61 protein-coding genes and 1 tRNA gene (2 of these 62 running past the window's edge) are annotated in these 53,197 nt (G+C 67.6%); 40 read left to right on the plus strand and 22 right to left on the minus strand.

Features of this window, described 5'->3' with window-relative positions:
- Window positions 1-502, minus strand: the 5' portion of a protein-coding gene (locus AB0H88_RS27145; RefSeq protein WP_357649066.1) for a response regulator transcription factor. It extends 185 nt beyond the left edge of the window; 502 of the gene's 687 nt are visible here — the first part of the coding sequence; the start codon lies at window positions 500-502; its stop codon lies off the left edge, out of view.
- 111 nt (window positions 503-613) lie between these two features.
- Here AB0H88_RS27145 and AB0H88_RS27150 point away from each other — a divergent pair, with 111 nt between their 5' ends.
- Window positions 614-1,213 (plus strand): hypothetical protein, encoded by a 600-nt coding sequence (locus AB0H88_RS27150; protein WP_357649069.1) that lies wholly within the window; start codon window positions 614-616, stop codon window positions 1,211-1,213.
- Between the two features lie 790 nt (window positions 1,214-2,003).
- Here AB0H88_RS27150 and AB0H88_RS27155 read toward each other — a convergent pair.
- On the minus strand, window positions 2,004-2,237 hold the full coding sequence (locus AB0H88_RS27155; RefSeq protein WP_357649071.1) for a hypothetical protein: 234 nt from the start codon (window positions 2,235-2,237) through the stop codon (window positions 2,004-2,006).
- A gap of 178 nt (window positions 2,238-2,415) precedes the next feature.
- On the opposite strand from AB0H88_RS27155, the gene AB0H88_RS27160 reads away from it, so the two are divergent.
- Window positions 2,416-3,300: an amidohydrolase family protein gene (locus AB0H88_RS27160; protein ID WP_357649341.1), complete on the plus strand. Its 885-nt coding sequence runs from the start codon at window positions 2,416-2,418 to the stop codon at window positions 3,298-3,300.
- 51 nt (window positions 3,301-3,351) lie between these two features.
- Window positions 3,352-4,038 (plus strand): hypothetical protein, encoded by a 687-nt coding sequence (locus AB0H88_RS27165; RefSeq protein WP_357649073.1) that lies wholly within the window; start codon window positions 3,352-3,354, stop codon window positions 4,036-4,038.
- Window positions 4,039-4,059: 21 nt separating this feature from the next.
- Here the strand turns inward: AB0H88_RS27165 and AB0H88_RS27170 are convergent, their stop codons facing one another.
- Window positions 4,060-4,656 (minus strand): TetR/AcrR family transcriptional regulator, encoded by a 597-nt coding sequence (locus tag AB0H88_RS27170; RefSeq protein WP_357649075.1) that lies wholly within the window; start codon window positions 4,654-4,656, stop codon window positions 4,060-4,062.
- A 161-nt stretch (window positions 4,657-4,817) separates the two neighbouring features.
- On the opposite strand from AB0H88_RS27170, the gene AB0H88_RS27175 reads away from it, so the two are divergent.
- Together AB0H88_RS27175 and AB0H88_RS27180 are read left to right on the plus strand one after the other, a co-directional pair.
- The gene (locus AB0H88_RS27175) at window positions 4,818-5,582 is read left to right on the plus strand and encodes an SDR family oxidoreductase (protein WP_357649077.1); all 765 of its coding nucleotides are present in this window, start codon (window positions 4,818-4,820) and stop codon (window positions 5,580-5,582) included.
- Window positions 5,583-5,688: 106 nt separating this feature from the next.
- Window positions 5,689-5,940: a hypothetical protein gene (locus tag AB0H88_RS27180; protein ID WP_357649080.1), complete on the plus strand. Its 252-nt coding sequence runs from the start codon at window positions 5,689-5,691 to the stop codon at window positions 5,938-5,940.
- Between the two features lie 21 nt (window positions 5,941-5,961).
- Here AB0H88_RS27180 and AB0H88_RS27185 read toward each other — a convergent pair whose 3' ends face one another.
- The gene (locus AB0H88_RS27185) at window positions 5,962-6,381 is read right to left on the minus strand and encodes a hypothetical protein (RefSeq protein ID WP_357649082.1); all 420 of its coding nucleotides are present in this window, start codon (window positions 6,379-6,381) and stop codon (window positions 5,962-5,964) included.
- A gap of 215 nt (window positions 6,382-6,596) precedes the next feature.
- Here AB0H88_RS27185 and AB0H88_RS27190 point away from each other — a divergent pair, with 215 nt between their 5' ends.
- On the plus strand, window positions 6,597-6,839 hold the full coding sequence (locus AB0H88_RS27190) for a hypothetical protein (RefSeq protein ID WP_357649085.1): 243 nt from the start codon (window positions 6,597-6,599) through the stop codon (window positions 6,837-6,839).
- On the plus strand, window positions 6,823-7,329 hold the full coding sequence (locus tag AB0H88_RS27195) for a GNAT family N-acetyltransferase (RefSeq protein WP_357649087.1): 507 nt from the start codon (window positions 6,823-6,825) through the stop codon (window positions 7,327-7,329). The genes AB0H88_RS27190 and AB0H88_RS27195 overlap by 17 nt, the downstream gene beginning before the upstream one ends.
- Before the next feature lie 175 nt (window positions 7,330-7,504).
- Here AB0H88_RS27195 and AB0H88_RS27200 read toward each other — a convergent pair whose 3' ends face one another.
- Window positions 7,505-7,867 carry a MerR family transcriptional regulator gene (locus tag AB0H88_RS27200; protein WP_357649089.1) on the minus strand — a complete coding sequence of 121 codons (363 nt, stop codon included), beginning with the start codon at window positions 7,865-7,867 and terminating at the stop codon, window positions 7,505-7,507.
- A 50-nt stretch (window positions 7,868-7,917) separates the two neighbouring features.
- On the opposite strand from AB0H88_RS27200, the gene AB0H88_RS27205 reads away from it, so the two are divergent.
- The 4 genes from AB0H88_RS27205 to AB0H88_RS27220 all read left to right on the plus strand — a co-directional run bounded on the left by AB0H88_RS27205 (window position 7,918) and on the right by AB0H88_RS27220 (window position 11,179).
- Window positions 7,918-9,135: an MFS transporter gene (locus tag AB0H88_RS27205; protein ID WP_357649092.1), complete on the plus strand. Its 1,218-nt coding sequence runs from the start codon at window positions 7,918-7,920 to the stop codon at window positions 9,133-9,135.
- Window positions 9,128-9,895, plus strand: coding sequence for a class I SAM-dependent methyltransferase (locus tag AB0H88_RS27210; RefSeq protein WP_357649095.1), 768 nt, complete (start codon window positions 9,128-9,130; stop codon window positions 9,893-9,895). Before AB0H88_RS27205 ends, AB0H88_RS27210 begins: the two co-directional genes overlap by 8 nt.
- 115 nt (window positions 9,896-10,010) lie before the next feature.
- Window positions 10,011-10,625: a GNAT family protein gene (locus AB0H88_RS27215; RefSeq protein ID WP_357649097.1), complete on the plus strand. Its 615-nt coding sequence runs from the start codon at window positions 10,011-10,013 to the stop codon at window positions 10,623-10,625.
- Complete coding sequence (locus AB0H88_RS27220) at window positions 10,622-11,179, plus strand: DinB family protein (RefSeq protein ID WP_357649099.1); 558 nt, start codon at window positions 10,622-10,624, stop codon at window positions 11,177-11,179. The genes AB0H88_RS27215 and AB0H88_RS27220 overlap by 4 nt, the downstream gene beginning before the upstream one ends.
- A gap of 115 nt (window positions 11,180-11,294) precedes the next feature.
- On the opposite strand, the gene AB0H88_RS27225 is transcribed toward AB0H88_RS27220, so the two are convergent.
- The gene (locus tag AB0H88_RS27225) at window positions 11,295-11,891 is read right to left on the minus strand and encodes a hypothetical protein (RefSeq protein ID WP_357649102.1); all 597 of its coding nucleotides are present in this window, start codon (window positions 11,889-11,891) and stop codon (window positions 11,295-11,297) included.
- Window positions 11,892-12,069: 178 nt separating this feature from the next.
- The gene (locus tag AB0H88_RS27230) at window positions 12,070-13,269 is read right to left on the minus strand and encodes an MFS transporter (RefSeq protein WP_357649104.1); all 1,200 of its coding nucleotides are present in this window, start codon (window positions 13,267-13,269) and stop codon (window positions 12,070-12,072) included.
- 90 nt (window positions 13,270-13,359) lie between these two features.
- Here AB0H88_RS27230 and AB0H88_RS27235 point away from each other — a divergent pair, with 90 nt between their 5' ends.
- The 5 genes from AB0H88_RS27235 (at window position 13,360) to AB0H88_RS27255 (ending at window position 17,355) form a co-directional block, all read left to right on the plus strand.
- Window positions 13,360-14,262, plus strand: coding sequence for a LysR family transcriptional regulator (locus AB0H88_RS27235; protein WP_357649106.1), 903 nt, complete (start codon window positions 13,360-13,362; stop codon window positions 14,260-14,262).
- A 25-nt stretch (window positions 14,263-14,287) separates the two neighbouring features.
- On the plus strand, window positions 14,288-14,446 hold the full coding sequence (locus tag AB0H88_RS27240) for a hypothetical protein (protein WP_357649108.1): 159 nt from the start codon (window positions 14,288-14,290) through the stop codon (window positions 14,444-14,446).
- Between the two features lie 350 nt (window positions 14,447-14,796).
- On the plus strand, window positions 14,797-15,321 hold the full coding sequence (locus AB0H88_RS27245; RefSeq protein WP_357649110.1) for an EF-hand domain-containing protein: 525 nt from the start codon (window positions 14,797-14,799) through the stop codon (window positions 15,319-15,321).
- 781 nt (window positions 15,322-16,102) lie between these two features.
- A complete protein-coding gene (locus AB0H88_RS27250; RefSeq protein ID WP_357649112.1) occupies window positions 16,103-16,606 on the plus strand; it encodes a hypothetical protein in 504 nt (167 codons plus the stop codon).
- Between the two features lie 479 nt (window positions 16,607-17,085).
- On the plus strand, window positions 17,086-17,355 hold the full coding sequence (locus AB0H88_RS27255) for a tyrosine-type recombinase/integrase (protein WP_357649114.1): 270 nt from the start codon (window positions 17,086-17,088) through the stop codon (window positions 17,353-17,355).
- Between the two features lie 494 nt (window positions 17,356-17,849).
- On the opposite strand, the gene AB0H88_RS27260 is transcribed toward AB0H88_RS27255, so the two are convergent.
- Window positions 17,850-18,182, minus strand: coding sequence for a DUF6247 family protein (locus tag AB0H88_RS27260; protein ID WP_357649115.1), 333 nt, complete (start codon window positions 18,180-18,182; stop codon window positions 17,850-17,852).
- 585 nt (window positions 18,183-18,767) lie between these two features.
- Here AB0H88_RS27260 and AB0H88_RS27265 point away from each other — a divergent pair.
- Window positions 18,768-18,980 carry a hypothetical protein gene (locus AB0H88_RS27265; RefSeq protein WP_219529428.1) on the plus strand — a complete coding sequence of 71 codons (213 nt, stop codon included), beginning with the start codon at window positions 18,768-18,770 and terminating at the stop codon, window positions 18,978-18,980.
- On the plus strand, window positions 18,973-19,413 hold the full coding sequence (locus AB0H88_RS27270) for a type II toxin-antitoxin system VapC family toxin (RefSeq protein WP_357649116.1): 441 nt from the start codon (window positions 18,973-18,975) through the stop codon (window positions 19,411-19,413). Before AB0H88_RS27265 ends, AB0H88_RS27270 begins: the two co-directional genes overlap by 8 nt.
- A gap of 625 nt (window positions 19,414-20,038) precedes the next feature.
- Here the strand turns inward: AB0H88_RS27270 and AB0H88_RS27275 are convergent.
- Entirely contained in the window at window positions 20,039-20,761 is a 723-nt protein-coding gene (locus AB0H88_RS27275) for an HAD family hydrolase (protein ID WP_357649117.1), read from the minus strand.
- Window positions 20,762-20,913: 152 nt separating this feature from the next.
- On the opposite strand from AB0H88_RS27275, the gene AB0H88_RS27280 reads away from it, so the two are divergent.
- From AB0H88_RS27280 to cutA, 4 genes are all read left to right on the plus strand, one after another.
- Window positions 20,914-21,144: a hypothetical protein gene (locus tag AB0H88_RS27280; protein ID WP_357649119.1), complete on the plus strand. Its 231-nt coding sequence runs from the start codon at window positions 20,914-20,916 to the stop codon at window positions 21,142-21,144.
- Window positions 21,145-21,303: 159 nt separating this feature from the next.
- Window positions 21,304-21,588 (plus strand): hypothetical protein, encoded by a 285-nt coding sequence (locus tag AB0H88_RS27285; RefSeq protein ID WP_357649122.1) that lies wholly within the window; start codon window positions 21,304-21,306, stop codon window positions 21,586-21,588.
- A 305-nt stretch (window positions 21,589-21,893) separates the two neighbouring features.
- Window positions 21,894-22,424 carry a hypothetical protein gene (locus AB0H88_RS27290; RefSeq protein WP_357649124.1) on the plus strand — a complete coding sequence of 177 codons (531 nt, stop codon included), beginning with the start codon at window positions 21,894-21,896 and terminating at the stop codon, window positions 22,422-22,424.
- Window positions 22,425-22,694: 270 nt separating this feature from the next.
- Window positions 22,695-23,027 (plus strand): divalent-cation tolerance protein CutA, encoded by a 333-nt coding sequence (cutA, locus tag AB0H88_RS27295; RefSeq protein ID WP_357649126.1) that lies wholly within the window; start codon window positions 22,695-22,697, stop codon window positions 23,025-23,027.
- Here the strand turns inward: cutA and AB0H88_RS27300 are convergent.
- On the minus strand, window positions 22,993-23,223 hold the full coding sequence (locus AB0H88_RS27300) for a hypothetical protein (RefSeq protein WP_357649128.1): 231 nt from the start codon (window positions 23,221-23,223) through the stop codon (window positions 22,993-22,995). The genes cutA and AB0H88_RS27300 overlap by 35 nt on opposite strands.
- 131 nt (window positions 23,224-23,354) lie before the next feature.
- Here AB0H88_RS27300 and AB0H88_RS27305 point away from each other — a divergent pair, with 131 nt between their 5' ends.
- Window positions 23,355-23,579, plus strand: coding sequence for a hypothetical protein (locus AB0H88_RS27305; protein ID WP_357649130.1), 225 nt, complete (start codon window positions 23,355-23,357; stop codon window positions 23,577-23,579).
- Complete coding sequence (locus AB0H88_RS27310; RefSeq protein WP_357649132.1) at window positions 23,554-23,784, plus strand: tyrosine-type recombinase/integrase; 231 nt, start codon at window positions 23,554-23,556, stop codon at window positions 23,782-23,784. The genes AB0H88_RS27305 and AB0H88_RS27310 overlap by 26 nt, the downstream gene beginning before the upstream one ends.
- 83 nt (window positions 23,785-23,867) lie before the next feature.
- Here the strand turns inward: AB0H88_RS27310 and AB0H88_RS27315 are convergent.
- A tRNA-Gly gene (locus tag AB0H88_RS27315) sits at window positions 23,868-23,938 on the minus strand.
- A 99-nt stretch (window positions 23,939-24,037) separates the two neighbouring features.
- On the opposite strand from AB0H88_RS27315, the gene dcd reads away from it, so the two are divergent.
- The 3 genes from dcd to AB0H88_RS27330 all read left to right on the plus strand — a co-directional run bounded on the left by dcd (window position 24,038) and on the right by AB0H88_RS27330 (window position 26,991).
- Window positions 24,038-24,613: a dCTP deaminase gene (gene dcd / locus AB0H88_RS27320; RefSeq protein ID WP_357649134.1), complete on the plus strand. Its 576-nt coding sequence runs from the start codon at window positions 24,038-24,040 to the stop codon at window positions 24,611-24,613.
- A gap of 750 nt (window positions 24,614-25,363) precedes the next feature.
- Window positions 25,364-25,981, plus strand: coding sequence for a DUF47 family protein (locus tag AB0H88_RS27325; protein WP_225294450.1), 618 nt, complete (start codon window positions 25,364-25,366; stop codon window positions 25,979-25,981).
- A 5-nt stretch (window positions 25,982-25,986) separates the two neighbouring features.
- Window positions 25,987-26,991 carry an inorganic phosphate transporter gene (locus AB0H88_RS27330; protein ID WP_357649136.1) on the plus strand — a complete coding sequence of 335 codons (1,005 nt, stop codon included), beginning with the start codon at window positions 25,987-25,989 and terminating at the stop codon, window positions 26,989-26,991.
- Here AB0H88_RS27330 and mshD read toward each other — a convergent pair.
- Complete coding sequence (mshD, locus tag AB0H88_RS27335; protein ID WP_357649138.1) at window positions 26,924-27,892, minus strand: mycothiol synthase; 969 nt, start codon at window positions 27,890-27,892, stop codon at window positions 26,924-26,926. The two genes, AB0H88_RS27330 and mshD, sit on opposite strands and share 68 nt — an antisense overlap.
- A 108-nt stretch (window positions 27,893-28,000) precedes the next feature.
- Between mshD and AB0H88_RS27340 the strand changes: the two genes are divergently transcribed.
- Together AB0H88_RS27340 and AB0H88_RS27345 are read left to right on the plus strand one after the other, a co-directional pair.
- Entirely contained in the window at window positions 28,001-29,785 is a 1,785-nt protein-coding gene (locus AB0H88_RS27340; protein ID WP_357649140.1) for a bifunctional metallophosphatase/5'-nucleotidase, read from the plus strand.
- 118 nt (window positions 29,786-29,903) lie between these two features.
- Complete coding sequence (locus AB0H88_RS27345) at window positions 29,904-30,914, plus strand: D-glycerate dehydrogenase (protein ID WP_357649142.1); 1,011 nt, start codon at window positions 29,904-29,906, stop codon at window positions 30,912-30,914.
- On the opposite strand, the gene AB0H88_RS27350 is transcribed toward AB0H88_RS27345, so the two are convergent.
- On the minus strand, window positions 30,841-32,232 hold the full coding sequence (locus tag AB0H88_RS27350) for an ATP-binding protein (protein WP_357649144.1): 1,392 nt from the start codon (window positions 32,230-32,232) through the stop codon (window positions 30,841-30,843). The genes AB0H88_RS27345 and AB0H88_RS27350 overlap by 74 nt on opposite strands.
- A 292-nt stretch (window positions 32,233-32,524) precedes the next feature.
- Between AB0H88_RS27350 and AB0H88_RS27355 the strand changes: the two genes are divergently transcribed.
- Both AB0H88_RS27355 and AB0H88_RS27360 read left to right on the plus strand, forming a co-directional pair.
- Window positions 32,525-33,514 carry an NAD-dependent epimerase/dehydratase family protein gene (locus AB0H88_RS27355; RefSeq protein ID WP_357649343.1) on the plus strand — a complete coding sequence of 330 codons (990 nt, stop codon included), beginning with the start codon at window positions 32,525-32,527 and terminating at the stop codon, window positions 33,512-33,514.
- 56 nt (window positions 33,515-33,570) lie between these two features.
- Window positions 33,571-34,977, plus strand: a complete 1,407-nt coding sequence (locus AB0H88_RS27360) for a cytosine permease (protein ID WP_357649146.1) — start codon at window positions 33,571-33,573, stop codon at window positions 34,975-34,977.
- A 6-nt stretch (window positions 34,978-34,983) separates the two neighbouring features.
- On the opposite strand, the gene AB0H88_RS27365 is transcribed toward AB0H88_RS27360, so the two are convergent.
- Complete coding sequence (locus tag AB0H88_RS27365; protein ID WP_357649148.1) at window positions 34,984-36,753, minus strand: alkyl sulfatase dimerization domain-containing protein; 1,770 nt, start codon at window positions 36,751-36,753, stop codon at window positions 34,984-34,986.
- Window positions 36,754-36,832: 79 nt separating this feature from the next.
- On the opposite strand from AB0H88_RS27365, the gene AB0H88_RS27370 reads away from it, so the two are divergent.
- The 3 genes from AB0H88_RS27370 (at window position 36,833) to AB0H88_RS27380 (ending at window position 38,989) form a co-directional block, all read left to right on the plus strand.
- Window positions 36,833-37,474: an HAD family phosphatase gene (locus AB0H88_RS27370; protein WP_357649150.1), complete on the plus strand. Its 642-nt coding sequence runs from the start codon at window positions 36,833-36,835 to the stop codon at window positions 37,472-37,474.
- A gap of 84 nt (window positions 37,475-37,558) precedes the next feature.
- Window positions 37,559-38,032, plus strand: a complete 474-nt coding sequence (locus AB0H88_RS27375; protein WP_357649152.1) for a GNAT family N-acetyltransferase — start codon at window positions 37,559-37,561, stop codon at window positions 38,030-38,032.
- An 18-nt stretch (window positions 38,033-38,050) separates the two neighbouring features.
- Window positions 38,051-38,989 (plus strand): ribose-phosphate pyrophosphokinase, encoded by a 939-nt coding sequence (locus AB0H88_RS27380; protein WP_357649154.1) that lies wholly within the window; start codon window positions 38,051-38,053, stop codon window positions 38,987-38,989.
- Between the two features lie 75 nt (window positions 38,990-39,064).
- Here the strand turns inward: AB0H88_RS27380 and AB0H88_RS27385 are convergent, their stop codons facing one another.
- Window positions 39,065-39,823 carry an SDR family oxidoreductase gene (locus tag AB0H88_RS27385; protein ID WP_357649156.1) on the minus strand — a complete coding sequence of 253 codons (759 nt, stop codon included), beginning with the start codon at window positions 39,821-39,823 and terminating at the stop codon, window positions 39,065-39,067.
- Between the two features lie 10 nt (window positions 39,824-39,833).
- Here AB0H88_RS27385 and AB0H88_RS27390 point away from each other — a divergent pair, with 10 nt between their 5' ends.
- Together AB0H88_RS27390 and AB0H88_RS27395 are read left to right on the plus strand one after the other, a co-directional pair.
- Complete coding sequence (locus AB0H88_RS27390; protein ID WP_357649158.1) at window positions 39,834-40,562, plus strand: nucleotidyltransferase domain-containing protein; 729 nt, start codon at window positions 39,834-39,836, stop codon at window positions 40,560-40,562.
- 65 nt (window positions 40,563-40,627) lie between these two features.
- The gene (locus tag AB0H88_RS27395; protein ID WP_357649160.1) at window positions 40,628-41,266 is read left to right on the plus strand and encodes a maleylpyruvate isomerase N-terminal domain-containing protein; all 639 of its coding nucleotides are present in this window, start codon (window positions 40,628-40,630) and stop codon (window positions 41,264-41,266) included.
- Between the two features lie 7 nt (window positions 41,267-41,273).
- On the opposite strand, the gene AB0H88_RS27400 is transcribed toward AB0H88_RS27395, so the two are convergent.
- A complete protein-coding gene (locus tag AB0H88_RS27400) occupies window positions 41,274-41,840 on the minus strand; it encodes a TetR/AcrR family transcriptional regulator (protein WP_357649162.1) in 567 nt (188 codons plus the stop codon).
- A 73-nt stretch (window positions 41,841-41,913) separates the two neighbouring features.
- On the opposite strand from AB0H88_RS27400, the gene AB0H88_RS27405 reads away from it, so the two are divergent.
- Together AB0H88_RS27405 and AB0H88_RS27410 are read left to right on the plus strand one after the other, a co-directional pair.
- Window positions 41,914-43,089, plus strand: coding sequence for an FAD-dependent monooxygenase (locus AB0H88_RS27405; protein WP_357649164.1), 1,176 nt, complete (start codon window positions 41,914-41,916; stop codon window positions 43,087-43,089).
- A 66-nt stretch (window positions 43,090-43,155) separates the two neighbouring features.
- Window positions 43,156-43,980 carry an NAD(P)H-binding protein gene (locus tag AB0H88_RS27410; RefSeq protein WP_357649166.1) on the plus strand — a complete coding sequence of 275 codons (825 nt, stop codon included), beginning with the start codon at window positions 43,156-43,158 and terminating at the stop codon, window positions 43,978-43,980.
- Here AB0H88_RS27410 and AB0H88_RS27415 read toward each other — a convergent pair.
- The 6 genes from AB0H88_RS27415 to AB0H88_RS27440 all read right to left on the minus strand — a co-directional run bounded on the left by AB0H88_RS27415 (window position 43,970) and on the right by AB0H88_RS27440 (window position 51,433).
- Entirely contained in the window at window positions 43,970-44,974 is a 1,005-nt protein-coding gene (locus tag AB0H88_RS27415; protein WP_357649168.1) for an ABC transporter ATP-binding protein, read from the minus strand. The genes AB0H88_RS27410 and AB0H88_RS27415 overlap by 11 nt on opposite strands.
- The gene (locus tag AB0H88_RS27420) at window positions 44,971-45,945 is read right to left on the minus strand and encodes an ABC transporter ATP-binding protein (protein WP_357649170.1); all 975 of its coding nucleotides are present in this window, start codon (window positions 45,943-45,945) and stop codon (window positions 44,971-44,973) included. Before AB0H88_RS27420 ends, AB0H88_RS27415 begins: the two co-directional genes overlap by 4 nt.
- Window positions 45,942-46,826, minus strand: a complete 885-nt coding sequence (locus AB0H88_RS27425; protein ID WP_357649172.1) for an ABC transporter permease — start codon at window positions 46,824-46,826, stop codon at window positions 45,942-45,944. The genes AB0H88_RS27420 and AB0H88_RS27425 overlap by 4 nt, the downstream gene beginning before the upstream one ends.
- Window positions 46,823-47,875, minus strand: coding sequence for an ABC transporter permease (locus tag AB0H88_RS27430; protein WP_357649174.1), 1,053 nt, complete (start codon window positions 47,873-47,875; stop codon window positions 46,823-46,825). The genes AB0H88_RS27425 and AB0H88_RS27430 overlap by 4 nt, the downstream gene beginning before the upstream one ends.
- Complete coding sequence (locus AB0H88_RS27435; RefSeq protein WP_357649176.1) at window positions 47,872-49,686, minus strand: ABC transporter substrate-binding protein; 1,815 nt, start codon at window positions 49,684-49,686, stop codon at window positions 47,872-47,874. The genes AB0H88_RS27430 and AB0H88_RS27435 overlap by 4 nt, the downstream gene beginning before the upstream one ends.
- Window positions 49,687-49,804: 118 nt before the next feature.
- Complete coding sequence (locus AB0H88_RS27440; RefSeq protein WP_357649179.1) at window positions 49,805-51,433, minus strand: ABC-F family ATP-binding cassette domain-containing protein; 1,629 nt, start codon at window positions 51,431-51,433, stop codon at window positions 49,805-49,807.
- Between the two features lie 28 nt (window positions 51,434-51,461).
- Here AB0H88_RS27440 and AB0H88_RS27445 point away from each other — a divergent pair, with 28 nt between their 5' ends.
- A complete protein-coding gene (locus AB0H88_RS27445) occupies window positions 51,462-51,827 on the plus strand; it encodes a DUF2809 domain-containing protein (protein ID WP_357649181.1) in 366 nt (121 codons plus the stop codon).
- Window positions 51,828-51,946: 119 nt separating this feature from the next.
- Window positions 51,947-53,197 carry the 5' portion of an amino acid permease gene (locus AB0H88_RS27450; protein ID WP_357649182.1) on the plus strand. It continues 279 nt past the right edge of the window, so the window shows 1,251 of its 1,530 coding nt (coding positions 1-1,251); the start codon lies at window positions 51,947-51,949; the stop codon falls past the right edge of the window.

The raw sequence follows: 53,197 nt of genomic DNA on the forward strand, positions 1-53,197 counted from the left end.
CAGCCCGGGTGGCCAGGTAATGCAGCAGGTCGAACTCCTTGGGAGACAGCTCCAGCGGCCGGCCCTCCAGGCTCGCCTCGCGGGCCTTGACGCTCATGCGCAGGCCGCCGACCCGTACCGCGTCCTCTCCAGAGGTCTCCCCCTGGCTTCTGCGCAGGACCGCGCTGATCCGCGCGTTCAACTGGCTCGCGCTGAACGGCTTGACCACGTAGTCGTCCGCACCCGCGTCCAGCACGCGGACCATCTCCTGCTCGCTGTCGCGTGCGGTGGCGACGATCACCGGCACCGAGGTCACGGCGCGGAGCATGCGCAGCACGTAGGAGCCGTCCAGGTCCGGCAGCCCCAGGTCCAGCACCACCAGGTCCGGACGCCCCTCGACCGCCTGCCGAAGCCCCTCGGCCGCGGTGGGCGCGGAGGTCACGACGTGACCGCGCTCCGACAGAGCTCGCGTCAGCGCGCTCCGCACCGATGCGTCATCTTCCACCAGCAGCAGTTGAACCATGGCCCACAAGCTAGCCGAACGTCCCTTACCGCCTAACCGAAAAGATGGTCTTATACAGGACTTATTGCGTGCTTAGCGGGGTCTTAGTGATGGATGTGGCACCCTGATTCGGTGTCCAGTCGCGCCGTACTCGCCATCGCAGCCTGGACGGCGACCGCGATGGGAGCCGTCGGAGCCGGGCTCTTCGCCCTTTCCGCGATCGGCGCCGGCATCATCGACCGGACCGTCGAACCGATGACCTCGGCGCAGGTGCAAGCGGCACTCGCCGATGCCGTCACGGACACGCCGCGCGCTTCCAGCACCCCGAGGCCCTCACCGACGGCCACCCCTTCGACCACCCCTCGGGCGTCGAGAAGCCCGCGAACCTCAAAGGCCCCCCATGCCTGGGTGGGTCCCTCCCCCACCCAGGTCACCCGATCGGCCGTGGGAGCGCCCCGGAGCTTGAACTCCGAGGGCGGCAACGTACTGGCGCGCTGCGAACAGAACCTCGCATACCTGGTGTCCTGGACGCCCATGCAGGGCTACCGCGCCGACGACGCCAGACGCGGCCCCGCCACCGACGTCTCCGTGCAGTTCGAAGCGGGCGATCGCAAGGTCACCATGACCGTTACCTGCCGCGACGGACGCCCTGCCGCTACCGTCCGCGCCGACGGCCACACCCGTCATCACGACGATGACGGCGGCGAAGGCTGGGAAGGCTGGGACCGCTAGAAAACGACGACGGCGAGGAAGGCTGGGACCACTGGTGTTCCTCGCCTTTAATGCGACTTGTGGACCCGCTGCGTCCCACAACCGATGACGGGCATCGGGATAGCCGCCCTCCAGGCCGGCGAATCGTGGACCACCACGCTGCGAACATCCGGCAACCCGCCCCGGGCGTCAACACCCTCGCGCGAGCGGCCCCAAGCCGAGTAGGGTGAGCCGCTCGGTCGGGCTGTTCACGCACAGCTAATGCGTTACCGGCAGCGGCATGCAGCCCGTTTCTATATTTGGGCCGCTCGATTCGATCAGCACTCGTTCGGGGCGTACGTCTCCGGTGAGGCATACTCCGTCTCGTACTTTGAGGCCGAAGACCACTCCAGGTGGCGGCGTAGGTTCCGTCCACCCTGCCCGGATGTCAAATGCGTGGGCTCCTATCGAATCCGCCGGGTAGCCGAGCGCCTCAAGGGCAGCCTTTACTGAGTACGGATCGAAGCGCTGAGCGGCCCGCAGCTTCTTCAGAGCTGGGCGTATTCGCTCGGCGGCGGCGTCGGCGATCCGCTGTTGGGAAGGCGTCAGGTCCGGGGGATACTTCCACGCGTTGTTCTCGGCTTGATGCGGTGCCACGTCTCCGCCGACGCGTGTCGATTCGTCATAGGGGGTAGCGCGGCTGGGACTCAGCGACGACGAGCTGGGCCCAGTTACGGGTGGGTCCGCGCTTGGCGGTGCTTTAGTTCCGCAGGCCGCCAGTAGGGAGATCGCGACAGCGCGCATCAGGACCTGCGCTGAGACCTTGGCCAGGTTAGGCATGAGGAGATTCTGCCAAGACGCGGTGACGAAACGCTTCGCTTCCTAAGCGCGGGCGTGCGAACGTGGCGTCAGCGGCGATGGCCAGCCACTTTGGCACGTCCGAGATGGGTCCGGAGGCCGCGGCCACGAAGACGATCGTGGCATCGGGAAGGAACTTCAGCACCTCGTACGGGCCGACCGCGTCCAACGCTGTGAACCGATCGAACAACGGTATGGCAATACGCATCGTGACTCCTTTCGTCTGAAGAGCTGCCATGTGCACAGCCGCCTATGGCCCTGCCCTCAGCACGGCGATGGCTTCTCCTTGTGCATAGAGTCGTCGTCCAGAGATCGGGCCATGTGTAGGTGACGAACTAGTCGCAGATCGTTCGACAGAAAGGCGGTGCCGGGTGAGTTCCACCCCCATGGCTTTGGGCGAGGAGGCCGGTGAGGTCCGCCGTTTCTGGGCCGGGCTCGGTCTTCCCGGGCTGATCGACGTCCACACCCATTTCATGCCAGAGCGTGTCCTGCACAAGGTCTGGGATTACTTCGACGGTACCGGGCCGCTGATCGGTGGGCTGAAGTGGCCGATCACCTACCGGAAGCAGGAGGCTGAGCGGACGGCACTGCTGCGGGAGTTCGGGGTCCGGGCCTTCACCGCGATGCTCTACCCTCACAAGCCCGGCATGGCCAGGTGGCTGAACGAATGGGCGGCCGATTTCGCCCGCCGTACCCCCGACTGCCTGCATACCGCCACCCTCTACCCCGAGCCGGACGTCGAGACGTACGTCCGCGAGGCCGTCGAAGCGGGGGCACGCGTGTTCAAGGCTCATGTGCAGGTGGGAGCGTACGACCCGGCCGACGAACGTCTCCAGCGGACATGGGGGCTGCTGGCCGAGGCCCGCATCCCCGTGGTGATGCACTGCGGCTCCGGGCCCGCGCCCGGCAAGCACACCGGCCCCGAGCCCATCGCGCGGGTGCTAGCCCGCCATCCGAAACTGCGGCTGATCGTCGCGCACATGGGCATGCCCGAGTACGAGGAGTTCCTCGACCTCGCCGAACGGTACGACCAGGTACGGCTGGACACGACGATGGCGTTCACCGACTTCACCGAAGAATTCATGCCGTTCCCCCGCGAAGCCCTGCCACGGCTCACCGCGCTTGGCGACCGCATCCTGCTCGGCTCCGACTTCCCCAACATCCCCTACCCCTACCTGCACCAGCTCCACGCCCTGCAACGACTGGGACTCGGACAGGGCTGGCTGCGGGCCGTATGCCACGACAATGCGGCGACCCTGTTCGGCCTGTAGCACTACCCGATGCGGACTGTTACGGCACCAAGCGAGTTGGGACGGTACGTGATGACGGAACTGACGGCGTACGAGGCCGGCTGGCGCAAGGTCTGCGGCGACCTGGACAACCATCCCCAGATCAAGATCCTTCACGCCTTGGAGGGTGAACTCGACACGGGTTTCACCGATGTCGCCGCCTCGTGGGCGGCTCTCGTGGGCGGGCAGGAGGTCACGGCGCCCGCCGCGCTGGAGCAGTGCGATCTGCGCTTTCGGGAGCTGGGGCGCCAGTGGATGGGTGAAGGGCCGTACGTCAACGGTGAGTTCTACCTCACCCACATCGCACGGGCGGGCAACCCAGGGCTGGGAGAGGAGTGGATTGAGTCGTGGACGGGCAAGGAGCTTTTCCCGTCATCGCAGCTGCGCGTTATCGATGGCCACCCCATCACGGGTACGGGTCACTATGCCGCACTGCGGCTGCTTCCAGGCGGGGGCGAACCCGAAATCTGGTGGGTGGCCGAGCCTCGCTATGGCGCCTGGAAGATGGACGTTGGCTACCGTGAATACCTGGAGATGCTTCAGCTGACCAAGGGCACCTTCTCCTGGCAGTTCTTATTCACCCGCGCGCCGCTGGACAATGAAGAGTTCGAGGGCGTGCGCGATCGAATCGAGAACATGCTCGACGCATTGCCGGTCCTGTTCCCCGAGCACGACCACAAGCCGCTCACAGAACGCTTCTCCGCACGTTCTTCAGACTGATGTAGCTAGATCTCACGACGATCAAGTGGTCGCACGGAGGTGTTCGATGCCGGTGTCGAGCGCGGCCTTGAGGTGGGTCGAGTCGCCCGTGGCCATCATGATGGTCACGCCTCCCTGGATGCCCGCCAGCAGCGCGGCGGCTGTCCGGTCCACATCAAGGGCCGGCCCAACCAGGCCGTTCGCTTGGAGGGCGCGCATGCCACGGGCGAGCTGCCACTGCCATTGGCGCATCAGCTCCGTCACGATTGCCCGTGCACCGGGTCGGGACCGCCCGACCTGCAGGAACAGCGACCCCAAGGGGCAGTGGTCGCCCTGGCGTTCATAGCGTTCCACCACCATGTCCCGCCACTGATGCCAGGACTCCCACGAGTCCAGGCGCCCTAGGTGCGGCTGCTGGTCCTCCAGAACGCGGTCCGCTTCGAACTGGGCCACCGCCAGCAGCAGTTCGTCCTTGCCGTCGGGGAAGTAGTGGAACAGCTGGCTCTTGCTCGTGCCAGTGCGGCTGCGAATGTCGTCGAGCGTCGTAAGAGCGACACCTTGCTCCCGCAGCAACTCGGCCGCGCCCTTGACGATGCGGGCCTGTGTGGCGCGGCCCTTCGCGGTCGGCGCGTCCGGCATCCAGCCTCTCCTGCCCTCCAGATCAATGGACTAATGGGTCCATTTTACCCGACATGAGGCGCGGGCGGCGGCTGGCGAAGCCCTTCTCAGTCTGGACTTGCTGGTCCATTTTTTGCGAGGCAGAGTTGTCCGCACACACTGCGAGACAGGGAGGTCGCGTCATGAGTGAACGACTGCGGAACAAGACGGCGCTGGTCACGGGGTCGACCAGCAATATCGGACAGGCGATCGCCGAAGCGTTCGCCGCCGAGGGGGCCCACGTCATCGTGTCGGGGCGCAATCGGGAACGCGGGGCACAGGTCGTCGAAGGGATCCGCGCATCCGGTGGCCGGGCCGATTTCCTGGTGGCGGACCTCGATGGCAGCGTGGAGTCCTCCCAGGACCTGGCAGATCGCGCCCGTGAGACCTTGGGCGGACGGATCGACATCCTGGTGAACAACGCCGGCATCTATCCGGCCCCCGGCACCACCGCCACCGACGAGAAGACGTTCGACAAGGTCTACGGGGTGAACGTGAAGGCGCCGTTCTTCCTCACCGCTGCCGTCATCCCGGCCATGACTGAATCAGGCGGCGGAGTGATCATCAACCTCGGCTCGTGGATCGCGCGCCTGGGCGTTCCTCTCGGCGCGCTCTACAGCTCCACCAAGGGAGCCATGGAGACACTCACGCGGGCGTGGGCCGCGGAATTCGGCCCGATGGGCGTGCGGGTGAACGCCGTCTCGCCGGGCGTGATCCTCCCCCCGGCCGCGGACGAGCCCCATCCAGGCGAGATCATGATGAAGGGCACCCCGGCCGGCGGCATCGGCACGCCGGATGCCATCGCGCATGCCGTGGTCTGGCTCGCCAGCGACGAAGCGGCCTTCGTGCACGGAACCGTGGTGGACGTCGACGGGGGCAGGACCGGAGTCGCCGTCATCGCCGCGTAGTGGCGCGGCTCCGGAACCTTCCCGTGATTGCCCCCTCGTCTCCTCACCTGATTGCCGCTAATTGCACGGTGATCATGTCGCGTTGCAGGAGTGGGACGCTGCCCTCGTGGAACTTACCGAGTTCGTCTCAATGAAGCAGCGGATGATGGGTGAGTCGTTTCCCAGCGACCGCGCCCGCGTGACCCACCAGCCCTTTTCCAACGGCTGTGACAGACAACCGGCAATCCCACCCGATACGCTCACTCACCAGAAAGGTGCACCTGCTTCTGCAGCGGATATGGCTTCGACACCCGAATCCTTGCAGTTCAGGGGCACCTTTTCTCATGTTCTAGAGCACAGCTACCGCCCCGTTGAATAGCTGAGGCTAATGGGACGGCGATCAGGCTCTCGACCTCAGTCGTTGCCACCATGAAGGCTTGATGACACGGGCAGTGGTCCCGCGTGGCGTCTCTCCTGTCACGGCGTACTTGAAGAACGCCTCAAGGTCATGCTCGGTCCCGTTGTGAATCCGCTTGGCGACCTTGTTGTGCGGATAGCCTCGAAGCTGCTCGGGGCTCTCCACGGCGGCGGCGTTTTCGGCCGTGCAGTACACCCATGTCCAGTCGCCGTTTCGGACGATCATCTCGCCCAGGTACGCCCCCGCACCCATGATCACGCTGTGGATGACCTCAGGAGGCGGCTTCGAGGCGGCGAACTCGGTGCAGTAGTTGTCGAGATGATGGATGAACGCCGGGTCCCAGTCGAAGGAGTATCCGTCCTCGCGCGTGTGCTCAACGAAAAGCTCGGCCAGGTTCCGCATGTGCTGTGCAGTCTCAGCGTCGCTCGGTGGCGGTTCCTGCTGCGACTTCCTGCGCACCATCGACTCCTACGTCCCGGTTCGGATCATCAGCGCAGCTTCTCATGACATGGCCTGGGAGCGGAACCTCGTCCCCCGCACCGGGTGTACCCGCACGGCGATCATCCCGGAGTCAGAGTCCCCGGCCGAAGGCAAGTTGTTAAGGGATGATGAGTGCTGTGCCCGACCTGTTGTGGGATGACGTGAAAGCTCTCTTCGACCCTGAGGTCAACGGAGCGTTGCCCGACGTGGTTGTAGAAGGGACGACTGTCGAGGACTGGCAGGTGCTGCTGGATCTCGTTCAAGCACAAGGTTGGCAGTACGCCTACTCGGCGGGTGGCGAGCCAATGGACCTCCACCTTTCGCGATCATCCCGGGAGCCGGAGGCGTTCGACAAAGGATCGCGTGCGCGACAAGATTGAGACCATCAGGCTGCGGCTGACTGCTTGCACCCGAAACGACACTGACGAGTTCCACGGCCTATATAGCGATCCGCTAACCCACACGATCGGGGCGGGACCGTTCACGTCGCGGGGTGAGACGGTGGAGTGGCTTGAGCGCAGGCTCAAGACGAAGCACGAGTATGGCTTTGTCTGGTACGGCATTCGCCATCGTGACGGCGGCGCGCTGATCGGTGGCTGTGGCATTCTTGCCGGCCGCACAGGAGTCCTGGAGCCGGAGATTGGCTACGAGATCAAACACTCCGAACGTGGAAGCGGACTCGCGCTTGAAGCGGCTCAGGCCGTTGTGTCCGAGCTACAGGCAACCACGGCCGTGAAGCGTCTGTGGGCAACGGTTCGACCTCACAATGCCGCCTCGCTCAGAATCTGCGAACGGCTGGGCCTGGTGCTGGACCGCGTCGAAACCGACAAGCGTGGTGAGCTGCTTTATCTGGTGCGCGATCTCGCATAGGCGCGGCCCGAGTGGCGGGTGCGCGCGAGAACGGCCCAGGCCGCACGCGCAGCGTGCGCGTTATCAAGTTCTTGGCGGAGGTTGGCACCGATGTGTGGTTGAGGGGCCACGGGGATTCAGGACAGCGAGCGGGGCCAAGATCGTGTTCAGGTAGGTGATTTCGGCTCCGAAGGGATTACGAAAGCGTGAGGGGCGCGGCGGCTATGACGGCGTCGAGCAGGTCACGGGAGCTCTGCAACTCCTCGATGGCGCGGGTGATGCGGTCACGCTGGTGTAGCAGATCGTCGGTGATCTCCGGGCAGACGGGTACCAGGTGGCCCGACTTGACCCGTATGCAGGGCAGTACCTGCGCGATGATCTCGGTGTTGAGCCCGGCCGACAGCAGGCGGCGGATGCGCAGGACGGTGTCGATGTCCGATTCCTGGTAGTAGCGGTACCCGCTGGCCGCCCGCTCCGGGTAGAGCAGACCCTGTTCCTCGTAGTAACGCAGCAGCCGCTCATGGACCCCGGTACGACGCGATAGTTCCCCGATCCGCACGGCGCCTCCACTTGACTCTGACATGGATGTGAGAGCTTAGCCTTCCTCGCGTGAAAAGACAGTTCCCGGTGCTTGCCGTGCTGTGCGCGAGCGTCTTCGTCGTGGGCACCGCCGAATTCCTGGCCGCCGGCCTCCTCCCCCAGATCGGCTCCGACCTGGGGGTCTCGGTGCCCGTCGCCGGGCAGGTGGTGACCGCTTATGCGCTCGGCACCGTGATCGCAGGACCGCTGGTGGCGATCGCCACCATACGGCTGCCCCGCAAGGGCCTGATGCTCACCCTGATGGCGATCTTCCTGGCCGGCTCCGTGGTGAGCGCGCTGGCGCCGAACTATGCGTTGCTGCTGACCGGGCGGGTCATCTCATCGATAGCCCATGCCACGTTCTTCGCGCTGGCGCTGATCGTGGCCACCACCGCGGCCGGGCCCGGGCGGGCCGGCTCTGCGATCGCCGCCGTGACCTCAGGGCTGACCGTGGCCAACCTGCTCGGCGTGCCGCTGGGCGCAGCGCTCGGGCAGAACCTGGACTGGCGCTTCCCCTTCGCCGTGCTCGCCGCTCTGGCGCTGGCGTGCCTGGCGCTCCTCGCGCTGGTCCTGCCGCGTGTCGAGGTGCGACATATCCCGTCGCGGTCCACGAGCGTGGCCGGGGAGGTATCGGTGCTGGCACGGCGGCCGGTGCTGATGTCCGTGGCGACCACGACCGTCGGTTTCGCCGGAGTCGGCGCGGTGTTCACGTACGTGGCGCCGACGTTGACCCAGGTGAGCGGGTTCACCCCAGCCATGGTGTCCTGGTTGCTGCTGGCGTACGGGGTGGGCAGCCTGCTGGGCAACCTCGTCGCCGGACGGCTCGCCGATCGCTCCGTGGGAGCGACGCTGCGCGGCGTCTTCGCGTGTTTGACAGTGCTGCTGGCCGTAATGCCCCTGGCTGTCGTGCACAAGCCGTCGGCGATCGCGGCGGTGCTGGGACTCGGCGTGCTGGCCACCGCCACCGTCGCCCCGCTGCAGAGTCTGATCCTGCAACACGCGGGCGCCGCACCGACCCTGGCGGTTACGGTCAACGTGGCCGCGTTCATGCTGGCCCACGCGGTGGGCTCGGCCATCGGCGGGGGCGTCGTCACCGCCGCCGGGCTGCGCTGGACGGGGCTGGCCGGAGCCGCGCTCAGCGCCTCCGGACTGCTGCTGTCCTACCTGGCCGTCCCCCGGCCCACGGCCGCTGCGCGACCGTGGGAAGACCCGGCCACGACCCCAACCGTGAGGAAGATCCATGACTGAAGCCGCTGACCACTACGACCGGCTGCTCGCCCGGCACTACACCTGGATGCTCGGTGGTGATCTGCCCGCCCTCGCCGCAGCGCAAGCAGACCTGCTGCGCAGCGTCGGCGTCACTGCGACAGCAGCCGCCGCTGCCACCGCCGTCGACCTCGGCTGCGGACCGGGCAACCAGAGCCTGGCCCTGGCCAGACTCGGCTTTTCCACCGTGCTGGCCGTCGACACCAGCAAGGCGCTGCTCGACGAACTCACCGCCACCGCCGGCGGCGACCCGGTGATCCGGACCGTCCAGGCCGACATCCGCACAGTGCTGCCGGACATCACCCGGCCCGGCGAGGTGGACACCATCGTCTGCATGGGTGACACGCTGACCCATCTGCCCAGCAAGGACGACGTGACCGCCCTGCTCGGCGACATCGCCGACGCCTTGGCTCAGGACGGCCGGCTCGTCATCACCTATCGTGACCTCACGCGTCCAATGACTGGCGCCGACCGGTTCATCCTGGTCCGCGGCACCGCCGACCAACTGCTCACCTGCTTCCTGGACTATGTCGACGATGACACCGTCCTCGTCCACGACGTGCTGTCCACCCGTGCCGACGACACCTGGAGCCAACTGGTCGGCAGTTACCCCAAGCTCCGCATCGGCGCCGACTGGCTCGCCGCGCAATGCGTTGTGGCCGGGCTGTCGGTGCGACGCGACGAGGTCGGCCCGCGCGGCATGCGCCTGCTGACCGCAGTCAAGGCGGGAGCGGAGAGCTGAGCCCCCTCGGCCGCGAAGCACAACCCGTGGACGATATTCGTTCCACCGCCCGTTACCGGCGCCGCGCAGTGGCAAGGCTTCTGCTGCGCAACCTCCTAGGAAGGTCACCGATCTCATGAGGCTCAATGTTCCGGCGCTGTCTGGTGCTTCTGTACGGCTGGAGCCGCTCACCATGGACCATGCCCCCGACCTGGCGCAGGCCGCGGAAGAGGACCGCTCCTCCTACGCCTTCACCATGGTCCCGCGCGCCGACCAGGTGAAGGACTACCTCCAGGCCCAGCTGTCCCGTCAAGGGTTGATCCCGTTCGCGCAGATCCGCGTGCGAGATGGGAAAGCGGTCGGCTGCACGGGGCTCTGGGATGTCCGAACCTGGCCAGGCCGCCAAGATCCGCGTGCCGTCGAGATCGGCTTCACCTGGCTGGCCGCCTCGGCTCAGGGCACGACGATCAACGCTGAGGCCAAGCTGCTGCTGCTCGGCCACGCGTTCGAGGTGTGGGGGGTGACCCGCGTCGACCTCAAGACCGACGCCCGCAACCAGCGCTCCCGCCGCGCGATCGCGGGCCTCGGCGCCACCTTCGAGGGCGTGCTGCGCAATTGGTCACCCTCCTGGGCGCCGGGCGAGGAAGGCCTGATGCGGGATTCGGCCATGTTCTCGGTGATCGCCGCCGAATGGCCGGCCGTCAAAGCGGGGCTGCAGGAGCGCCTGGCCACATATGGAGGAGCGAGATGACACCGCACAAGCCGATGTTCGCCGAGATGTTCCTCGCCGAGGACGTCGATCCCAGGGGCGTCGTTCCGGGCGGAGGCGAGGAGAAGGCCATGCTCGCCGCGTTCCTGCGCTGGCAGCGCCAGACGCTCATGCTGAAGTGCGCCGACCTGGCCCCGCAAGCCCTCGCCCAGCGCTCGGTGTCCTTTTCCGGATTATCCCTGCTGGGCCTGGTCCGCCACCTGGCCGACGTCGAACGCCGCTGGTTTCGCCGGGACCTGGCCGGACACGCGGCCGACCCACACTTCAGCACCGACGACCACCGGGACGCTGCCTTCGATGAGGCCGCGCCCGACGCTGAGATGGCCGCCGAGGCCTGGCAACTGTGGCAGGAGGAGGTCGACTTCGCCGAGCGTTTCGTGGCCCAGGCGGCCGACTTGGAGGTAAGCGGCGAGGACAGCTGGCGCGGCACGATCACGCTGCGGTGGGTGATGGTGCACCTGATCGAAGAGTACGCCCGGCACAACGGCCACGCCGACTTCCTACGACAAGGCATCGACGGCGCGGTGGGACTGTGAGCGTGATTCACCCGCACTGCGACGTATCAGTAGACAGGTCCTTCCTCCTGAGGGGATGCGCCCCCGCCGGAGGCGTTGTTCGATGCTCATCAGCACTGAAGTCGAGCGCTGGGATTCATGCCTCATTCCAGTTGTCGAGGATAATGACAGGCGCATCTTCCACATCCAGCCATTCGGCTTCGATGCCCATGCCGGTGGATGCTTCGATGAATGCGAATGCCGCGCTGCGCTTGCCGCGGTAATCCTCTGGGTCGAGCGGGTCGAGCATGGTGCGGAACTCGGCAAGGATGCTCGGATCGCCCTCCTGGACGGTGTGCTCGGCGAAGATGAAGTTGCGCATCCGTGCCCTGATCCTGCCATCGGCCGCGTAAAGGATCGAGTGCCCCCCGTTGAAGTGCCAGGTTGTCATCCACACGCGTGCCTCTTTGCTGAGTTCGTTGAGGATGTAGTCGGGCGTGGCGAAGCCGTAGGAGAATTCGAGGAAGCCCCAGGCTCCTTCCCCCTCGTAGACGAAGACCACGGGCAGGAGATCTTCGCCGGCCTCTTCTCTCGGGTACTCCATAATGCGTTCCTCGGGATCGCGGCCTCCGTTCAGCCGCCATAGGAGATCGCTTACGGTGATCTCTTCGTTGAGGGGTTGCACTACGGTCCAGCAGAGTCCGTTCTCAAGCCACTGCTGCTTGTTGAAGAGATTGCGGTAGTGATCGATCACGGGACGATTGTCGCGGAGGCTGCCAGGAAAGGAATACCCCTATAGCTCCTTGAAGCGGATGCCGAGGAATCGAAGACGGGAAACAGGCCGTCAGCAGCGGTGTCATCTCTCATCACCAAGGTAGGTGAGTCGACCCCGCGGGCCTGCGGCAAGTACGGCCCGATCAGGCGCGTTCCTTTCATGAAGCGGTCGTCCTACCCCTGCCCGAGATGCCGGCGGTGGCCGCGCTGACCACGGCGAGCGTCGCTCCCACCCACATCACCGCGGAGATCGACACGCCGTCCACGACCCGGCCGCCGACGAATGAGCCGAGCGCGATGGAGACGTTGAAGGCGCCGACGAAGAGCGCCGTGCCCATTTCGCCGCCGCCCGACCGCATGATCCAGAGCTGCAGGGTCACTCCCACGCCGCCGTAGCCCAGGCCCCAGACCACGAGCACGATCAGGGGCAGGCCGATCAGGGGCAGCGCCGCCGTGGAGAGTGCCATGAGCACAGCCAGCGTGACCAGAACCGGCTTGGGGTTCCTGGCCGCCCATGCCCCTGCCGCGAAGTTGCCGGCCACGCCCGCGGCGCCGTACATGAGGAGGGCCGCGCTGACGAGGGCGGGACCGGCCTGCGAGACCTGTTCCAGGAACGGCCGGACGTAGGTGTAGGCCGCGAAGTGGCCGGACACGATCAAGACGGTCAGGACGAGGACGACCTTGAGCGGGCCGGAGAACCACGGGAGCCGCCCCTCCGACGCACGAGGCGGGGCCTCGTGGGGCAACGGCTCGGACACGCGGGCTCGGGGTTCGCCGGGTAGGGGCGGCAGGGCGACCGCCAGCAGCGCGAGTAGGGCCAGGGCCAGAACCCCCATGGCGACGAACGCGGTCCGCCACCCCGCGAACGACGAGATGAACGTCGCCACGGGCACCCCCAGTACTGACGCCACCGACACCCCGGCCAAGATGATCGACGTGGCCCGCCCGACGTACCCTTCGGGCACCAGTCGCAGGCCGAGTCCGGCCGCGAAGGCCCAGAACCCGCCGATGCTCACCCCAGTCAGTACCCGGGCGGCCAGCATGACGGGGTAGTTCGGCGCGAACGCGCCCGCGAGGTTGGCCACCGCCAGCAGCGCCATCAGCCCTAGTAGCGTGACGCGCCGGTCGAGCCGTCGGGTGGTGATCGCCAGCACGGGCGCGGAGACGGCGGCGACCAGTCCGGGCGCCGACATCATCAGCCCGGCCGTTCCGTCGGAGACGCCGAGGGTGGCGGCGATCGAAGTCAGCAGGCCAACGGGCAGCATCTCGCTGGTCACGATGGTGAAGGTGCCCACCGCGACCGAAAACACGGCGAGCCAGCGCGCCCGGGTGGCGGCGGAAACATCAGTCATGGTCATGCCAGCCAGCTTTCTGCCGACCACCAGGGGGAACAATGGCGGAAGTCGAAGGCTTGGTTTAGGTGGACTAAGCGATCAGATGGAGGTGGGATGGAATTCAGGGAGCTGGAGTGCTTCGTCGTGCTCAGTGAGGAGCTGCACTTCGCGCGTACGGCCGAGCGCCTCTACCTGTCACCTGGCCGGGTGAGCCAGCTCATGCGCTCGCTGGAGACCAGGCTCGGCGGCCGGCTCTTCCACCGGACCAGCAGGCGCGTACGCCTCACGCCCCTGGGCGAACGTTTCCTGGCTGACCTGCGCCCCTCCTACGACGGCCTCGCGAACGCGGTCAGCCGGGCCAAGGCGGCCGCCCGCGAGGTGACAGGCGTGATCAGGCTCGGCTTCTTCGCCACCCCCACGGACGTCGTCATCGGCAGCGTGCGCGCCTTCGAGCGCCAGTACCCGGGATGCGAGGTGGAGCTGGTGGAGATCCCGCTCTCCGACCCTTTTGGCAAGTTGCGGGTCGGGCAGGTGGACATCGCGTTCACGCTGCTCCCGGTGGACGAGCCCGATCTGGCTACGAGCGAAGGGCTGAACCGGGTCTCCTACCAGCTCGGCGTCTCCTCGCGCCACCCGTTGGCCGCCCGTACGAGTATCGGCGCGGAGGAGCTGGCCGACGTGTCCCTGATCGGTCTGGACGGCCCGGCTCCGCGCACGTGGCGCGAGCGTGTGACACCGTCCGCAACGCCTTCCGGCCGTCCCATTCCCCTGGCCGGTACGGTGGCCACCAGCCAGGAGGGCCTGACCCAGGTGGCGCTCAACCGGGGCGGCATGTTGTTCTGCACTCCGACGGCGGCTCACCACGGGCGCCCGGACGTCAGTTTCGTTCCCGTCGCGGGGTTGCCTCCCTCGATCCTCGGCCTGGCTTGGGTGAAGGCGGCGGAGACTGCGGCGATCCGGGCGTTCAACGAGGCGGCTGTCGGGCACGCGCTCGGGGCAGCGGTCCTGATGGCATAAAACATAACGGGAAACAAAATGCCAGATGAGATCCCTCGTCTTCTGGCGCGACACCGAGGATGGTCATCGGGTCACGCCGCAGCCCGCTCGTCGGCTGCTCGCCTGCGTAGCCGCCGCGTGCTCGATGGCGAAGGCCCTCACCAGGTGGGTCAGCGGCAGGCCGGCGCTCTTGGCCAGAGGATGAGCTGCTCGACGGCCTCGAGCTTGCGAGGTTACGTCCCACTGCCGACAGTTCCGTTGCTTGTTTCGTCAGCGGGCCGACGCCTTTGGGAGTCTCGGCTGAGCGCCACGAAGGGGTTTGCCGCAGTCTCGTACCGTAGTCGGCCGCAAGGTGGCTGTGGCGCGATCGACCGCACGTGCTCTCGGGGCGGCCGGGGCGTTTCTCTAATCCTCGTTGACCCCACCTTGGATAACGATTTCCTACGTCACAAACCAGAGCCTCCACGTTAAGTAACAGATCCGTCACTCAAATGAGTATGGTCACGATCAGTGATCTCTCGAAAACATTGGGTCTCCCGAAGAGTGGAGGCGGATGTGGCCAGTGAGTTCCAGCGTAGAAAGGTCGGCAGAGTCTTCCGGGCGATGGATGTGGACGGCGACGGCCGACTGACCCAGGCCGACTTCCAGGCGCTCGCCCACCGCTGGACGGCCGTCGGGGGGTCCGTCGACCCAGAGCGACTGTCCTCCATCATGACCGGTTGGTGGCCGGTGCTCCGAGCCGCCTCCGGCCCCGGCGGCGACTCCGTCTCCCTCGACGAGGTGCTTCGCGTCGTGGAAAGACTCGGTGACATGACCGAGGCGGTCTCCGGCACTGCCGACGCGATGTTCGAGGCCATCGACCTCAACGGCGACGGCCTCATCTCCTGTTCGGAATACGGCGCGCTCATCGAGACGTGGAACGGGGCGCCCTCAGCGACCGATGAGATCTTCCCGCGCCTCGACCTGGACGGTGACGGCCACCTCACCCGCGACGAGTTCCGCATCCACTGGACAGAGTTCTGGGCCGGCGACGACCCGGACGCTCCCGGGACCTATGTATTCGGCGCGCTGGTGGAATAGCCCGAAGGTGGCGTCATCATGAGGCCGTGGAGCGCACCGAACGCCGGGGCGTTCGGCTATGGCAGGACATTGTCACAGGTGGAGGGTGCTCGGCTTCCTTGCCGAGGCGCCGGGGATCGGGAGATGATTCTCGGGCCGCCCAAGTTCAAGGCCGGCAAGCGCGTGATCGGTATCCCGGAGGCCTATCCTGCCGGAGTTGCGCGAGCACATGAGGATCTACGTGAAGCCGGAGGATGACGCGCTCGTCTTCTCGGGGGTCAAGGGCGGCCCGATGCGGCGGAGTGGGTTCAACAAGTGAGCGGTTGGACGCATGCCGTACGGGCCATTGGGGTGCCGGGGCTCCATCTGCAACTCGATAGGCTCGAACAAGATCAAAGCTCAGATCCTGAAAATGCCGGTTGGCCTGGGCTTTCTGCTGTGGAGCGGGCGACGGGGATCGAACCCGCGCTGTCAGCTTGGGAACTCTTTAAGGCCATGCCGTCCGATCAGGGGAAACACCGACCTGGACATATGTCGGTCGAGTGACCGTGAGTCCGCAGCATGGAGAGCACGTGGCCTCATTCCGCGCACTCCGTCCGTGATCACCCCGTCTACCGTCGACCAGCCCGCAGGGGAAGCGGGCCCGGGTCGATGGCAGACGGGATGATCAGGGACCCTGCCTCAGCCACTCACAGACCGGCGGCGATGAGCAGCCCTTGGCGGTCATCCCGGAACCGGAACGCCCGCCAGGGGCGATGGTTGAAGAAGTGGCGATTGTGGCTGGACCGGTACAGTTTTGCCCATGCAGATCATTTACCGCCCACGTTGGTCGCTCGCCTTTTTCTCTGGTGGAGTCGGTGTCATCGTGATCGCCGTCGTCTATTGCGTCCTGGCCATCGTCCTTGGCTCGCCCGCGAATTTGACGACAGGGGTTACCGTGGCCGCGAGCTTGGTGTATCTGCTTTTCATTGTGATGAAGGTGCGGCGCCGAAGTCTGACGGTTACCGAGGAGGGAATGATCGCTCAGAGAGATACCTTCAGGGTTGCGGTGAACTGGTCGGACTTCGTTGATGTGCAGCCCAAACGCATTGGTGGCCTGTATCCGGTGGATGTGATGACCTTCAGCGTCGGTGCCGTGGAGCCGGTGGACGTGAGAGGCCGTCGGCGGAAGGCGGTTCCCCCGAAGGTTCACACGATCGGCGCCGATCGACGGATTCAGGTAGGCGTCTACGCCTCTGATTGGCGTACGGGGCCGATCGGCGAGCTGGCCGCTCGTCACTCCTCTCAGGGCCACGGGGTCGAGTAGGAATCGGGAAAGTCTCGCCCTGATGTGGCGCTGCGCCGCTGGCGTCGGTGAGTGCGTTGGGTACGGCGGGCGTGCGGCGCGGGTACGGCCCGGGTCACCGCCGGCCGGGACCGGCCCTCAGGCCGCATGCCCGTCGGCGGGCGGCAGAGGACCGAGTACGGCGCACGTACCCAGCCCTGAGGTTCGCTTCGCGAGCCTCCACGTCGGCGACCGCCGCACCGATCTACTCCAGCCTGGCCTTCAACTCGTCCACGCTCTCCGCGGACGCGGCGCCGTTCTTCAGCAGCTCGGCCGGTGCCGACCGGTAGTGCGCCTATTCCTGGCGCAAGCGCGCCTTCTCCCGCTCGAACTCGCGGCGTGCGGCCCCTCTTCCCGCCGCTGCTCGCGCTGTGCGCGGAGGAGCTCCTTCTCCCCAGCCGGCCTTCTCATGGCGTGCTGCTTGACCAGCTCGGACTCCTCCCGCCGCAGTCGTCACGGAGATGGGCCTGACCGGGCTTCATTTCCACGACCTGAGACACACGGGGAACATGCCGGCCGTCGAGTCCGGCGCGGGCCTCAAAGACCTCATGGCACGCATGGGGCACGACAACGTTAGGGCGGCCATGATCTACCAGCACGCAGTCAGAGGCGCTGACGAGATGATCATGAACGCCATCGACAAGCGGCTCGAAGCACGTGACGATGACGGCGACGAGGGACCAGCGGCGTGCTGGTCCCCGCAGGGTGATCAAGAGCTAACGGCCCGTTAATGATCCGCGGAGATCAAACAAGTCCGAACATGATCAAGGCCCGGGTTGGGATTCACATCCCTGCCTGGGCCTTCGTAGTGGGAGCGGGTGACGGGAGTCGAACCCGCGCTGTCAGCTTGGGAGACCTTTCAGGATCATGACATCTGAGAAGGGGAAACGCCGACCTTGGCATATGCCGGTCGAGTGACCGTGAGTCTCCGCGACTCCCCGTTGATCGCCATCCGAACGGGCACGCAACGGGCACGGGCTTACGGCCATTCAATGCGGACAAGGTAGACCTCTCGCTGCCGATCCAGGACCACGTACGTGGCAAGGCCACGCTCTCCGAACGGATGCGTAAGCATGTTCGCCCTGGGATTCGCAGAGTTGAACGGGTCTCCGCTCCAGGGACTGGTCTCCAAGAGCGTGAACAGCTCGGCGAGCGGCCTCAATGCATGATCAGGTAGCGCGGCGATCTGTTCCTCCGCTACGGGATCAAGGATGAGCTTGAACACCTAGACATCGATCCCGCGAGCAGCAAGGCTCTCCCGCCACGGCCTGCCCTGAGGTACCGGTTCGTCGGCCAGAGCTTGTCGGGCTCTAACGTGCATCTGACGGCGCCCTTCGGGATCCTTGACGGTGTCACATGCGGAGATCCCCCAGCGGTGCATGAAGGCGTTGAGCGCTCCAAGGTCCAGGCTCACCCGCACCTCGTCGAGCACGGCCTTCAGCCCGGCGTCGAAAGCTTCGCGATCTTCCTGGACGATCAGCGCAGCACGGATGGCCCGCAGGTTCTTCTCAGGCAGAGGTGCATCAACGGAGACAAAGTCCTGCGGTTGTGCGGTCATGCCCTGCTCCCTTCCCTGTCCTCTAGAGACTACAGAGGAAGAGCGCCATCCTTCATGCGCACGGGAGAAGCCGCACCTGTCACGGCGTGAAGTGGAGCGGGTGACGCAGAAGTGGCACATGGCGGGCTGCTCGGCGCGCCTACCCGCACTCCATGTCAGCGTACGGGCATCGCCCTCATCGCCGACCTATCATCCCTCCGAAGCTTGATCGTGCAGATAGGCTGAACGCGCTTCTCCATGCGAAGACTGAGGGCGGCACCCTGGTGTCGGCCTCATGCGCGGTGGCGTTCCGAGCCTCGAACGATCAAGGCCCTGTGTTCGGGATCACGTCCCGGACCTGGGCATTTAGCATGGGATCGGGTGACGGGAATCGAACCCGCGCTGTCAGCTTGGGAAGTCTTTCAAGATTACACAGGCTGAGCTGGGGAAACACTGACCTGGGCGTATGCCGGTCAAGTGACCGTGAGTCCCCCTGAGCCTCCATAGATCGCTCTGCGAACGGGCACACAACGGGCACGCCACCGGCCTGCCCCGCCCTGCGCAAATGGCCAGGGAGGCGAGCCTGGCGAGGCATAGACTGCAAGCATGAGCGCGATGCGTGAAGAGTTGCATGCTCTGGTCGATCGGCTTCCAGATGATCGTGTCCAGCCGGTTCTCGCACTTGTCCGCGAGAACCTTGAGACGGCTGGTCGGCGTGAGCGAGCGCTGGCCATTATGGAGCGGGTTCAGGAGCGGATGCGCGGTGTGACGGGTGTCGACGAGGAACTGGACCGTCTCCGGGAAGGCGCGCGTGGCTGACGCGTACGTCGTGGACACCGGTGTGTTCCTACGGTGGTTCGTCGATCAACCTGGCTACGAGCACGCCCGCCAGATCCGGGACGACTTCCTGCACGGCCGGGTAAAACTGGAGACAGCGGACTTCGCGCGGATTGAGGTTGCCGGAGTGCTACGAAAGAAGGGGCTGCTCGCGGGTCGGCTGTCCGCAGATGAGTTCATTGCGGCCGTTCGGATCATTGACGAGCTCGGTGTCCGGGTCTATCCCGTGGACGCCGACCGGTTGGAGCGGGCCGCCGCCCTGGCGGTGCGGTTGACGTTGCGCATGTATGACGCTGTCTTCGCACAGCTTGCTCTCGATCGAGAGATTCCGCTGCTGACCACCGACGCAAAACTTCACCGGGCGCTTGATGGCGTCGTCGAGAGCGAACTCCTTAAAGGCGCAAGCCCTCAGTGATCACCGCTGAGCGGTGGGACTGAACACTGTTACAAGAACGCTGGAGCGGGTGACGGGAATCGAACCCGCGCTGTCAGCTTGGGAACTCTTTCAAGATCATGAGACCTGAGCAGGGGAAACGCTGACCTGGGCGTATGCCGGTCCAGTGACCGTGACTCCCCGCAGGTCCCCGCAGATCGCCGTAGGAACGGGCACGCAGCGGGCACGAGCCAGACCTACTCTTCCACTGTGCCGACCAATATCGAACCCACCGAACCGGACAGGGAGCAAGCCCTAGGTCGGATCGCGCTCTGGCTGGAGCCCGATGATCTCCGTTGGCTCGCCGAACATTGCTGTTGTCCCGCCAACGCGACGAAAGAAACCCTGGACCGGTGCCTCAGACTACGCTTCCGCGCAAGCGCTGCCCTGCACAAGACCGGACTGGAGCGATGACCGAGGCGTGGTCGAACGGCAGGCACGCACCTGACTCAGAAGGCCAGTAGCGCCTCCTATGCCGGCTGCCCACCTGACCTGAGCCGGGACCGGGCACGGGAGATCGAAAAGAGCACTGGAAACAATCAGCGGCAGGTCGGACATCCATCCCCTGACAGAGGTGTCGTCATGGTCGGCATGGTGCCAATAGAGCTCAGCCGGTGAGCGCGGCCGGGAGTTCGTCGAGGGAGTGGATGACTCGGATACCGTTACTGATCGCTGTGCTGTCGCTGGTGTTCGCCCGGTCGAGCCAGTAGGCGTGCAGCCCTGCTTCGTGGGCTCCCACCGCGTCTAGCGCGTACTTGTCTCCGACGTAGGCCACTTCATGCGACTGGAGGCCGAGGGAGGTGCAGCCGGCGACGAAGATGCTCGACGCGGGCTTGGCCACGCCGTGCTGATCAGAGCACACAAGCGTGTCGCCGAAGTAGGGCAGGAGACCGATGGCGTCGAGCTTGTGACGCTGGTGATCGGCGGATGAGTTGGAGACGATGCCCAGGCGGTAGTCGGGTGCGAGTTTCCTGAGGACGGGCTCGGCGTCGGGGAATGCCGCCCAGGCGGCGTTGCGATGAGCCTGGTATCCGGCGAACCAGGCGGAGACTTCCTGGTCCGACAGGCTGGCGTATGTGACCTGCCCGATGCGGGAGAGGAATTCCCGGGTGCGTTCGCGTTGCTGTTCGGTGAACGTGAGCTCGCCGTTCAGGAAGCGGGCGTACTGCCTCTGCATGATGTTCCGCCAGAGCGCGAGTGCCGTGGTGGGGTCGGGGAACTTCTCAAGCAGTCCTTCGGCCTGCAGGTGGGCGAGCACGCCGAGTTCTTCCGAAGTCGAGTAGTCGAACAGGGTGTCGTCCACGTCGAAAAGCACACCCTGGATCGGCATGAGGCTGTCCCTTCTGGTCCTGGTGTTGCTGGATTCTGGCGCGCCGAGCATCCCATGGTCGCGGTGACTACAGGCTCCTGAGTGCCGCGATGTCGGGGGCCGGTCTGAAGGACCTGATGGCCCGGATTGGGCACGACAACGTCAGGGCGGCCATGATCTACCAGCACGCGGTCAGAGGCGCCGACCAGATGATCACGAATGCCATCGATCAGCAGTTCAAGCAGCACGACGAGGGCAGCGACGATGACGGCTCGGCGGGCGTGCTGACTCCCGTGGGCCAATTGCACGCCAATTGCACGGAAGATCGTAACGAGTCCCAGAAACGATCAAAGCCAGATCGAGAAACCCTCCCTGACCTGGCCTTTCAGCCTGAGAGCGGGTGACGGGAATCGAACCCGCGCTGTCAGCTTGGGAATTGCAGGGATCTTGGCTCGTAGGGGCTTTGACCTGGGACTGAGGCAGGTCCTGAGTGACCGTGGTTGACCCCTCGTTACTCCCCTTAATGGCACGCTAATGGCACGACCCTAGGCGAGGATGTGGGGATGAACGAGCAGGTCGCGGCCGAGATCGCAGAGGAGTATCTGACCCGCTGGCGTCGCGTTGCTATCTACGCGGAGCTTGCCCTCATGGAAGAGAACGGGGACAAGGACTGGGAGAACATCGTCGGGCGGGACAGCAACGAGTACAAGATCCTCACCTACGTCGTTCGCGACGCCGACGAACGCCTCCGGATGGTTGTGGCAGTGAGCGATAGACGACGCCGGTCAACCAACGCTCCATTTACACGTGACCAGATAATCCGATCGGACGGCACCTACGTCGAGTAGTGCAGGTTGCGCACCTGCGCGCACCCCGCCCTCCTGATCATCCCGTCTGCCGTCGACCCGCCCGAAGGGAAAGCGGGCCAGGGCCACGGGTACCAGATGGAGCGCCCCACCGGACGAACGATCTGGTACCCGTGGCCCTGGTCTGCTCGGCTTGTCCGGGTCGATGGTGGGCGGGATGATCAGGCTTCCCCCCCAGCCATTTTCGGACCCCAGGCCCGCCGCGGCGATCATCCCGGAGCCGGAGTGCCCCCGCCGGAGGCGAAATGGGTTGGTGTCTCAACCTTGGTGCTGGAACGCTGGACGGCATGGTCAACACGTTGTCACTGGTCCGGCGGTTGCGTCCCCATGAGCAGCTCGGCAAGGGAGTCTTTCGATCAGAGTGCAATTTTCTTGATTTCGAGATCGACGGGGGGTCTCTGCTTGATTCAGCGGCGCGGCGAAATCCGGGGAACGGGGACATGGCATCCGTCCTCTGGTTGTCCGCTGGCAGTGAGCTTGGGCTTGAGGTGGACCGGCTGCAAGGCAGAGCTGCCTCTCCGCTGGATGACGGCAGGATTCCGCTGTATGTGTGCCCGGAGTGCGGTGACCTTGGATGTGGTGCGCTGACAGCCGTCGTGGCCATCACTTCTGATCAGGCGGTTTGGCGGGACCTTGGTTGGCAAGTGGATTACCGGGATGAGGTTGATTTCGAAGATCTCGATGGCATCGGTCCGTTCGTGTTCCAACGGGCTCAGTATGAAGAGGCGTTTGCTGCTGTTCCTGTCCTGGACACGTATCAGCAGGCAGAGCAGCAGTCGGGGCACCCTCGCCCTTGGTGGATGAGGTGGCGCCGTTGAGTTGGAGCGGCCCGCGCGCGTCGCGCGCGAGAACGGCCCCCAGGCCGCACGCGCAGCGTGCGGGCGTGCGCGGGCCGCGCGGTGGCGCTTGCGCCGCCGCCTTGATACCTACAAGAACTATTCGGCAGTGCGTTGCTCAACTCCACCAATGCCACCTGAGCCTCCCCCGAAGCGTCGATAACGCCACGAGCAGGCACAGAAGACGATCAAGGTGTCAAGCATCAAGCGAGGCCAGAGTGTCAACCATCAAGCGAGACAGGACAGAGCGGCGTGGCCGACTGCATCGAGGTTCGTGTGACAGTGGATAGCCGTGAGCTGGCGGACCAGATGTGTTCGGCAGTTGTGGGGCGCCGGTTGGCTGCGGCGGCTCAGGTGGTGGCGCCAATCGTCTCGACCTACTGGTGGGGCGGTGAGGTGCGGCGAGCCGACGAGTGGCTGTTGCTGATGAAGACGACCATGGAGCGTTTCGAGGACTTGGCCGCCTGCGTTCAGGAGTTGCACTCCTACGAAGCTCCCGAGATCGTCGCCGTTCCGCTGGTGGCAGGGACGGCCGACTATCTGGAGTGGATCAGGCGGGAGACGAGCCCAGAGTCCGGCGTGTAGCGGCGAGGTCGCCGAGCAGTTCGCGGGCGGCCTGGTCCTTCTGGGCGGCAAGGGTCTCCTCGATCGCGGCCAGGTGCTGGAGGGCCCAGGTTGACTCGCTGCGCTGCGCGGACTCCAGAGCTCGGCGAGCATGGCCCGTACTGACCATGAAGCAGGTCTTCACCCTGGCCGACGCCATCGAACCGCGGTTCCGCATGCTGATCCTGCTGGCGACCTTCGCCAGTCTGCCGGGGGGGTGAACTGGCCGCGCTCCAGCGGAAGAACCTCGACCTGGAAGCGGGGACGATCCGCATCGCCGGGACCACAACCGAGCTCAAGGACGGCTCGGTGACCATCGGGCCGCCCAAGTCGGAAGCGGGCAAGCGTCTCGTCAGCATCCCGGCGACGCTGCTGCCCGATCTGCGAGCGCACATGGAGACGTACGCCGAGAAAGGCGAGCACGGACACGTCTTCGTCGGCCCAAAGGGTGCCAAGCTCCCGCGCGCGAACTTCACCCCGTGTCTGGGCGGCGGCGCTCAAGAAGGCGATGCTCAGCGGATTCCACTTTCATGATCTCCGTCACACCGGAAACACCCTCGCGGCCCAGTCCGGCGCGACTCTCCGGGACCTCATGACCCGCATGGGCCACGCGTCCACCCGAGCCGCGTTGATCTACCAGCACACCGCGATGGAGCGTGATCGGGCCATCGCCGACGCTCTCGGCAAGCTCGCCGAAGAAGCCCTGAAAGACCAAGATCAAGACGGATCGGGCACGTAACGGGCACGGAAGATCGAAAGCCGCCTTAGAAACGATCAAAGCCAGGTTGGGAATTCATCCCTGACCTGGCTTTTCCTCGTGAGAGCGGGTGACGGGAATCGAACCCGCGCTGTCAGCTTGGGAAGCTGATGTTCTGCCATTGAACTACACCCGCATCGGCCGTAGCCGCGCCCACCACTCTAGCGGAAACTCGGCCCACATCAGCCAGCCGTGCCCCCCGAGTTTCCCTCCGACACGCGGTAGGTTGCTCTGCGTGCTGCTATCTGACCGCGACATCCTGGCCGAGATCGACTCGGGACGGCTGTCCATCGATCCGTTCGATCGGGACATGATCCAACCGTCCAGTATCGACGTCCGGCTCGATCGATTCTTCCGGGTGTTTGAGAATCATCGGTATCCGCATATCGATCCGTCCGTGGAGCAGCCGGATCTGACGCGGATGGTGGAGCCTGAAGGGGATGATCCGTTCATCCTGCATCCCGGGGAGTTCGTGCTGGCCTCGTCGTACGAGGTGATCAGTCTGCCTGATCACCTGGCGTCGCGGCTGGAGGGGAAGAGTTCGCTGGGGCGGCTCGGGTTGTTGACTCACTCGACTGCGGGGTTCATCGATCCGGGGTTCAGTGGGCATGTCACGTTGGAGCTGTCCAATGTGGCCACGTTGCCGATCAAGCTGTGGCCGGGGATGAAGATCGGGCAGCTGTGTGTGTTTCGGTTGAGTTCGCCGGCTGAGCATCCGTACGGGTCGGCGAAGTACGGGTCGCGGTACCAGGGTCAGCGCGGGCCGACGCCCTCCCGGTCGTTCCGGAACTTCCATCGGACGAAGATCTGACGATTTCTGATGAGTGTCTGACGAAGATCCGACGCTCTGGGGTGTTTCAGGGCGGGCTGTTTAGGGCTTGCCTGGGGCTCGGGCTTCCCTCCGGAGTACTGGCGGGAAGCTGGCGGGCGCCCTCGGGTAACTGGCAAGGGCGCCTCGGGGTAGCTGGCGGGCGCCTCCCGGACGGACCTCCGGCCTCTTTCGGGCGGGCGTCCCTCGGAGGGGCCTCCCTGGCGGGCGTACCCCGCCAAACTGGCGGGCGACTTGCGGAGAGCAGCGAGCCTCCAGCGTCCGATATGAGCAGCGGTCAGGCGCCTGCCAGTAACAGCTCCAGACCCGTCGGAAGCGGCCCTGACCGCGGACCCGCCCAGCACCGCACCGCCGCTCACCCAAGCACGCCACCGCCGCCCGCCACCGCGCCATCCGGCACCCAAGACGCCCGAAGACGCCCGAAGACGCCCGAAGACGCCCGAAGAGGCTCGAAGAGGCTCGAAGAGGCTCGAAAACACACCCCAACAACCCGCGCCCGGACTAGCGGTGGTCCGGAAATGTCACCAAGATGGACTGGACAAGCGGTGACCGAAACCCACGGCCAAGTCTTCCCCACCCCGCCGTGGAAAAAGGGCAACCAAAGTACCAACTGGCCCGGTGTCGCACACCATACGGAGGGTAGCCAGTAGGAGAAGGGGACATGAAGTTCGCATTTCTCCTGGTAACCCGTACTCTCTACCACGGACCATCCCCGCACATCTGGAGAACGACGTGCGCCTGCGTCTCACGCCACGTGAGGACAGCTACTACGACCTGTTCGCCGACTCCGCGAACAACCTGGTCACTGCATCCCGCCTATTGGTTGAGATCATTAGCGAGGGCTCGGACAGGGAAACCCTGGCCGAAAAGATGCGCGCCTGCGAGCACGCCGGGGACGAACGCACCCATGCGATCATGAACCGCCTCAATGAGAGCTTCATCACTCCGTTCGACCGTGAGGACATCTACCGGCTGGCCTCGAACCTCGATGACGTGATGGACGCCATGGAGGCGGCATCCGACCTCATCGTGCTCTACCAGATCGACCACCTCCCCAAGGACGTCGTCCGCCAGGTGGAGGTGCTGGAGCGGGCCGCGGAGCTGACTGCCGAGGCCATGCCGCGCCTGCGGTCGATGAAGAACCTCAACGAGTACTGGATCGAGGTCAACCGGCTGGAGAACCAGGGCGACCAGGTCTACAGAAGGCTGCTGGCCAAGCTGTTCAGCGGTGAGTACGACGCGTTGACGGTCATGAAGATGAAGGAGGTCGTCGACGCACTTGAGGAGGCGGCCGACGCCTTCGAGCACGTCGCCAACACGGTCGAGTCGATCGCGGTCAAGGAAAGCTAACCTCTGTGGACCTTTCGCTCGCCCTCGTCATCGGCGTGGTCGTCATCGCACTGGCCTTCGACTACACCAACGGGTTCCACGACGCGGCGAACGCCATCGCGACCTCGGTCTCGACGCGCGCGCTCACTCCCAGGGCCGCGTTGTTCATGGCCGCCGCGATGAACTTCATCGGCGCCCACCTGGGCACCCAGGTCGCCGCGACCGTCGGCAAGGGCATCATCGACGCGCCGGACGGCTCGCACGGCCTGGTCATCGTGGCCTCGGCACTCATCGGCGCCATCTGCTGGAACCTGATCACCTGGTATTTCGGCCTGCCCTCCTCCTCCAGCCACGCCCTCATCGGCGGCCTGGTCGGCGCGGCACTCGCGTCGGCCAGCACCGTGCACTGGGACGGCGTGCTGGAAAAGGTGGTGGTCCCGATGGTGCTTTCGCCGCTGCTCGGGTTCACGCTGGCCGGCGCGATCATGATCGCAATATATTGGATCTTCCGCAACAGCCAGCCCGGCAAGACCAACCGCGGCTTCCGCTACGCGCAGACCGTCTCGGCCGCGGCCATGGCGCTCGGCCACGGCCTGCAGGACGCGCAGAAGACGATGGGCGTCATCTTCCTGTCCCTCGTCGTCGGCGGCTACATCAACCCGGGGTCGGAGATCCCGCAGTGGGTCATCCTCGCGTCGGCGGGGGCGATCTCGCTCGGCACGTACTCCGGCGGCTGGCGCATCATGCGTACGCTGGGCCGCCGGATCATCGCGCTCGACCCGCCACAGGGCTTCGCCGCCGAGTCCGCGGCGGCAGTGGTCCTGTACACGGCGGCGATCGGGTTCGGGGCGCCCATCTCCACCACGCACACGATCACCTCGGCGATCATGGGCGTCGGCGCCACCAAGCGGCTCTCGGCCGTGCGCTGGGGCGTCGCGGGCAACATCGTGACCGGCTGGATCCTTACGATTCCGGCTGCGGCTCTGGTGGCTGCGGTGTCCTACTTCGCCCTGCACTGGGTGGTGGAATAACGGCATACATCACGTCGACGTCCCAGCGGTCGAAGCCCAGGGACTCGTACAGGCGGATCGCCGCCGTGTTGGCCTCGTCCACGTAGAGCATCGCCTGGGCGAGGCCACGCGCGCGTAGATGGTCCAGACCCGCCAGCGTGAGCGCTTTGCCCAGCCCTGTGCCCTGCTGGGAGGGGTCGACGCCGACGACGTACACCTCGCCGATCGGCTCGTGGCCGTGCTCCGACGAGCCGTGGATCTTGGTCCAGTGGAAGCCGGCCAGCCGCTCGCCGCGGACGGCCAGGAAGAAGCCCTCCGGGTCGAACCAGGGCTCCTGCTCACGCTGGCGCAGGTCGCTCGCCGTCCAGGCGCCCTGTTCGGGGTGGTGGGCGAAGGCCGCGGCGTTGACCTTGAGCCACGCCTCCTCGTCCTGACCTGGTACGAAGGTGCGCAGCCGTACTCCGTCGGGCATCTCGAAAGCGGGCAGCGGCGTGGACAGAGACCGGCGCATCTGCCAGAGCGAGCGCACGCGCTCGAACCCCGCCGACGCCGCCAGGACGCCCGCGCCTTCATGATCGCCGTGCGCCCACAGGCGCAGGCTGCCACCTGACACCTCGAGTACGGCCCGCAGCAGCCGCGTGCCGTGCCCCTCCCGGCGTCGGGCGGGGTGGATGGCCAGTTCGCCGCTGGGACCCTCGACCTCGTCGGTGGGATCTATGTGGGCATAGCCCACCAAAGCCTTATCGTCGTCGTACAAGAGCAGAGAACGGGCCTGCGGATCGCCGCCATAGCGCAGGTGGAGCATGACATGCTCGTTGAGCGGGCGGACGCCGTCGGCCTCCGTCGCCGCGTCCACCACGCCGAGCACCTGAGCGATTTCGCGGTCATCAAGTCGTTGTCTGATCTCCACGTGCGCTGTCACAGTCCGAACTCTAGGGGTACTGCTGGCAAATAACGCCATGTGGCGGGCCGATGAATCGTTACCTTTGCGACATTGGCTGCATAGGTTCCGGCCGTAACGTCTAGGGCCATGACCCCACGTTCCCTCCTCCGGCTAGTGCTGGCCGGAGCCGTCGCCGCGGGCGGGTTCGCCGCGGCGACCGCCCCCGCGGACGCGAGTAAGGCACCCAAGACCGTTCCGGTACGGCTGCTCGCGCTCAACGACTTCCACGGCAACCTCGAACCCCCCACCGGATCCTCCGGCCGGATGGTCGACGAGAACGGCGCCACCGTCGAGGCTGGCGGCGCCGCGTACGTCGCCACCCACATGAAGGCGCTCAGCGACAAGAACACGATCGCGGTGGCCCAGGGCGACCTGATCGGCGCCAGCCCGCTGATCTCGGCGGCCTACCACGACGAGCCGTCCGTCGAGTTCATGGGAAAGATCGGGCTCAAGGTGGCCGCGGTCGGCAACCACGAGTTCGACGAGGGATACACGGAGCTGCGCCGGATCATGAAGGGCGGCTGCCACCCGGTGGACGGCTGCTCGCCCGCCGGCACGTGGAAGGGTGCCCAGTACGACTACGTCGGCGCCAACGTGCTGTTCAAGAACCCGAACGAGAAGACCGACGCGCTCGCGGCGCTGGGCGCGCCGCAGAGCCAGGTCAAGAAGCTGATGAGCGACTGGGGCGTGCCCGCCCTGCCGCCCGTCAGCGTCAAGTGGATGAACGGCGTGCCGATCGGCTTCATCGGCCTGGTCACCCAGACCACCCCGAACATCGTCACCGCCGAGGGCATCAAGAACCTCAAGTTCGTGGATGAGGTCAAGGCCGCGAACCTGGCGTCCAAGCTGCTCAAGCTGGTGGGCGTCAAGGCCCAGGTCGTGCTCGTGCACGAGGGTGACCAGGTGACCGCGGGTCAGTCTCCGGACGCCTGCAGCGCCGTCCCGGGCGCGGGCAACCGCATCGCCACGCAGGTCGACCCCGAGATCGACGTGATTCTCAGCGGCCACTCGCACCAGGCGTACCTGTGCAAGGTCAAGGACCCCGCCGGCAACGACCGTCTGTACTCGCAGGGTGGCTCGTTCGGCCGCGTCATCACGAAGGTCGATCTCAACGTGAACGTCAAGACGCGGGACATCGACCGCGCCTCGGTGGTGGCGGACAACCAAGTCGTGACCCGTACGGTCACCCCGGATCCCGAAATTTCTGCCTTTGTGCAGACGTGGAAGGACCGCGTCGCCCCGGTCGCCAACAAGCCCGTCGGCCGGATCACCGCGGACATCACCAACACCGCCGCCCCCAGCGGCGAGTCCCCGCTCGGCGACCTCATCGCCGACGGCCAGCTGGCCGGCACCAAGACCGGCGGCAACGCGCAGATCGCCCTGATGAACCCGGGTGGCGTTCGGGCCTCACTCACTTTCGCCGGCTCCGCGGCGGGCGAGGGTGCCGGCGTGGTGACCTACGGCGAGGCGTTCACCGTGCAGCCGTTCAACAACCTGATGCAGGTCGTGACACTGACCGGGGCGCAGCTCAAGACCGTCCTGGAGCAGCAGTTCACCGGCGGGCCGAACGCCCAGCCGTTCACCAAGATCCTCCAGCCGTCGGCGAACTTCACCTATACCTACAGCAGCGGCGCTGCGTGGGGGTCCAAGGTGTCGAACATGAAGATCGACGGCGTCGCGGTGACGGACGCGCAGACGATCCGGGTCGCGGCGAACAACTTCCTGGTCGGCGGCGGTGACGCCTTCCTCGGCTTCAAGGACGGTACGGAGCTCTGGAGCGGGCCGCTGGACATCGACGCCTTCGTCGACCAGCTGGGCCGCGACAACCCGATCGCCCCGCCCGCCACGAACCGCATCACCGTAACCCCCTAGCGGAGCTAGCAAAGCCGAGGGGCCCGCTTCTGCGGCAGAAGCGGGCCCCTCGTACGGTGAGAGCTGGGGCAAGATCGTGGGCCGCCCCCACAGCACCCCCGATGAGCGAGGAGAGTCGATGATCTACGTGACCCGCACCTTGACCGACGCCGCCATGGCGCTCGTGCGCTCGCTCGGCCGTCCCGTGGTGTGCGGCGAGGAGGACCCGCCCGACCGCGCCACGCTGCTGCGCCTGGCCGCGGGCGCGGAGGGGGTCGTGTGTACGCTCACCGAGCGCGTCGACGCCGAGTTCCTCGACGCTGCGGGCCCATCTCTGCGGGTCGTCGCCAACACCGCGGTCGGCTACGACAACATCGACGTGGCCGCGGCCACCGAGCGCGGGATCCAGGTCACCAACACCCCGGGGGTGCTCGACGGCGCCACCGCCGACCTGACGATGGCGCTGATCCTGGCCGCCGCGCGCCGCGTGCTGGACGGCGACCGGCTGCTGCGGGAGCGTACCCCGTGGATCTGGGGGCCGCGCATGCTGCTCGGGCTCGATCTCAGCGCCGGGGCGTCGCTGGGCGTGGTCGGCTACGGCCGCATCGGGCGGGCCGTCGCCCGCCGCGCCCGCGCGTTCGACATGGAGATCCTGGCCACGCCCACCTCCTCGCCGCTGTCGGAGGACGATCGGCGGGGCGTCGAGTTCGTCGAGCTGCCCGAGCTACTGGAGCGTGCCGACGTGGTCACCCTGCACTGCCCGCTCACCCCGACAACCCGCCACCTCATCGACGCCGACGCCCTGGGTCGCATGAAGCGCACCGCGATCCTGGTCAACACCGCTCGTGGCGGCATCATCGACGAGGACGCACTGGTCAAGGCGCTGCGGTCGGGGACGATCGCGGGGGCGGCCCTCGACGTGTTCGAGGGCGAGCCGAAGGTAAACCCGGCGCTGGTCGAGCTCGGCAACACCGTGCTGACCCCGCACATCGGCAGCGCGGGCACGGCGACCCGCGAGCGGATGTGCCACCTGTCGGTGTCGAACATCGCGGCCGTGCTGGACGGGCGCGAGCCGCTCACCCCGGTGAATCTCCGTCCAGGTACAGCGGCAGACGGGCGACGAACTGGGCGCCCGGATAGTGGTCGGTGATCGTCAGGGTCCCCCGGTGCGCCTGGGCGATCTCCCTCGACAGGGCCAGGCCGAGTCCGCTGCCCTCCTTGTCCCTGGCCCGGGCCTCGGCCAGGCGGGCGAAGCGCTCGAAGACGTGCTCGCGCTCCTCCGCCACGATGCCCGCCCCGTCATCGGTTACCGTGATGTCGACGGTCTGGTCGCCTCGGTTGACCGCCACCTGGAGGTCGATCCTGCTGGCGGCGTGCCTGGTGGCGTTGTCGAGCAGATTGGTCAGCAGCCGGTCCAGCTGGATGCGGGAGCCCATGACGGGGGCCCTGCCCATCACATGGGTGACGACGCTGATGTCGCCTCCCGCACGGCGCCGCCCCTGCTCCTCCGCCAGCTGGCAGGCGTCGACGACGTGCCAGTCGATGACGGCGCCCGCGTCGAGCCGGGCCAGCATCAGGAGCTCCTCGATGATGTCCGTCAGACGGTCGGCTGACTTCAGGGCCCGGGCGCCCGTAGACGCCCAGTCCGTGTCGTCCGGGTAGGCGCTGGCCACCTCCAACTGGGTACGCAGCGCGGTGATGGGGCTGCGGAGCTCGTGCGAGGCGTCGGCCACGAAGCGGCGTTGCGTCTCGGCGGAGCGTTCCAGCCGGTCGAGGGTGTCGTTGGTGGTCATGGCGAGGTTGGAGATCTCGTCCCCGGCACCGGGCACGGGGACCCGGCGGCTCAGGTCGTGCCCGGTGATCTCGGCTAGCTCGGCCCGGATGCGCTCGACCGGGCGCAGAGTGTGGCCGACCACCGCCCAGGTGATGCCCGCGACGCCGAGCAGCATCAGCGGGGTGCCGAGGAAGATCAGGGCATAGAGCCACCCCAGTGCCCGGTTGACGTCGCTCAGCGAGGACGCGCCGTACACGGTTATCAGGCCGTACGACGTCTGCGACTGCATAGCCATGACCAGGTACTTGACTCCGTGCTCCACACTCTCGCTGTTGCCGGTGAGCTCGATCTCGGTGGCGTAGATCGTTTCCGGCTGGGGCAACCGCAGGTTCGCGATGGGGGGCTGACCTCTCAGGTTGTGGCTGGAGGCCAGGACGGTGCCCTCGGACGAGACGACCTGCAGGAGGGGTACGCGGGCCGGCGTCGGGAGCAGGCTGCGCAGTTCCTTCGTCCGGGCGTCGTTGGCCACCCGTCGTACGGCCAGCTCCACCCGGTTCTGCACGCCGCTGCGGAGGTTGCCGGGCAACGTGCTGAGGGTGAGGCCGACCGTGGCGGCGAAGACCACGGCCGCGACCAGGGTCGCGATCATGGTCAGGCGCGCCCGGATCGAGTAGGGAAAGATCCTTTTCACCATCCCATGGTCCCTAGTATCACTATCTGTGACACTTCCCCATTATGCCGCGAGGAACAGCATTGACACTGACCTGCGGATATATCTACCTTTGCAGCGCTAAATTGTCGCGGAGAGTGAGGGTCTCCGCCATCGGCGATTCCCCTGTCAGCGATGGCGCGGACAGTGATTTCGCCGCAGACGATGCCTTGGTTTCGCGGCCGGCGATTGCTCAGTCGGTGGTTTCGCTGCTGGCGATTCCGCTGATGGCGTGCACGGCTACCGGGCGGCGGCCGCGACCGGCATGGTGGTGGCCATGAGGCTTCTGGTGCTGGGCGGGACGGAGTTCGTGGGGAGGGCCTTCGTCGACGAGGCCCTCGCAGCCGGCTGGGACGTCACCGTGTTCAACCGGGGCACGCACGCCCCGCCGCCCACGGTGACGGCGCTGCGGGGCGAGCGGGCGAAGCCGGGCGGGCTGGCGGCACTCGAGCGTGGTGAGTGGGACGTGGTGGTCGACACCTGGTCGTGGGCGCCGTCCGCCGTACGCGACGCGGCGACGCTGCTGGCCGGGCGGGCGGGACACTACGTCTACGTGTCCAGCCGGTCCGTCCACACCTACCCGTCGGCGGCCGGTGCCGACGAGGACGCTCCGGTGGTGGCCGCCTCGGCCGATGACGGCGATGACGTGGGTTACGCGCGGTTCAAGGCCGGTGGGGAGCTGGCGGCGGTGGCGGCCTTCGGAGAGCGGGCGCTGCTGGCGCGGGCGGGGTTGATCCTTGGGCCGTACGAGAACATCGGGCGGCTGCCGTGGTGGCTGAACAGGATCGCGCGTGGTGGGCCGGTGCTCGCGCCGGGGCCCGCCGGGTTGCCCCTGCAGTACGTGGACGCGCGCGACATGGCCCAGTGGTGCCTTGAGGTGGCCAAGGACGGACTGGGTGGGGCCTACAACGTGGTGAGCCCGTCGGGCTTCGTCACCATGGAGGAGTTGCTGCGGACCTGCATAGACGTGACCGGGTCCGGGGCCGAGCTGCGGTGGGTGGAGCCGGAGCCGATCCTGGCGGCCGACGTGGAGCCGTGGACCGATCTGCCGATCTGGCTGCTGGGCGAGGACCACGACAGTATGCACCGAGCCGACGTGTCGAAGGCGGTGGCGGCCGGACTGCGGTTCCGGCCGGTGGCGGAGACGGTGGCCGACACATGGGCCTGGCTGCGGAGCATCGGCGGGCGGGCGCCCATGCGCCCTGACCGGCCGCCGGTCGGCCTGGACCCGAAGGTGGAGGCCACACTGCTGGGACTCGACGGCTGATCCCAGCCCTGGCACCTGCTCTAGGGCAGCCGCGGATACCGGTGTACCGTCCGATCATGGACATGATGACCGTCGAGCAGAACGGCATCAACGCCGTTCCGGCAGCCGAGCGGCGGGGCACACCCCGGGACCTGTTCTGGCCCTGGGCCGGCGCCAACCTCTCCCTCTTCGGGGTCGCCTTCGGTGTCTACATCGTCGGGCTCGGCCTGGGCGTCTTCCCGGCGATCATCACGGGCGTGATCGGTTACGCGCTGTCGTTCGGGCTGGTCGGGCTGGTCGCGATCGCGGGCACCCGGTCGGGGGTGCCGACGATGACGCTCGGCCGCGCCCCCTTCGGCTACCAGGGCAACAAGCTGCCGGCCGTACTCTCCTACGTCTCGAACGTCGGCTGGGAGATCGTGCTCGTGACACTGTCGGCGCAGGGCGGCGCGGCGATCCTGAAGCGGGTCGCGCCCGGCATTCCCGGCACGACCGCCATGGCGGCCTGCTTCGCGGTCGCCGCGTTGCTCACGATCGTGATCGGGGTGTACGGCCATGCGTTGATCATGGCGGTGCAGCGGTACCTGACGTACGCGTTCATCGTGCTGACCGTCGTGTACATGATCCTCATGGCCCCGAAGCTCGGCACCTCGCTGGACACCACGGCGGGCCCCGGCGGCTGGGTGGGCGCGGTCATCTTCGCGATGACGCTGCTCGGCCTGGGCTGGGTCAACTGCGGCGCCGACTACTCGCGCTATCTGCCCGCCACGTCCAAGCCCCCGTCGGTGGCGCTGTGGACGACGGCAGGCGGGGCGGTGCCGCCCATGGTGCTGCTCGTCTTCGGCGTACTGCTCGCCGGCGGCGACCCCAAGCTGGCCCAGGCCGCGGGCGCGGATCCGGTCGGGGCGCTGGCGGCGGCCCTGCCGACCTGGTTCCTGCTGCCGTACCTGCTGACCGCCATCGGTGGCTTCCTGGCCGGGGCGATCATGGACATCTACTCGTCGGGCCTGTCCATGCTGGCGCTGGGGGTGCCAATCAAGCGGCACTACGCGGTGCTCATCGACGGCGCGCTGATGGTGCTCGGCGGCTACTATCTGCTGTTCGTCTCGACCAGCTTCCTGGCGACCTTCCAGGCGTTCCTGGCGATCATCGGGGTGGTGATGGCCGCCTGGGTGGCCGTCTTCCTCGTCGACATGTGGTTCCGGCGCGCGGGCGGGCGGTCCTATGACGAGCGGCTGCTTCGCCCCGGCGCGCCCGCCCTGAACTGGTCCGGGGTGACCTCGCTGGTCGTGGCGTCTGTCGTGGGCATCGGGCTCATCACCTCCAGCGATCCGAACATCGCCCGCGTCGTCGGCTTCCTGATGAGCGACCAGATGAGGGCGGGCACGTTCGGGGCCGCCAACATCGGCGTGGTGGTCGCGCTGGTGCTGGCCGGGGTCCTGTACTTCGCGATCTCGAGTCTGACGCCCCGCCGTAGCGGCTGACCGCTTCTACGCGGTCACGATGGCGAAGTCGGGTATCGGGTGGTCGAGTACGGCCACCAGGCGCCGCAGCACGCCGATGTCGCCTTCTCGTTCGACCCGCTCCACCCCCCGACCGGCCAGCAGGCCGAGCAGTTGCGCCTTGGTCAGCCGCAAGGTCAGGTCGACCGGCCCCTCGGGCGGGTCGGCGTGCTGGATGAGGGCGCCGTTCGAGAGCGTGGTCCGATACCTTTCCCCCAGATCGGTAAGGTGCCAGTCGATGGACAGGCTCTCGTTCCAGGCCCGCGGCCCGTCGATCCGGATGGCGATCGAGTCGAGGATCTGGTCGACGCCGAGCGCCGCGACCAGGCCGGGCGCGGCCTGCTCCGTGGCGGCCGGCACGACGCCGTCGCTCAGCTCCAGCGCGCCCGTCAGGTAGAGGTTGCGCCAGGTGGCGTTCTCCGCACCGTGCCCGAGCCGGGTGTACACCTCGGCGAGCAGGTCGCGCGCCTCCTTGTTGCCCTCGTCGGCGAAGACCGCGTGGTTGAGCAGCTGCGCGGCGAAGCGCAGGTCGTTCTCCTTGAGGTAGCGCCGGGCGAAGGCGACGACGGCCGCCCCGCCGCCGAGGCACTCCACGTAGCGGATCGCGCTCTCCCTCGGCGGATGCTCCCACAGGTGGGCGGGGTTGCCGTCGAACCAGCCCAGGTAGCGCTGGTAGATGGCCTTGACGCTGTGGCCCACCGGCCCGTGGTAGCCATGCGTGTGCCAGACCTGCTCCAGCTCGGGCGGCACCCGTATGGCTTCGGCGATCTCCGCTCCGGTCAGGCCCTTGTTCATCAGCCGCAGGGTCTGGTCGTGCAGGTAGGAGTACAGGTCACGCTGCTGCGACAGGAACCGGACGATCTCCGGCCCGCCCCAGGTGGGCCAGTGGTGCGAGGCGAAGGCGACGTCGAGGTCGGCCGCGAACAGCGCGACCGTCTCGTCCAGCTGCCGGGCCAAGGCCTTGGCGTCCCGCAGGGGCAGGAGGTTGTGCGGGTTGCGGGTGGCGTTCTCGCCCAGGCACAGGGCCCGGTGACCGGGCAGGTACAGGGCCAGTTCCGGTGGCGCCTGGGCGAGCTGGAAGACGATGCGTACCCCGTCGATCGTCTCCTCCTGCCCCGTACGTTCGATGTCGAGCGTGGGAGCGATGAGCGAGATGGAGCGGGTCTTGCCCAGGCCCGTACCGATCTGGCCATCGGGTGATCGTTCGAGGGCCTGGCCGTACAGGTAGACGGATCGGCGGGCCGTGGCGGACCAGGCGTGCAGGTGCTCGCGGGCCACGTTCCGCAGGAAGCCCGCGGGTGCCAGGATCGGCACGCCGCCGCCGGTGACGCCGCGCACGCCGCCGAAGTGGTCGACGTGCGGATGCGTGTAGATCACCCCGGTCACGGGCCGGGGACCGCGATGGGTTCGGTAGAGGCGCAGCGCCGCGGCCGCGCACTCGGTGGAGATGAGCGGGTCGATGATGATCACGCCGGAGTCGCCCTCGACGATCGACATGTTCGACAGGTCGAACCCGCGCACCTGGTAGACGCCGGCCGTCACCTCGTACAGCCCCTGCCTGGCGGACAGCCGCGCCTGCCGCCACAGGGTGGGATGCGCGCTGCCGGGGCACTCCTGCTCCAGGAAGGCGGCCGACTCGCCGTCCCAGATGACCTTGCTGTCGGCGGCGCTGACCACCGCCGGGCTGAACTTCGCGATGAAGCCGCGATCCGCCGCCGCCTCGAAGTCGTTGGAATCGTGCAGTGGAAGGTCGGCCATGCCCAGGCCCATTCCCGAGAACCGGTCAACGCATATCCTCGTTAATGGGCAATCCCGACAAAGCCCGCTAGGGGGTTCCGTGGAAGCGTGCGTGTTCGACCTCGACGGCGTACTCGTCGACTCCGAGCCGGTCTGGGAGGAGGTACGGCGGGCGTTCGTCGCCGAACACGGCGGCACCTGGCAGGAGGACACCCAGTCCAGGCTCATGGGGATGAGCACCCAGGAATGGGCCTCCTACCTGCACGAACTCGGCGTGGCGCTGTCTCCGGACGAGATCGCGCGCGGCGTGGTGGACCAGATGGCCGAGCGCTATCGGCACGGCGTACCGCTGATGAAGGGGGCGCCCGAGGCGGTCCGGCGCCTGGCGGCGGACCTCACGCTGGGCCTGGCCAGCTCCTCGCCGCGCGCGTTGATCGAGGTGGTCCTGGACGCGGCCGAGTTCCGTGACTGCTTCGCCGTCACCGTCTCCACCGAGGAGGTACCGCGCGGCAAGCCCGCTCCCGACGGCTACCTGGAGGCGACCGCCAAACTGGGCGTCGATCCGCGCGGGTGCGTGGCGGTGGAGGATTCGAGCAACGGCCTGCGCTCGGCGCACGCGGCCGGGATGCGGGTGATCGCCGTGCCGCATCCCCGCTACCCGCCCGCCTCCGACGCGCTGGCGCTCGCCTGGAAGGTCGTCCCCGACCTCGACTCCCTCACGGTCGCGGCGCTCGAACGATGATCCCACTCAGTAGCTCCCGCACGATGGCGGGAGCCGTACGATGACCCGACTCAGAATCCCCCTCACGATGGCGGCGCTCCAGCGATGATCCGACTCAGAACTCCCGCCGATCTCGACGCCTGTGTGAAGGCCCTGGCCGAGGTCCAGGCCGCTGACCGCTACCCCGTGGACTGGCCCGACGACCCGCATGGCTGGCTGACACCCGGCGACCTGCTCCGGGCCTGGATCGCCCTGGACGAGGAGGGGGTCGTCACCGGTCATGTCGGGCTGGCCGAGGTCGAGCCACGGGTCGCCGAGTTGGTCGGCACACCCGTTCGCGCGTCCGTGACCCGCCTGTTCGTCACCCCGCCCGCCCGGCGCAGCGGGCTCGCCGCCCGTCTGCTGGACACCGCCCTCGCCGCCGAGGACGGACGCCTCACGCTGGAGGTCTCCGACGAGGGCCGGGCGGCCATCGCCGCCTACGAGAGGTACGGCTGGCAGCGCGTCGCCACCTCCCGCGCCCGATGGCGCAACGCGGCCGGTGAACCCGCCCTGGTGCACCATTACCTGAGCCCGTGAAGCTATCCTTTCGGAATCGTGCGAGACATCACGGTATTCAGCGGCAGCGCCCACCCCGCCCTGGCTGAGGAGATCTGCTCCCACCTGGGCACCCCGCTCCACCCGGTCCAGGTCAACCGCTTCGCCAACGACGTGCTGGAGGTCCAGCTCCAGGCCAACTGCAGGGAACGCGACGTCTTCATCATCCAGCCGCTGGTCCCGCCCGTACAGGAGAACCTGGTCGAGCTGCTGCTGATGCTCGACGCGGCCCGAGGGGCATCCGCCGCCAGGACGACCGTGGTGATGCCGCACTATGCATTTGCCCGGAGCGACAAAAAGGACGCGCCGCGCATCTCCATGGGGGCGCGCCTGGTGGCGGATCTGATGGTGACGGCGGGCGCCGGGCGGGTGCTGACGATGACGCTGCACTCGCCGCAGGTGCACGGCTTCTTCAGCGTGCCCGTCGACCACCTGCACGCGCTGCGCGAGCTGGCCGCCCATTTCCGCCGCTACGACCTGTCCAACACCGTCGTCGTCTCCCCTGACCTGGGCAACGCCAAGGAGGCCGCGCACTTCGCCCGGCTGCTCGGCACCGACGTGGCGATGGGGGCCAAGCAGCGCTTCAGCGACGACCGGGTGGTGATCAGCTCGGTGATCGGCGAGGTCGAGGGCAAGGACGTGATCATCCTGGACGACGAGATCGCCAGGGGCACGACCGTCATCGAGCTGCTCGACCGGCTGCGCGAGCGTGGCGTCAACTCCGTACGTGTCGCGTGCACGCACGGACTGTTCGCGGCCGGGTCGATCGAGCGGCTGAGCGCGCTGCCCGAGGTGGAAGAGATCGTCTGCACCAACACCGTGCCCGTACCCAAGCCCACGGACAAACTCACCGTCCTGTCGATCGCCCCGGCGCTGGCCGAGGCGATGCGGCGGATCCACGACGGCGAGTCGGTGAGCGCGCTGTTCAGCGCGCCCTGACAAAAGGTGATCGCGTGGGCCACCCTCGCGATTGTGGACCGACCACGAGGAAAACGGTCCGTCGTGGACACCGTTCTAGGCGAAGCCGCCGTTGCTCAGCAGCAGTTGGCCGTTGATCCACTGGCCCTCTGGGGAGCAGAGGAAGTCGACCAGGTGGGCGGTCTCCTTGGGCGTGCCGAGGCGGTTGAGAGGGGTCTGGCGGAGGAGGCTCTCCCGTGCCTCGTCCGACATCCAGCCGGTGTCCACCGGTCCGGGGTTGATGACGTTGGCGCTGACCCCGAGGTGGGCCAGCTCGCGGGCGGCGGCCAGGACGATGCGGTCCAAAGCGCCCTTGCTCGCGCCGTAGGGCAGGTTGCCGACGGTGTGGTCGCTGGTGAGGCCGATGATCCGGCCGGTCCCGTGGGCGCCCGAGAAGCGGCGGCCGTACTCACGGACCAGCAGCCAGGTGGCCCGCGCGTTGACGGCGAAGTGGCGGTCGAAGCTCGCGAGGGTGGTGTCGAGCAGGCCGGAGGCGACCGATTCGCAGTGGCACATCACCAGGGCGGTGACGTTGCCCAGCCGGCGTTCGGCCTCGTCGAAGATCCGTGCGGGGGCGTCGGCGTCCGTCAGGTCGGCCTCGATCGCCGCACTGCGCCCGGCGAGGCTTTCGCCGATCACGTCGGCCGCCCCCGGTTCGGCGCCCCAGGACATGCGCTCGTCGTACGGGGTCCAGTAGGTGAAGGCGATGTCCCAGCCCGTGTCCGCCAGCCGGCGGGCGATCCCGGCGCCGATGCCGACAGTGCGGCCCACGCCGGTGACCAGGGCCACTTTCCCGTCGCGTCTCGTGTCGACCATAGTGGCCATCATGCACGGGCCCACCGATCTCCTGCTAACGCGTTTCCTCCACGACATCAGGCCGGCCGTGCCCCTGGTCGCCCTGTGGGCGCACGGCTCGCTCGCGGCGGGCGACTACCAGCCGGGCAAGAGCGATCTCGATCTCATCGCGGTGGTCGAGACGGACGTCACCGAGGAGCAGCGGCAACGGCTGGCCAAGCTGCACGAGGAGCTCGTTCTGCCGCTCGCCGAGCATCTGCACTGCTCCTACATGCCCAGGCACCGGCTGGGTGACTTCGCGACCGACCATGTGACCTGGGCGCACCAGGAGCTGTACGAGCGGCCGGTCACTCCGGTGACCCGTCGTGAGCTGCACTCGGGCGCTCTCGAACTGTACGGCGAGCCGCCCGCGGGCCTGCTGCCGCCGGTGTCGGACGAGGAGCTGAGCGGGTTCATCCGGGCGGATCTCCGGGACTTCTGGCTGGTCAAGACGCGCGGGCGCAAGCGGTGGCTGCAGGACGTCTGGGTGGATCTCGGGATGATCACCGTGGCGCGGGCGACGGTCACATTGCGGGACGGGCGGCTGATCACCAAGCGGGCGGCCCTGGACGTGCTGGCCGAACTCGGCGCGCCGATGAACGTGGTGGAGGACATCAGAGCCCGCAGGTACGGCCTGCCGCGGCCGTTCCTGAGCCGGTTCAGGCGCGGGACCCTGGCCAGGGTCTTCATCAGAACGGCGATCAAGCGCGCCCTCGGCTGACGGACAGGACAGCGCCCCGGATAGTCTTTGCCGGGTCACCACCAGAAAACGGGGAAAGGCGGGACATGGGGGAGATCAGGGAGTCCTATCTGGCCGCCGCGTCGTCCGCGGTGGCACTGTTGCGTGAGCCGGCCGTGGCCGCCGCGTGGGAGAAGCCGAGCGCGTTGACCGAATTCAGCGTGGCGGGGCTGGCCGCGCACCTGGCCCACCAGATCGTCCGGGTCGACAGCCTGCTCGACGACGGCGGGCCGCCCGGTGCGCCGATCCCGCTGATCGAGCACTTCACCAGGTCGCCGTGGGTGCAGGCGGGCCTCGACCACGAGAGCAACGTGGGCATCCGGCGGGCCGGTGAGGTGGCCGCGGCCGACGGCCCGGTGGCGCTGGCCGCCAGGGCGGGCGAGCTGTTCGACCGGCAGCGGGTCGCCCTGCCCGCGCAGCCCATCGACAAGGTGGTGTACCTGCCGTGGTCGGGCTGGTCGCTCCGCTTCGACGACCTCCTGCTCACCCGCCTGATGGAGCTCGTCGTGCACTCCGACGACCTGGCCGCCAGTGTGGGTGTGGAGACTCCGGAGCTGCCGCCCTCGGTCGTCGAGCCGGTCGTCGAACTGCTGGCGCGGCTGGCCGTACACCGTCATGGCGCGACGGCGGTGATCCGCACGCTGAGCAGGGCCGAGCGGGCGCCCGCCACGATCAGCGCCTTTTGACCCCGAACTACCTCTGGATCATGCGCAGGGCCGCGACCACCTCGCGGCCCGACAGCGCGCTGCCGGGATCGAGCAGCCACTGCGACAGGAACCCCGTCAGCATCGCCTGGTAGAACGTGCCGACCAGCCGCGCCCGCTCCGGCTCCGCGGCCGGGTCGATGCCCTCGAACAACTCCGCGAGCCCCTGACGCCCCTCCTGCACGCCGGCCACGAGCTGCTCCCGGATGTCGGGCAGGTGGTCGATCTGGCCCAGCAGCTCGAACTGGGTGACCCAGAGCGGCCGCAGCCGGTCGAATGACTCGATCACCCGGTCCCATGCCGCCTCGAAGCGTTCGAGCGGCTCGGCGTCGGGCTTGACGTCGGCGGCCAGCGTCGCCGCCAGGTCGTCGCCCCACTCCCGCATCACCTCGAACAGCACCTCGTTCATCAGCGCGTCCTTCGACCTGAAGTGGTAGCCGATGCCCGCCAGGCTCACTCCGGAGGCCGTGGCGATGTCGCGCGCCGTCGTGCGCGAGTAGCCCTTCTCGATCAGGCAGCGCTTGGCCCCGGCCAGCAGATCCTCACGATTTCCCATGCCCAGAGCCTAACACTGATGTCTCAGAATTTCGTCCTAGACAAGCGTCTGAGACGTGTGTACCTTTCAGGGCATGACGAACATCCTGATCTCCGGCGCGAGCATCGCCGGCACCGCGACGGCTTACTGGCTGCGGCAGCACGGCTTCACCCCCACCGTGGTGGAGCGGGCGCCCTCGATCCGCGAGGGCGGCTACAAGGTCGACATCCGCGGCGTGGCGCTCGACGTGGTCGAGCGGATGGGCCTGCTCGAGGCGGTCCGCGCCAGGAGCACCGACATGCGGATCGCGACGCACTACGACGGCAAGGGCCGGCGGATCGCGGAGATGGACGCCGACCTGTTCGGCGGGCGCGAGGGCGCCGACGCCGAGATCATGCGCGGCGACCTCAACGAGCTCCTCTACGACCTGACCCGCGACGACGTCGAATACCTCTTCGACGACTCGATCACCGGCATCGCCGAGGACGGGACGGTGACGTTCGAGCGGTCGGCGCCGCGACGCTTCGACCTGGTCGTCGGGGCCGACGGGATGCACTCCAACACGCGCGGGCTGGTCTTCGGCGCGGAGTCGGCGTTCGTCCGCGACCTGGGCTACTACATCTCGATCTGTACGGTCCCCAACCGCCTGGGCCTCGACCGCGAGGAGGCGGTCCACGCCGCCCCCGGCCGGACCGCGAACGTCTACAGCACCAAGCAGGACAGCCACGCCAAGGCGCTGTTCATGTGGTCGTCGCAGCCGCTCGCCTACGACCGCCGCGACCTGGCCCAGCAGAAGGAGTTGCTGGCCCAGGCCATGGCCGGGGTCGAGTGGGAGGTGCCCGCGCTGCTGGAGGCGGTGCGCGGGTCGACGGACTTCTACTTCGACTCCGTCAGCCAGATCCACATGGACCGCTGGTCCAAGGGCCGGGTCGTGCTGGTCGGCGACGCCGCCTACTGCGCCTCGCCGGCGTCGGGCCAGGGCACCAGTCTCGCCCTGGTGGGGGCGTACGTGCTGGCCGGCGAGCTGGCCTCCGGCGGCGGCGTGGACGGCTACGAGCGGGAGATGCGCGCGTACGTGGACGCCAACCAGCAGCTGGGCCCGGCCAACGTCAAGGGCATGGTGCTGCCCTCACGCGCGGTCATCTGGTTCCAGACCAGGATGCTCAGGCTGCTCCCCCACCTGCCCGGCCGCGACCGGATGATCGACCGCGTCACCGGGCCGATGGCCCGCGCCGCGACGGCCATCACACTGAAGAGCTATGTGGAATAAAGCATTCCGTTCTGGTATAGTAGGAATCGAACATTCCGTTCCGCACAAAGCCAGAAGGAGCCTGTCATGACGATCCTCGTCACCGGTGCCACCGGAACCGTCGGCCGCCTCATCGTCGACGAGCTCGCCCGCAACGGCCACGACGTGCGTGCCCTGACTCGCGACCCGGCCAAGGCCGACCTGCCCGAGGGCGTGGAGGTCGTCGCCGGGGACCTGGCCGAGCCGGGCAGCCTCACGGCCGCCTTCGAGGGCGTCGAGGCCGTTCATCTCATCAACTTCGCGGGCGACGACTACGCGCCGCTGAAGACCGGCGAGCAGCTCGTGGAGCTGGCCACCAAGTCGGGCGTGCGCAAGGTCACCGTCCTGGGCGGACGCGCCGACGGCCCGCTGGAGCAGGCCCTGGCCGCGAGCGACCTGGAGTGGACGCTGCTGGTCCCGGTCGAGTTCATGTCCAACACGCTGCAGTGGTGGGCCCAGACGATCAAGGCGGAGGGCGTCATCAGGGAGCCGTTCGGCGGCCGGCTCAGCGCCATGGTGCACGAGCGCGACATCGCCGCCGTGGCCGCCACGGTGCTGACCAGCGACGGCCACGGGGGCAGGTCGTACACGCTGACCGGCCCGCAGGCCATCACCACCACGGAGAAGGTGCGCATCCTCAGCGAGGCCGTCGGCCAGGAGATCCGCTTCGTCGAGCTCTCCGAGGCCGAGGCCCGCGCCAAGTGGCAAGCCGACGGCATGGGCGCGGAGACGATCGAGTTCCTCATCGGCGCGCTCGGCGACACCCCCGAGGTCGGCTACACGGTGGTCCCGACCGTCGAGCAGGTCACCGGCCGGGCACCGCTTTCCTTCGCCCAATGGGCCAGCGAGCACGCCGCGGCGTTCAAGCGCTGAGCTCCGCGTAGTGGCAGGCCGCCCGCGCCGCCGCGGTGGCGGGCAGGATGTCGAGCAGCTGCGACCTGCACTTGGCGTCCACGCCCGCCTCGGCCGCCTTGCCGGAGGCGAGCACCTGGCAGCGGGCGTGGAAGCGGCAGCCACCCGGGATCCGCGTCGGGTCCGGCGGCTCGCCCGTGAGCACGATCCGCTCGGGCGACTCCGGCAGCACCGACAGCAGGGCCTGCGTGTACGGATGGCGCGGAGCCGTCAGCACCTGCTCGACCGGCCCCGCCTCGACGATCCGGCCCAGGTACATGACCGCGACCCGGTCGGCGATGTTCCAGGCCAGCCCGAGGTCGTGGGTGACGACCAGCGCCGACAGGCCCAGGTCCGCGCGGAGCCGGAGCAGCAGCGCGAGGATCTCGCCCCGCACCGAGGCGTCCAGCGAGGCCACCGGCTCGTCGGCGACCAGCACCTTCGGGTTGAGGGCCAGCGCGCCGGCGATCACCACGCGCTGACGCTGACCGCCCGACAGCTCGTGCGGGTAGCGCAGGAAGAATCGCTCAGGGGGCCGCAGCCCGGCCCTGGACAGCGCCTCGGCCACGATCTCCCGTTCACCGGACAGGCCGTGGATGCGCGGCCCCTCGGCGACCGCCTCGTAGACGGTGTGCCGCGGGTTCAGCGAGCCCATCGGGTCTTGCAGGACGAGCTGCACGACCTTCCGGTACGCCTTGAGCGCCTTGGAGTGGTAGTCCAGCGCCGCACCGTTATAGACGACCGACCCCGACGTGGGCCGCTCCAGGCCCATCAGCGTGCGCGCCAGCGTGGTCTTGCCGCAGCCGGACTCACCGACGAGGGCCACGATCTCGCCCGCGCCGATCGCCAGGTTCACCCCGTCGACCGCGCGGGCCCGCCGCCCGCGCGAGGGGAACTCCACGTGCAGGTCACGGGCCTCCAGCAGGGTGGTGTGCCCCGTGGCGACGGTCTCCGAGGACGTCTCCGTCTCGGTCATGAGGCCTCCTCCTTCGCCCGTACGTGCACGCAGGCAGCGGTACGGCTGTCACCCGCGGGCCAGAGCCCGACATCCAGGCTCGCGCACTCCTCCAGCGCCACCGGGCAGCGCGGATGGAACGTACAGCCGGTGGGCAGGTCCATCGGGTCCGGCGGATCGCCGCCGAGGCCCTTGGGCGCCAGCCGTGACACCGGGTCGCCGACCGTGGGGAAGGCCGCCGCCAGAGCCCGCGTGTAGGGGTGCTTGGCCTCGTGGAACACCTCGCGCGACGGGCCGTGCTCCACGACGCGGCCCGCGTACATGACCGCGAGCTGCCCGCAGACGTCGGCGAGCACCGACAGGTCGTGCGAGATCATGATCAGCGAGATGTTCTGCTCGGCGATCAGCTCCTTGATCAGCGTCAGGACCTGGGCCTGGACCATCACGTCGAGCGCGGTCGTCGGCTCGTCGGCGATGATCAGCCGGGGCGAGCAGGCCAGCGCCATCGCGATCATCACGCGCTGCCGCTGGCCGCCGGACAGCTCGTGCGGGTAGCTGCGGGACCGCCAGGCGGGCAGGCCGACCTGTTCGAGCAGCTCGGCCACCCGCTTGCCGGCCTGGTCGGGTTTGGCCAGGTTGTGCACCAGCAGCGGCTCGGCGATCTGGTCGCCGATCCTGCGCACCGGGTTGAGACCGTGCTGGGCGCCCTGGAAGACGATCGACGCCTCGGCCCAGCGGACCGCGCGCATCCGGCCCCACTTCATGGCCAGGATGTCCTCGCCGTCGAACAGGATCCGGCCGGCGACACGGGCGTCACGCGGCAGGAGCCGCAGCAGCGCCATGGCCAGCGTCGACTTGCCGGATCCCGACTCACCGGCTACCCCGAGCGCCGCGCCCGACTCCAGCTTCAGCGACACTCCCCGTACGGCGGGCACCTCGCCGGAGGCGATCCGGTAGGTCACCGAGAGGTCGTCGAGTTCGAGGAGAGTCATGCGCCCGCCTTCCTGAGTCGCGGGTTGAGCACGGCTTCCAGCGCGCGTCCCACCAGTGTGAACGCCATGACGACGGCCAGGATGCAGAGGCCGGGAATGAGGATGTACCACCACGCGCCGTGGGCGGGAGCGTTGAAGTCGTAGGACGCGCGCAGCATCGTCCCCCAGGAGGTCTTGTTCGAGCTGACGCCGAGGAAGGCCAGCGTGGACTCGGTGACGATCGCGCTGGCGACCTCCAGCGTGGTGCTGGCCAGCAGCAGCGGCGCCACGTTCGGCAGCACGTGCCGCGTGGTGATGTGCCAGTGCCCGCCGCCGAGCGCCTTCGACCGCTCGATGTACGGCCTGGCCTCCACGGACAGCGTCTGAGACCTGATCAGCCGGGCGGTGGACGGCCAGGTGGTGATGCCGATGGCCACGATGATCGTGGCCGTGCTGCCGCCCAGGATGGCCGCCAGCACCAGCGCCGTGAGCAGCGAGGGCAGCACCAGGAACCAGTCGGTGACCCGCATGAGCACGGCCCCGATCCAGCCGCGGAAGTGCCCGGCGGCGATGCCGACGACCAGGCCGATCCCGATGCTCAGCAGGGCGGCGAGGAAGCCGACGAACAGCGACGTACGCGAGCCCCACCAGACCATCAGCAGGATGGACCGGCCGGACTCGTCGGTGCCGAACGGCGCCGCGAGGCTGGGCGCCGCGAACTCGTCGCCCGTGCCGCTCACCACGCTGGTCACGCCGTCGCTGATGAACAGCGGCGCGACCAGCGCCAGAAGGACCGCGGCGACGAGCACCACCAGCCCGGCCATCCCGGCCCGCTCTTGCCGGAAACTCCGCCAGAAGCGGCCGAGCGCCAGCCGCCTGCGGGACGTGGCCACGGCGGTCATGCCGACCTCACCCTCGGGTCGATGATGTGGTAGACCACGTCGGCCAGCGTGTTCATGAGGATCACGGCCACCGTGATCAGCATGAACGTGCCCTGCATGAGTGTGAAGTCAGGCACCCTGATCGCCTCGTAGAACAGCTGCCCGAGCCCCGGCCAGCTGTAGATCGTCTCGACGGTGACCGCGCCGCCGACCACGAAGCCGATGCGCATGAAGACCAGCGTCACCGTCGGCAGCAGCGCGTTGGGGACCGCGTGGCGGCGGCGCACCTGGTCGTCGCGCAGGCCCTTGGCGCGGGCCACGTTCACGTAGTCCTGGCTGACCTCCTCCAGCAGCGACGAGCGCATGACCAGCAGGTATTGGGCATAGACCACGGCCACGAGGGTCAGGCACGGCAGCACCATGTGCAGGCCCACATCGAGCACGTAGGCGAAGCCGTCGGGCGCGTCCACGCTCTCGATGCCCCGGGTCGGGAAGATGCCGGGAATCGGGCCGATCCCGACGCCGAACACCATGAGCAGGAGCAGTCCCAGCCAGAACGTCGGCATGGACCACAACACCAGCGAGACGCCCGTGGAGACCTGGTCGAAGCGGCTGCCGCGCTGCCAGCCGGCCCGCTGGCCCTGCCAGATCCCGAGGCCGACCGCGATGACCAGCCCCCCGCCCGCGAGCAGCAGCGTCGCCGGGAACCGCTCGCCGATGAGGCTGAGGACCGGCCGGTTGTACTCGTAGGAGGTGCCCAGGTCGAGGTGGAGCGTCTTGCCGACGAAGTCGAAGAACTGGTCGATCAGCGACTTGTCCAGGCCGAGCCGGTGCCGTTCCAGGGCGAGCTGCGTCGGGGTCATGTTGCGGCCCTGCGCCAGGTTGCGCACCGGGTCACCGGGGAGCAGCCGGAACACGAAGAACGTGCCGACGATCACCATCGCGATGCTGAACAACGCCCCGCCGACCTTCGACAGCGCGTACTTCAGCGTGCCGCGGTAGGCGGGGCGGTCATCACCGGAGCCCGCCGCCTGGACGGCGGGCTCCGCTGCTTCGAGCGGTGTGGTCATTCGCGCTCGTCGGCGACGCTCTTGCGACGCCGGGTCAGGAAGAACGCGGCGAGGCCGATCACCACGACGCCGCCGACGACGCCGGCGATGAGGCCGGTGTTGGAGCCGCCGTCGCTGCCGGCCGCACTGGTGCCGCCGGTGGCCTTGACGTCCATGGCGTAGAACGGATAGCCGCTGCTGCCGCCGTAGATCAGGCCCTTGTCCTCGGGGACCGGGGTGATGCTGGTGATGCGGTCCTTGCGGTAGCCCTCAAGGTCGTTCGGGTAGTAGATGGCGATCACCGGAGCGTCGGTGTAGAGGCGCTCCTGCATCTTCTTGATGATCTCGACGCGCTTGGCCCGGTCGAGCTCCTTGAGCTGCTCCTGGTAGAGCTTCTCGAAGGTCGGGTCACAGTAGAACGACTCGGTGCCGCCACCCTCGCCCGACGGGGTGGGCCGGCGGCTGCACAGGTGCGTGGCCAGGACCTCTTCGGGGTCGGGGTTGACCGACCAGCCGCTGATCGCGATGTCGTACAGTCCCGTGACGCCGGTCTGCTCGGTGAACTTGCTGGAGTCGAGCTTCACCGTGGTCAGCGTGACGCCGATCTCCTTGAAGAAGCCCGTCAGGTATTCGGCGAGCTTGTCCTCGATCGGGGTGTCGGTGTGGATGCTGAAGCGGAACTCCAGCTTCCTCTTGCCGTCGGGCATCGTACGGACGCCGTCGGCGCCCTTCTTGTAACCGGCGTCGTCGAGGATCTTGTTGGCCTTGGCGACGTCGTAGGTGACCTTCTGGTCGCCCGTGGCCTCCCAGAAGAACTCCTTGTACAGCGGCGGGATGATCGAACCGTCGGCAGGCTTGGCCAGGCCGCCCTGCACCTCGTCGGCCAGCTTCTGCTTGTCGATCGCGTAGTGCAGCGCGGTGCGCACCTTCGGGTCCTTCAGCGCGGGGTGACCGTCGCCGACAGGCTTGTTGTCCGTGGTGGTGGCACCGGGGTTGACCTCCAGGTACGCCGCGCGGCGGCCCTGGGTGTTCCACTGCTCGATGTTGGGGTCGCCCTTGATCGACTCGAAGTCCGGCGGCGTCATGCGGCCGATCAGGTCGATGTCACCCTTCTTCAGGCCGGCGATCGCGGCCTGCGGGTTGTCATAGAAGATGAACTGCAGTTCGTCGAGCTTGGGCCTGCCCCGCCAGTAGTCGGGGTTGGCCTTGAGCTTGACGTACTGGTCCTTCTTCTGCTCGACCGCGATGTACGGCCCGCTGCCCACGGCCGGGTAGACGTCGGCCTCGTACTTGGCCATGTCCGTGACCTTCTCCCAGACATGCTTGGGCATGATCGGGATCGGGTTCTCCAGCATGGACGCCTGCGGCGCCTTGGTCTTGATGACCAGGTCCTGGCCGTTGGCGGTGACGCTCTCGAAGTTCTCGACGGCCGGACCGTTGGCGGTCTTCGCGGCATCGTCGGTCATGACCTTGTTGAAGGTCCAGGCCGCGTCCTCGGCGGTGACCGGCTGACCGTCGGACCACTTGGTGCTGCGGATCTTGAATGTCCACGTGAGCCCGTCGGGCGAGGTCGTCCACGACTCGGCCAGATCCGGGCTGGGCTGCAGCGTCTTGGGGTCGGGCGTGGTCAGGAAGCTGTACATTTCGCGCTGGATCGCCGACGAGACCAGCCTGACCGCCAGGAAGGGGTTCATCGAGTCCATCGACTGCGTGGCGCCGATGCGGACGATCTTCTTCCCCGCTGCCGGTTCCGCGGCTTGGGCCGCCTGGCCCTGACCTGCGACTAATACCGCTACGCCCAGCAGAGCCAGGCGTGCGAACCATTTCCTCATTGTGCCTCACCTTCAGGCGGGGGTGTCCTGTGTAGAGAAAGGCACACCATACGAACACTGCGTGTCAACGAGTGCCGGAAAATTGTTTCACCTTCGTTTCCTTGAGCGGTGTAAATTTTCAGACCGACTCAAGAACTGACCCGTCGCTCAGTCTCAGGCGACGATCGACGTGCACGGCGTCGAGCATCCGCCGGTCGTGGGTGACGAGCAGCAGCGTGCCTGGATAGCTCGACAGTGCCGACTCCAACTGCTCGATCGCGGGGAGGTCGAGATGGTTCGTCGGCTCGTCCAGCACGAGTAGATTAACGCCTCTAGCCTGCAGCAACGCCAGAGCCGCGCGGGTACGCTCGCCGGGCGAGAGCGTGTCGGCGGGCCGCAGCACGTGCGCGGCCCGCAGCCCGAACTTCGCCAGCAGCGTCCGCGCCTCGGCGGGCGGCAGCTCCGGAGTCTGCGCGGCAAACGCGTCGAGCAGCGGCTCCCCGCCCTCGAACAGCCCTCTGACCTGATCCACCTCGCCGACCACCACGCCCGGCCCGAGGGTGGCGTGCCCCTCGTCGAGCGGGGTACGGCCGAGCAGCGCGGCCAGCAGCGTCGTCTTGCCTGAGCCGTTGGACCCGGTGATCGCCACCCGCTCGGCCCAGCCGATCTCCAGGTCGACCGGGCCGAGCGTGAACGCGCCCCGCCTGACCACCGCGCCGCGCAGCGTGGCCACCACCGCGCCGGAGCGGGGCGCGGCGGCGATCTCCATCCGCAGCTCCCACTCCTTGCGCGGCTCATCGACCACCTCGAGGCGCTCGATGAGCTTCTCTGTCTGGCGGGCCTTGCCAGCCTGCTTCTCTGTTGTCTCTATGCGCGTGTTGCGGCCGATCTTGTCGTTGTCGGTCGCCTTGCGCCGGGCGTTCCTGACGCCCTTCTCCATCCAGGATCGCTGTGTCCTGGCCCGGGACTCCAGCTGGGCACGGGTGTCGGCGTACTCCTCGAACCGCTCGCGGGCGTGCCTCCTGGCCACCTCGCGCTCGTCCAGATAGGCCTGGTAGCCGCCGCCGTACAGGCGGATCTGCTGCTGGGCCAGGTCCAGCTCCAGCACCTTGGTGACGGTCCTGGCCAGGAACTCCCGATCGTGGCTGACCACCACCGTGCCGGCCCGCAGGCCCTGGACGAAGCCCTCCAGCCGGTCGAGCCCGTCGAGGTCGAGGTCGTTGGTCGGCTCGTCGAGCAGGAACAGGTCGTAGCGGCTGAGCAGCAGCGAGGCCAGCCCCGCGCGGGCCGCCTGGCCGCCCGACAGCGAGGTCATGGGCTGCTCCATGTCCACGGGCAGCCCGATCTCCGCCGCGCGCTCCTCCAGGTCGGCGCCGCCGAGCGCGAGCCAGCGCTCCAGCGCGACGCTGTAGGCGTCGTCGGCGCCCGGCCGCGCCTCGACCAGGCCCTGGGTGGCGTCGTCCAGCTCCCGCTGTGCCTGCTCGACGCCGGTGCGCCTGGCCAGGAACCGGCCGACCGTCTCACCGGGGCGGCGCTCCGGCTCCTGCGGCAGGTGGCCGACCGTGGCCGTGGCCGGGCTGAGGCGTACGGAGCCCTGCTCGGGCCGGTCGAGCCCGGCCAGCAGGCGCAGCAGCGTCGACTTCCCGGCGCCGTTGGCCCCGACGAGCCCGATGACGTCACCGGGAGCCACCACCAGATCCAGGTTCGAGAACAGGATCCGCTCGCCATGCCCCGCCGCGAGGTCCTTCACCACCATCGTCGCGCTCATGTAGGCCGATGCTACTAACGTGAGCCAAATGTCTCGCTGGCCCGTGCTCGCCGCCGCCGTCGTCACCGTCCTGGCCGGGCTGGGGGTGCGGCTGCTGTGGGACGGACCGTTCGCCAAGTACGCGGGCGACGCGCTCTACACGGTCCTGATCTACCTGCTCGTCGTACTCGTCCTGCCGCGCGTCCGGCCGGTGTGGGCCGCGCTGGGGGCGACCGCGCTGAGCTGGGCGATCGAGTTCGCGCAGCTCTGGGAGATCCCGCCGCTGCTGCGGCCGCTGCTGGGCAGCACGTTCAACCCGCCCGACCTGTTCTGGTACGCCGTGGGCGCCGCGGTGATCTGTGCGGCGCATATGGGGTTCGCTGCGCATATAGCGGCGAGGTCCACATTTAGGTAAAGAACGGTCCTTACCAGCTCGAAACTCCGCTGTAACGCCTTGCCTGTGGGATGGAAATGGTCTAGAGATAGACCAAATTCAGAGCGTCCTCCGCCGCGCATCCCCCCAAGGAGACCTCAATGACCACAGAAGAGGATTCCAGGCGCCTCGCCGAGCTCGGTTACAAGCAGGAGCTGTCAAGGACCTGGAGCGGTTTCTCCAACTTCGCCATCTCCTTCTCCATCATCTCGATCCTCGCCGGCTGCTTCACCACCTTCGGCCAGGCCTGGAACAACGGCGGTCCCATCGCCATCTCCTGGGGCTGGCCGCTGATCTCCATCTTCATCCTGATCATTGGTCTCTGCATGTCGGAGCTGGTCTCCGCGTACCCGACGGCGGGCGGCATCTACTGGTGGGCCGCCACGATGGGCAAGCCGATCCACGGCTGGTTCACCGGCTGGCTCAACCTGATCGGCCTCATCGCGGTCACCGCGTCGGTCGACTACGGCTGCGCGACGTTCCTGAACATCACCATCAACCGGCTCACCGGCGGCGGCTGGGACGCCTCGCTCGGCAACGCGTTCCTGCTGTTCGTGATCATTCTGGTGCTGCACGCGCTGATCAACATCTACAGCCACCGGCTCATCTCCATGCTGCAGAACATCTCGGTCTGGTGGCACGTGGCGGGTGCCGCGATCGTGGTGGCGATTCTGATCTTCGCGCCGAGCCACCACCAGACGGTCGGCTTCGTCTTCACCGACACCATCAACAACTCCGGCTTCGGTGATGGCGACGGCGGCATACCGTTCTGGTTCTACGTGCTGCCGCTGGGCTTCCTGCTCACCCAGTACACGATCACCGGCTTCGACGCCTGCGCGCACGTGTCGGAGGAGACGCAGGGCGCCTCCACGGCGGCCGCCCGCGGGCTCTGGCAGTCGATCTTCTACTCGGCGATCGGCGGCTGGATCCTGCTGCTGGCCTTCCTGTTCGCCGCGACGAACGTGGACGAGATCAACAAGCAGGGCGGCTTCGTCGGCGCCATCTTCGAGACCGCGCTCTCCTCGCCGCTGGCCACCGCGATCTTCGCGATCTCCACGATCGGCCAGTTCTTCTGCGGGATGAGCTGCGTGACCTCGATGTCGCGGATGACCTACGCGTTCTCGCGAGACGGTGCCGTGCCGGGCTGGCGGCTGTGGTCGAAGGTCGACCGCAACCGGACGCCGGTCAACGCGATCCTCGCGGGCTGCGTGGTGGCCGCGCTGATCACGCTGCCCGCGCTCTGGGCGCCGGCGGGCTCGACCACTCCGGTGGCCTTCCTCGCCGTCGTGTCGATCGCGGTCATCGGGCTCTACCTGGCGTTCCTCATCCCGATCTGGCTGCGGCTGCGCATG

This window comes from Nonomuraea sp. NPDC050680 (assembly GCF_040654555.1).
GTDB lineage: Bacteria > Actinomycetota > Actinomycetes > Streptosporangiales > Streptosporangiaceae > Nonomuraea.

Excerpts from the sequence above, each read along its gene's own strand:
- AB0H88_RS27155 (WP_357649071.1), bottom strand. The coding sequence starts at position 2,237 with ATGCGTATTGCCATACCGTTGTTCGATCGGTTCACAGCGTTGGACGCG.
- AB0H88_RS27160 (WP_357649341.1), top strand. The coding sequence starts at position 2,416 with ATGGCTTTGGGCGAGGAGGCCGGTGAGGTCCGCCGTTTCTGGGCCGGG.
- AB0H88_RS27165 (WP_357649073.1), top strand. The coding sequence starts at position 3,352 with ATGACGGAACTGACGGCGTACGAGGCCGGCTGGCGCAAGGTCTGCGGC.
- AB0H88_RS27170 (WP_357649075.1), bottom strand. The coding sequence starts at position 4,656 with ATGCCGGACGCGCCGACCGCGAAGGGCCGCGCCACACAGGCCCGCATC.
- AB0H88_RS27175 (WP_357649077.1), top strand. The coding sequence starts at position 4,818 with ATGAGTGAACGACTGCGGAACAAGACGGCGCTGGTCACGGGGTCGACC.
- AB0H88_RS27185 (WP_357649082.1), bottom strand. The coding sequence starts at position 6,381 with ATGCGGAACCTGGCCGAGCTTTTCGTTGAGCACACGCGCGAGGACGGA.
- AB0H88_RS27210 (WP_357649095.1), top strand. The coding sequence starts at position 9,128 with ATGACTGAAGCCGCTGACCACTACGACCGGCTGCTCGCCCGGCACTAC.
- AB0H88_RS27215 (WP_357649097.1), top strand. The coding sequence starts at position 10,011 with ATGAGGCTCAATGTTCCGGCGCTGTCTGGTGCTTCTGTACGGCTGGAG.
- AB0H88_RS27220 (WP_357649099.1), top strand. The coding sequence starts at position 10,622 with ATGACACCGCACAAGCCGATGTTCGCCGAGATGTTCCTCGCCGAGGAC.
- AB0H88_RS27230 (WP_357649104.1), bottom strand. The coding sequence starts at position 13,269 with ATGACCATGACTGATGTTTCCGCCGCCACCCGGGCGCGCTGGCTCGCC.
- AB0H88_RS27235 (WP_357649106.1), top strand. The coding sequence starts at position 13,360 with ATGGAATTCAGGGAGCTGGAGTGCTTCGTCGTGCTCAGTGAGGAGCTG.
- AB0H88_RS27240 (WP_357649108.1), top strand. The coding sequence starts at position 14,288 with ATGAGATCCCTCGTCTTCTGGCGCGACACCGAGGATGGTCATCGGGTC.
- AB0H88_RS27250 (WP_357649112.1), top strand. The coding sequence starts at position 16,103 with ATGCAGATCATTTACCGCCCACGTTGGTCGCTCGCCTTTTTCTCTGGT.
- AB0H88_RS27255 (WP_357649114.1), top strand. The coding sequence starts at position 17,086 with ATGGGCCTGACCGGGCTTCATTTCCACGACCTGAGACACACGGGGAAC.
- AB0H88_RS27260 (WP_357649115.1), bottom strand. The coding sequence starts at position 18,182 with ATGACCGCACAACCGCAGGACTTTGTCTCCGTTGATGCACCTCTGCCT.
- AB0H88_RS27265 (WP_219529428.1), top strand. The coding sequence starts at position 18,768 with ATGAGCGCGATGCGTGAAGAGTTGCATGCTCTGGTCGATCGGCTTCCA.
- AB0H88_RS27275 (WP_357649117.1), bottom strand. The coding sequence starts at position 20,761 with ATGCCGATCCAGGGTGTGCTTTTCGACGTGGACGACACCCTGTTCGAC.
- AB0H88_RS27280 (WP_357649119.1), top strand. The coding sequence starts at position 20,914 with ATGATCTACCAGCACGCGGTCAGAGGCGCCGACCAGATGATCACGAAT.
- AB0H88_RS27285 (WP_357649122.1), top strand. The coding sequence starts at position 21,304 with ATGAACGAGCAGGTCGCGGCCGAGATCGCAGAGGAGTATCTGACCCGC.
- AB0H88_RS27290 (WP_357649124.1), top strand. The coding sequence starts at position 21,894 with ATGGTCAACACGTTGTCACTGGTCCGGCGGTTGCGTCCCCATGAGCAG.
- AB0H88_RS27300 (WP_357649128.1), bottom strand. The coding sequence starts at position 23,223 with ATGCGGAACCGCGGTTCGATGGCGTCGGCCAGGGTGAAGACCTGCTTC.
- AB0H88_RS27310 (WP_357649132.1), top strand. The coding sequence starts at position 23,554 with ATGCTCAGCGGATTCCACTTTCATGATCTCCGTCACACCGGAAACACC.
- AB0H88_RS27340 (WP_357649140.1), top strand. The coding sequence starts at position 28,001 with ATGACCCCACGTTCCCTCCTCCGGCTAGTGCTGGCCGGAGCCGTCGCC.
- AB0H88_RS27345 (WP_357649142.1), top strand. The coding sequence starts at position 29,904 with ATGATCTACGTGACCCGCACCTTGACCGACGCCGCCATGGCGCTCGTG.
- AB0H88_RS27350 (WP_357649144.1), bottom strand. The coding sequence starts at position 32,232 with ATGGTGAAAAGGATCTTTCCCTACTCGATCCGGGCGCGCCTGACCATG.
- AB0H88_RS27355 (WP_357649343.1), top strand. The coding sequence starts at position 32,525 with ATGAGGCTTCTGGTGCTGGGCGGGACGGAGTTCGTGGGGAGGGCCTTC.
- AB0H88_RS27360 (WP_357649146.1), top strand. The coding sequence starts at position 33,571 with ATGGACATGATGACCGTCGAGCAGAACGGCATCAACGCCGTTCCGGCA.
- AB0H88_RS27365 (WP_357649148.1), bottom strand. The coding sequence starts at position 36,753 with ATGGCCGACCTTCCACTGCACGATTCCAACGACTTCGAGGCGGCGGCG.
- AB0H88_RS27375 (WP_357649152.1), top strand. The coding sequence starts at position 37,559 with ATGATCCGACTCAGAACTCCCGCCGATCTCGACGCCTGTGTGAAGGCC.
- AB0H88_RS27385 (WP_357649156.1), bottom strand. The coding sequence starts at position 39,823 with ATGGTCGACACGAGACGCGACGGGAAAGTGGCCCTGGTCACCGGCGTG.
- AB0H88_RS27390 (WP_357649158.1), top strand. The coding sequence starts at position 39,834 with ATGCACGGGCCCACCGATCTCCTGCTAACGCGTTTCCTCCACGACATC.
- AB0H88_RS27395 (WP_357649160.1), top strand. The coding sequence starts at position 40,628 with ATGGGGGAGATCAGGGAGTCCTATCTGGCCGCCGCGTCGTCCGCGGTG.
- AB0H88_RS27400 (WP_357649162.1), bottom strand. The coding sequence starts at position 41,840 with ATGGGAAATCGTGAGGATCTGCTGGCCGGGGCCAAGCGCTGCCTGATC.
- AB0H88_RS27405 (WP_357649164.1), top strand. The coding sequence starts at position 41,914 with ATGACGAACATCCTGATCTCCGGCGCGAGCATCGCCGGCACCGCGACG.
- AB0H88_RS27410 (WP_357649166.1), top strand. The coding sequence starts at position 43,156 with ATGACGATCCTCGTCACCGGTGCCACCGGAACCGTCGGCCGCCTCATC.
- AB0H88_RS27415 (WP_357649168.1), bottom strand. The coding sequence starts at position 44,974 with ATGACCGAGACGGAGACGTCCTCGGAGACCGTCGCCACGGGGCACACC.
- AB0H88_RS27420 (WP_357649170.1), bottom strand. The coding sequence starts at position 45,945 with ATGACTCTCCTCGAACTCGACGACCTCTCGGTGACCTACCGGATCGCC.
- AB0H88_RS27425 (WP_357649172.1), bottom strand. The coding sequence starts at position 46,826 with ATGACCGCCGTGGCCACGTCCCGCAGGCGGCTGGCGCTCGGCCGCTTC.
- AB0H88_RS27430 (WP_357649174.1), bottom strand. The coding sequence starts at position 47,875 with ATGACCACACCGCTCGAAGCAGCGGAGCCCGCCGTCCAGGCGGCGGGC.
- AB0H88_RS27435 (WP_357649176.1), bottom strand. The coding sequence starts at position 49,686 with ATGAGGAAATGGTTCGCACGCCTGGCTCTGCTGGGCGTAGCGGTATTA.
- AB0H88_RS27440 (WP_357649179.1), bottom strand. The coding sequence starts at position 51,433 with ATGAGCGCGACGATGGTGGTGAAGGACCTCGCGGCGGGGCATGGCGAG.
- AB0H88_RS27445 (WP_357649181.1), top strand. The coding sequence starts at position 51,462 with ATGTCTCGCTGGCCCGTGCTCGCCGCCGCCGTCGTCACCGTCCTGGCC.